53 protein-coding genes, 1 tRNA gene and 2 riboswitches (1 of these 56 running past the window's edge) are annotated in these 57,419 nt (G+C 61.2%); of the genes, 26 read left to right on the forward strand and 28 right to left on the reverse strand.

Features of this window, described 5'->3' with window-relative positions; genetic code table 11:
- Positions 1-163: 163 nt before the first annotated feature.
- From JJ869_RS00740 to JJ869_RS00770, 7 genes are all read left to right on the forward strand, one after another.
- Positions 164-1,804 carry a hypothetical protein gene (locus JJ869_RS00740; RefSeq protein ID WP_292264022.1) on the forward strand — a complete coding sequence of 547 codons (1,641 nt, stop codon included), beginning with the start codon at positions 164-166 and terminating at the stop codon, positions 1,802-1,804.
- A 27-nt stretch (positions 1,805-1,831) separates the two neighbouring features.
- Positions 1,832-2,950 (forward strand): phosphatase PAP2 family protein, encoded by a 1,119-nt coding sequence (locus tag JJ869_RS00745; RefSeq protein ID WP_292264024.1) that lies wholly within the window; start codon positions 1,832-1,834, stop codon positions 2,948-2,950.
- Positions 2,951-2,953: 3 nt separating this feature from the next.
- Entirely contained in the window at positions 2,954-5,020 is a 2,067-nt protein-coding gene (locus JJ869_RS00750; protein ID WP_292264026.1) for a S8 family serine peptidase, read from the forward strand.
- 123 nt (positions 5,021-5,143) lie between these two features.
- Positions 5,144-6,925, forward strand: a complete 1,782-nt coding sequence (locus JJ869_RS00755; protein ID WP_292264028.1) for a heme peroxidase family protein — start codon at positions 5,144-5,146, stop codon at positions 6,923-6,925.
- A gap of 66 nt (positions 6,926-6,991) precedes the next feature.
- Entirely contained in the window at positions 6,992-9,529 is a 2,538-nt protein-coding gene (locus JJ869_RS00760; RefSeq protein WP_292264030.1) for an alpha/beta fold hydrolase, read from the forward strand.
- Positions 9,530-9,630: 101 nt separating this feature from the next.
- Positions 9,631-11,217, forward strand: coding sequence for a trypsin-like peptidase domain-containing protein (locus JJ869_RS00765; protein ID WP_292264032.1), 1,587 nt, complete (start codon positions 9,631-9,633; stop codon positions 11,215-11,217).
- 58 nt (positions 11,218-11,275) lie between these two features.
- A complete protein-coding gene (locus JJ869_RS00770) occupies positions 11,276-12,313 on the forward strand; it encodes an MvdC/MvdD family ATP grasp protein (RefSeq protein WP_292264034.1) in 1,038 nt (345 codons plus the stop codon).
- On the opposite strand, the gene JJ869_RS00775 is transcribed toward JJ869_RS00770, so the two are convergent.
- From JJ869_RS00775 to JJ869_RS00840, 14 genes are all read right to left on the reverse strand, one after another.
- Positions 12,282-13,157, reverse strand: a complete 876-nt coding sequence (locus tag JJ869_RS00775) for an ABC transporter permease (protein ID WP_292264036.1) — start codon at positions 13,155-13,157, stop codon at positions 12,282-12,284. The genes JJ869_RS00770 and JJ869_RS00775 overlap by 32 nt on opposite strands.
- Positions 13,154-14,224: an ABC transporter permease gene (locus JJ869_RS00780; RefSeq protein ID WP_292264038.1), complete on the reverse strand. Its 1,071-nt coding sequence runs from the start codon at positions 14,222-14,224 to the stop codon at positions 13,154-13,156. The genes JJ869_RS00775 and JJ869_RS00780 overlap by 4 nt, the downstream gene beginning before the upstream one ends.
- Positions 14,221-15,720 carry an ABC transporter ATP-binding protein gene (locus JJ869_RS00785; RefSeq protein WP_292264040.1) on the reverse strand — a complete coding sequence of 500 codons (1,500 nt, stop codon included), beginning with the start codon at positions 15,718-15,720 and terminating at the stop codon, positions 14,221-14,223. The genes JJ869_RS00780 and JJ869_RS00785 overlap by 4 nt, the downstream gene beginning before the upstream one ends.
- On the reverse strand, positions 15,717-16,811 hold the full coding sequence (locus tag JJ869_RS00790; protein ID WP_292264042.1) for a BMP family ABC transporter substrate-binding protein: 1,095 nt from the start codon (positions 16,809-16,811) through the stop codon (positions 15,717-15,719). Before JJ869_RS00790 ends, JJ869_RS00785 begins: the two co-directional genes overlap by 4 nt.
- Positions 16,804-18,201: an amidohydrolase gene (locus tag JJ869_RS00795; protein WP_292264044.1), complete on the reverse strand. Its 1,398-nt coding sequence runs from the start codon at positions 18,199-18,201 to the stop codon at positions 16,804-16,806. The genes JJ869_RS00790 and JJ869_RS00795 overlap by 8 nt, the downstream gene beginning before the upstream one ends.
- Positions 18,198-18,812: a glutathione S-transferase N-terminal domain-containing protein gene (locus JJ869_RS00800; protein ID WP_292264046.1), complete on the reverse strand. Its 615-nt coding sequence runs from the start codon at positions 18,810-18,812 to the stop codon at positions 18,198-18,200. Before JJ869_RS00800 ends, JJ869_RS00795 begins: the two co-directional genes overlap by 4 nt.
- Positions 18,809-19,645, reverse strand: coding sequence for an aromatic ring-hydroxylating dioxygenase subunit alpha (locus JJ869_RS00805; RefSeq protein WP_292264048.1), 837 nt, complete (start codon positions 19,643-19,645; stop codon positions 18,809-18,811). The genes JJ869_RS00800 and JJ869_RS00805 overlap by 4 nt, the downstream gene beginning before the upstream one ends.
- Positions 19,642-20,244: a Rieske (2Fe-2S) protein gene (locus JJ869_RS00810; RefSeq protein WP_292264050.1), complete on the reverse strand. Its 603-nt coding sequence runs from the start codon at positions 20,242-20,244 to the stop codon at positions 19,642-19,644. The genes JJ869_RS00805 and JJ869_RS00810 overlap by 4 nt, the downstream gene beginning before the upstream one ends.
- A gap of 138 nt (positions 20,245-20,382) precedes the next feature.
- Entirely contained in the window at positions 20,383-20,634 is a 252-nt protein-coding gene (locus JJ869_RS00815) for a hypothetical protein (protein WP_292264052.1), read from the reverse strand.
- A gap of 21 nt (positions 20,635-20,655) precedes the next feature.
- On the reverse strand, positions 20,656-21,582 hold the full coding sequence (locus tag JJ869_RS00820; protein WP_292264054.1) for an acetamidase/formamidase family protein: 927 nt from the start codon (positions 21,580-21,582) through the stop codon (positions 20,656-20,658).
- A complete protein-coding gene (locus tag JJ869_RS00825; RefSeq protein WP_292264056.1) occupies positions 21,579-22,745 on the reverse strand; it encodes a M20 aminoacylase family protein in 1,167 nt (388 codons plus the stop codon). Before JJ869_RS00825 ends, JJ869_RS00820 begins: the two co-directional genes overlap by 4 nt.
- A gap of 81 nt (positions 22,746-22,826) precedes the next feature.
- Positions 22,827-22,911, reverse strand: a tRNA-Leu gene (locus JJ869_RS00830).
- A gap of 87 nt (positions 22,912-22,998) precedes the next feature.
- A complete protein-coding gene (locus JJ869_RS00835) occupies positions 22,999-23,478 on the reverse strand; it encodes a tetratricopeptide repeat protein (RefSeq protein WP_366510392.1) in 480 nt (159 codons plus the stop codon).
- 97 nt (positions 23,479-23,575) lie between these two features.
- A complete protein-coding gene (locus JJ869_RS00840) occupies positions 23,576-24,085 on the reverse strand; it encodes an Lrp/AsnC ligand binding domain-containing protein (protein WP_292264059.1) in 510 nt (169 codons plus the stop codon).
- Between the two features lie 72 nt (positions 24,086-24,157).
- On the opposite strand from JJ869_RS00840, the gene putA reads away from it, so the two are divergent.
- From putA to ettA, 4 genes are all read left to right on the forward strand, one after another.
- Positions 24,158-27,580: a bifunctional proline dehydrogenase/L-glutamate gamma-semialdehyde dehydrogenase PutA gene (gene putA, locus JJ869_RS00845; RefSeq protein WP_292264061.1), complete on the forward strand. Its 3,423-nt coding sequence runs from the start codon at positions 24,158-24,160 to the stop codon at positions 27,578-27,580.
- A gap of 31 nt (positions 27,581-27,611) precedes the next feature.
- On the forward strand, positions 27,612-28,355 hold the full coding sequence (locus JJ869_RS00850) for a rhomboid family intramembrane serine protease (RefSeq protein ID WP_292264063.1): 744 nt from the start codon (positions 27,612-27,614) through the stop codon (positions 28,353-28,355).
- Positions 28,352-28,720, forward strand: coding sequence for a GFA family protein (locus JJ869_RS00855; protein WP_292264065.1), 369 nt, complete (start codon positions 28,352-28,354; stop codon positions 28,718-28,720). The genes JJ869_RS00850 and JJ869_RS00855 overlap by 4 nt, the downstream gene beginning before the upstream one ends.
- Positions 28,721-28,829: 109 nt before the next feature.
- Positions 28,830-30,485 carry an energy-dependent translational throttle protein EttA gene (gene ettA / locus JJ869_RS00860; protein WP_292264067.1) on the forward strand — a complete coding sequence of 552 codons (1,656 nt, stop codon included), beginning with the start codon at positions 28,830-28,832 and terminating at the stop codon, positions 30,483-30,485.
- Positions 30,486-30,566: 81 nt separating this feature from the next.
- Here ettA and JJ869_RS00865 read toward each other — a convergent pair whose 3' ends face one another.
- Entirely contained in the window at positions 30,567-30,989 is a 423-nt protein-coding gene (locus tag JJ869_RS00865; protein WP_292264069.1) for a thioredoxin domain-containing protein, read from the reverse strand.
- 247 nt (positions 30,990-31,236) lie between these two features.
- Between JJ869_RS00865 and JJ869_RS00870 the strand changes: the two genes are divergently transcribed.
- The 3 genes from JJ869_RS00870 (at position 31,237) to JJ869_RS00880 (ending at position 32,562) form a co-directional block, all read left to right on the forward strand.
- The gene (locus JJ869_RS00870) at positions 31,237-31,443 is read left to right on the forward strand and encodes a cold-shock protein (protein ID WP_072776072.1); all 207 of its coding nucleotides are present in this window, start codon (positions 31,237-31,239) and stop codon (positions 31,441-31,443) included.
- Positions 31,444-31,692: 249 nt separating this feature from the next.
- On the forward strand, positions 31,693-32,253 hold the full coding sequence (locus JJ869_RS00875; protein WP_292264073.1) for a L,D-transpeptidase: 561 nt from the start codon (positions 31,693-31,695) through the stop codon (positions 32,251-32,253).
- A gap of 135 nt (positions 32,254-32,388) precedes the next feature.
- Positions 32,389-32,562, forward strand: coding sequence for a hypothetical protein (locus JJ869_RS00880; protein WP_292264074.1), 174 nt, complete (start codon positions 32,389-32,391; stop codon positions 32,560-32,562).
- A 60-nt stretch (positions 32,563-32,622) separates the two neighbouring features.
- Here the strand turns inward: JJ869_RS00880 and JJ869_RS00885 are convergent, their stop codons facing one another.
- On the reverse strand, positions 32,623-32,886 hold the full coding sequence (locus JJ869_RS00885; RefSeq protein ID WP_292264076.1) for a hypothetical protein: 264 nt from the start codon (positions 32,884-32,886) through the stop codon (positions 32,623-32,625).
- A 248-nt stretch (positions 32,887-33,134) separates the two neighbouring features.
- On the opposite strand from JJ869_RS00885, the gene JJ869_RS00890 reads away from it, so the two are divergent.
- On the forward strand, positions 33,135-33,341 hold the full coding sequence (locus tag JJ869_RS00890) for a cold-shock protein (RefSeq protein WP_292264078.1): 207 nt from the start codon (positions 33,135-33,137) through the stop codon (positions 33,339-33,341).
- 157 nt (positions 33,342-33,498) lie between these two features.
- On the opposite strand, the gene JJ869_RS00895 is transcribed toward JJ869_RS00890, so the two are convergent.
- Positions 33,499-34,173 carry an arylesterase gene (locus JJ869_RS00895; RefSeq protein WP_292264080.1) on the reverse strand — a complete coding sequence of 225 codons (675 nt, stop codon included), beginning with the start codon at positions 34,171-34,173 and terminating at the stop codon, positions 33,499-33,501.
- 18 nt (positions 34,174-34,191) lie between these two features.
- Here JJ869_RS00895 and JJ869_RS00900 point away from each other — a divergent pair, with 18 nt between their 5' ends.
- The 3 genes from JJ869_RS00900 to JJ869_RS00910 all read left to right on the forward strand — a co-directional run bounded on the left by JJ869_RS00900 (position 34,192) and on the right by JJ869_RS00910 (position 38,386).
- Entirely contained in the window at positions 34,192-34,884 is a 693-nt protein-coding gene (locus JJ869_RS00900; protein ID WP_292264082.1) for an ABC transporter ATP-binding protein, read from the forward strand.
- Positions 34,884-37,412 (forward strand): FtsX-like permease family protein, encoded by a 2,529-nt coding sequence (locus JJ869_RS00905; protein ID WP_292264084.1) that lies wholly within the window; start codon positions 34,884-34,886, stop codon positions 37,410-37,412. Before JJ869_RS00900 ends, JJ869_RS00905 begins: the two co-directional genes overlap by 1 nt.
- Positions 37,413-37,522: 110 nt before the next feature.
- Positions 37,523-38,386 carry an inositol monophosphatase gene (locus JJ869_RS00910; protein WP_292264086.1) on the forward strand — a complete coding sequence of 288 codons (864 nt, stop codon included), beginning with the start codon at positions 37,523-37,525 and terminating at the stop codon, positions 38,384-38,386.
- Between the two features lie 10 nt (positions 38,387-38,396).
- Here the strand turns inward: JJ869_RS00910 and JJ869_RS00915 are convergent, their stop codons facing one another.
- From JJ869_RS00915 to JJ869_RS00940, 6 genes are all read right to left on the reverse strand, one after another.
- On the reverse strand, positions 38,397-38,744 hold the full coding sequence (locus JJ869_RS00915; RefSeq protein WP_292264088.1) for an NAD(P)-binding oxidoreductase: 348 nt from the start codon (positions 38,742-38,744) through the stop codon (positions 38,397-38,399).
- Positions 38,672-39,037, reverse strand: coding sequence for an NAD(P)H-binding protein (locus tag JJ869_RS00920; protein ID WP_292264090.1), 366 nt, complete (start codon positions 39,035-39,037; stop codon positions 38,672-38,674). The genes JJ869_RS00915 and JJ869_RS00920 overlap by 73 nt, the downstream gene beginning before the upstream one ends.
- A gap of 305 nt (positions 39,038-39,342) precedes the next feature.
- The gene (gcvP, locus tag JJ869_RS00925; RefSeq protein WP_292264092.1) at positions 39,343-42,186 is read right to left on the reverse strand and encodes an aminomethyl-transferring glycine dehydrogenase; all 2,844 of its coding nucleotides are present in this window, start codon (positions 42,184-42,186) and stop codon (positions 39,343-39,345) included.
- 131 nt (positions 42,187-42,317) lie between these two features.
- Positions 42,318-42,677 (reverse strand): glycine cleavage system protein GcvH, encoded by a 360-nt coding sequence (gene gcvH / locus JJ869_RS00930; protein WP_292264094.1) that lies wholly within the window; start codon positions 42,675-42,677, stop codon positions 42,318-42,320.
- A 19-nt stretch (positions 42,678-42,696) separates the two neighbouring features.
- Complete coding sequence (gene gcvT, locus JJ869_RS00935; RefSeq protein WP_292264096.1) at positions 42,697-43,821, reverse strand: glycine cleavage system aminomethyltransferase GcvT; 1,125 nt, start codon at positions 43,819-43,821, stop codon at positions 42,697-42,699.
- An 88-nt stretch (positions 43,822-43,909) separates the two neighbouring features.
- Positions 43,910-43,976: riboswitch (glycine riboswitch) on the reverse strand.
- A gap of 3 nt (positions 43,977-43,979) precedes the next feature.
- Positions 43,980-44,067: riboswitch (glycine riboswitch) on the reverse strand.
- A 37-nt stretch (positions 44,068-44,104) separates the two neighbouring features.
- Positions 44,105-44,575, reverse strand: coding sequence for an Rrf2 family transcriptional regulator (locus JJ869_RS00940; RefSeq protein WP_292264097.1), 471 nt, complete (start codon positions 44,573-44,575; stop codon positions 44,105-44,107).
- 92 nt (positions 44,576-44,667) lie between these two features.
- Between JJ869_RS00940 and JJ869_RS00945 the strand changes: the two genes are divergently transcribed.
- On the forward strand, positions 44,668-45,231 hold the full coding sequence (locus tag JJ869_RS00945) for a gamma-glutamylcyclotransferase family protein (RefSeq protein ID WP_292264098.1): 564 nt from the start codon (positions 44,668-44,670) through the stop codon (positions 45,229-45,231).
- Positions 45,231-46,478, forward strand: a complete 1,248-nt coding sequence (locus JJ869_RS00950) for a DUF2254 domain-containing protein (RefSeq protein WP_292264099.1) — start codon at positions 45,231-45,233, stop codon at positions 46,476-46,478. Before JJ869_RS00945 ends, JJ869_RS00950 begins: the two co-directional genes overlap by 1 nt.
- On the opposite strand, the gene gltX is transcribed toward JJ869_RS00950, so the two are convergent.
- A complete protein-coding gene (gene gltX, locus JJ869_RS00955) occupies positions 46,475-47,812 on the reverse strand; it encodes a glutamate--tRNA ligase (protein WP_292264100.1) in 1,338 nt (445 codons plus the stop codon). The genes JJ869_RS00950 and gltX overlap by 4 nt on opposite strands.
- Positions 47,813-47,979: 167 nt before the next feature.
- On the opposite strand from gltX, the gene JJ869_RS00960 reads away from it, so the two are divergent.
- On the forward strand, positions 47,980-48,933 hold the full coding sequence (locus JJ869_RS00960) for an MBL fold metallo-hydrolase (RefSeq protein ID WP_292264101.1): 954 nt from the start codon (positions 47,980-47,982) through the stop codon (positions 48,931-48,933).
- Between the two features lie 42 nt (positions 48,934-48,975).
- Positions 48,976-49,368, forward strand: coding sequence for a metallopeptidase family protein (locus JJ869_RS00965; protein ID WP_292264102.1), 393 nt, complete (start codon positions 48,976-48,978; stop codon positions 49,366-49,368).
- Positions 49,369-49,395: 27 nt separating this feature from the next.
- Here the strand turns inward: JJ869_RS00965 and JJ869_RS00970 are convergent, their stop codons facing one another.
- Positions 49,396-50,793: a 2-isopropylmalate synthase gene (locus JJ869_RS00970; protein WP_292264103.1), complete on the reverse strand. Its 1,398-nt coding sequence runs from the start codon at positions 50,791-50,793 to the stop codon at positions 49,396-49,398.
- A 155-nt stretch (positions 50,794-50,948) separates the two neighbouring features.
- Here JJ869_RS00970 and JJ869_RS00975 point away from each other — a divergent pair, with 155 nt between their 5' ends.
- Complete coding sequence (locus JJ869_RS00975; protein ID WP_292264104.1) at positions 50,949-52,610, forward strand: NAD+ synthase; 1,662 nt, start codon at positions 50,949-50,951, stop codon at positions 52,608-52,610.
- A gap of 75 nt (positions 52,611-52,685) precedes the next feature.
- Positions 52,686-53,066: a DUF805 domain-containing protein gene (locus tag JJ869_RS00980; protein WP_292264105.1), complete on the forward strand. Its 381-nt coding sequence runs from the start codon at positions 52,686-52,688 to the stop codon at positions 53,064-53,066.
- Positions 53,067-53,103: 37 nt separating this feature from the next.
- Here JJ869_RS00980 and hppD read toward each other — a convergent pair whose 3' ends face one another.
- Entirely contained in the window at positions 53,104-54,198 is a 1,095-nt protein-coding gene (hppD, locus tag JJ869_RS00985) for a 4-hydroxyphenylpyruvate dioxygenase (protein ID WP_292264106.1), read from the reverse strand.
- A 126-nt stretch (positions 54,199-54,324) separates the two neighbouring features.
- Between hppD and JJ869_RS00990 the strand changes: the two genes are divergently transcribed.
- Complete coding sequence (locus tag JJ869_RS00990) at positions 54,325-54,792, forward strand: Lrp/AsnC family transcriptional regulator (RefSeq protein ID WP_292264107.1); 468 nt, start codon at positions 54,325-54,327, stop codon at positions 54,790-54,792.
- Here JJ869_RS00990 and JJ869_RS00995 read toward each other — a convergent pair whose 3' ends face one another.
- Positions 54,793-55,605, reverse strand: a complete 813-nt coding sequence (locus JJ869_RS00995; RefSeq protein WP_292264108.1) for a trypsin-like peptidase domain-containing protein — start codon at positions 55,603-55,605, stop codon at positions 54,793-54,795.
- A gap of 84 nt (positions 55,606-55,689) precedes the next feature.
- Positions 55,690-56,451, reverse strand: coding sequence for an NAD kinase (locus JJ869_RS01000; protein WP_292264109.1), 762 nt, complete (start codon positions 56,449-56,451; stop codon positions 55,690-55,692).
- Positions 56,452-56,621: 170 nt separating this feature from the next.
- Here JJ869_RS01000 and glyA point away from each other — a divergent pair, with 170 nt between their 5' ends.
- On the forward strand, positions 56,622-57,419 hold the 5' portion of the coding sequence (gene glyA, locus JJ869_RS01005; RefSeq protein WP_292264110.1) for a serine hydroxymethyltransferase. It continues 498 nt past the right edge of the window; 798 of the gene's 1,296 nt are visible here — the first part of the coding sequence; it begins with the start codon at positions 56,622-56,624; its stop codon lies beyond the right edge, outside the window.

A 57,419-nucleotide genomic window follows, 5' to 3' on the forward strand; every position in this document is an offset into this window, starting at 1 on the left:
TCGACCCGCAAAATCGATGATGGTAGCGTCGTCCATGATGGTGGTGCTCCTTTGGATGGTGGCTTGTGTCGCAACAACAAACCAACCAGATGCACCGCCGTCATTCAAACCGCCCAGACACCAGATTCAGCCATAACTCTCCCATATGACGGGAGAGGCTAAGGTGGCCGCAGGGCTTGAGATTTCCTTATTCGGATCGTGTGTGCTGCGGCACGCTGATGCGCCTGCGCAGGAAATCACGGGTGCCAAGCATCGTGCGTTCTTTGCCTTGTTGGTGACGGCCCCGCTCAATCGCCGCTCGCGCAGCTTTCTGCAGGAAACGCTCTGGGGATTTGCCGATTACGAAAGCGGCCATCAGAACCTGCGCCGTGCCCTGTCCGACCTTCGCAAGATCCTGGGTGACGATTTCGACAGAATTCTGACCGTCACGAACAAGGAAATCGAAATCGACATGTCCCTTGTCAAGGTGATCGGCCATCCCTCGGACGGCCCGTTCCTTGACGATCTGAATGTCCGCGAGCCTTCGTTCCTTGCGTGGCGTGACAGCATCCGGGCGGATCCCAGTTCTGTGAAGGCCCTGTGCTTCATCTCGAACAAGCGCGGGCCAACGCGGATCAGGCCGCGTGTCTGTGCATTGCCACTGACCGTACCGCCGGGCGATGCAGAGCTTGCCATCGCGGGCGACTGGATCGCCGAAGAGACCAGCCGCATGATGTCGCGCTCAAGCCTTCTGTCGGTCATTTCACATCTGTCCGGACGGGCAATGTCGCAGCGCTTTATCGACATCGTGAACCTGCGCGAAACGCTTGACGTGGATTACCTGCTGACGGGCAGCATGCGGCGACAGGGCGACACGCTGATTGCGGATCTTGATTTCACAGATGTGTGCAGCGGCACGCTGCTGTGGAACAGGCACCTGTCCTGCCCAATGGCGCATTTCTCGCAAGAAGCTTCGGGATGGTTGGTCAACGTGGTGCAATCGGTCGGGCGTGCCATCGCGGAAACGACCCTGCACGCGGGATGCCAAACCCCGCTTCCCGAACTGCCGAACCATAAGCTGCTGATCGCCGGAGCAACGGCCATGCATCACCCCAAGCTGGGGGATTTCCTGCGCGCCCGGCAATTCCTGGACGAAGCGGCCGCCCGCGCGCCAGCCAACCCGCATGTCTTTGCGTGGCTGGGCAAATGGTACGTTCTCAGCATCTTCAAGAATTACAGCACCGACCGTCAGGGCGACACGCAAAAGGCGCTGGACTGCACCGCTCGGGCGCTGGATCTTGATCCCCAGTCAAGCTTCGGCCTGACCATCGACGGGTTCGTCAACGGCAATATCCTCAAGAACATGGATGTCGCCGAGCGCCGCTACAGCGCCGCGCAGGACATCAACCCAAGTGAAAGCCTGTCCTGGCTGTTGCGCGGGTCGCTGATGGCCTTCCGGGACGAAGGCCAATCCGCCATTCGCGCCACAACGACGGCGCGCGACCTGTCACCGATTGATCCATTCGGTTACTATTTCGACAGTCTGGCAAGCTCTGCTCATCTGGCAGGTGGCGACTATCAAAAAGCACTCGAACTTGCCGACCGGTCACTTGAATCGAATGATCGGCATATTTCAACACTGAGAACGCGGATTGCGGCGCTCCATGCGCTGGATCGCGGAGCCGAGGCGCGCGAGACCGCGCAAGATTTACTGCGGCGGTTCCCGTATTTCAGTCTCGACGATTATCGCAAGACACACCCGTCCGCTGACAGCAAAACCGGGAAGCTGGTGATTTCGGCTTTGGCAGAGGCGGGACTTTCTTAAGGCAATTTCAAACAAGGGATACATCTCATGGCACAATATGGTGGATTTGGCGGGTTCGGCGGCTTTGGTGGCTTCGGCGGATTTGGTGGGTTCGGAGGCTTTGGCGGCTTCGGGGGTGGAACGAACTTCACGGGACTGGGCGGCTTTCTGGGAAGCGAAGACCCCGGCGGCTACGACCCCATGACAACCCACGGTCTTCAGACCACAGCCGAAGGTTTGCGGCACCTGACCGAAGACGGCACAACGCCGACCGACAAAGAACTGGGGTTTTCTGATCCAAATAATCTTAACGGCTTGGCCACATGGGTGCGCGGATCGCTCTATGTCAGCGAATACCTCGCGGGCATCGGGTCGAATGCAATGGTCGGCGCCGGCGGCGCACCCGACCGCGTGGCACTGTCTTTTGACGGCACGACCTTTCTGACGCTCGACCGCCCTGCGACCACCCTGTTGCGGTCGCAATGCCGTCTGGTGTCGGACTACGCCACACTGCGCGCAGAACGCACCGCCGAGATCACATCGCAGCTTGGCTTTCCAACCGCCTATTTCGCGATGATGCTTGGTCTGCACAGCGCCCAGAACAAGAAGACCTTTGAGTTGATCACGGCCACGCAAGTGGCGGCAGCGCACACCGCGATGATCGTGAAAAACCACCTCGCCATCCGCCGCCCCGATCAACTCGACGCACGACTGATGCCGATGATCCCGACACCGGGCCATGGCAGCTTCCCGTCGGCCCATGCGACCGAGGCCTATGCCGTGCTGACCGTGCTTGAAGCCTTGGTGACCGCTTGGGACAGCCTTTCGGACGGCGAGCAGCGCATCAAGGCGCTGCGCGGTCTGGCGGAACGCATTGCGGTCAACCGGACCGTCGCGGGTGTGCATTATCCCATCGACAGCTGGGCAGGTGCTGCGCTTGGCCGGATCGTTGGTCAGGTTGTGCTGAACCGCGCAGGTGCGGGCGCGCCGGTTGCGGAACTGGCCTACAGCGCGGGCGATCACGACTTTTTCGATGAAGACCAGCGCGATCCTGCTATCGCAGCGACGAAAGGGCTGACCGCGACTGGGGCCTCTGCAACGCTCACGGCCAAGCCTGCGTTTTCGTGGCTCTGGTCCGGGGCCGTGGCCGAAGCGCAGAAGGTCTGAGCCATGTTCCCGCACCGACATGATGACGACCGGATCGACAAGTATACCGGTCCCTATGAACGCTGGATCTTCTCCGAAGACCTCGGACGCCCCTTCGCGTTCCCGTCCATTCGCAAAGGTCCGTCGAGCCACATCACCGCGCTGATGGAAGGTGAGGGTATGCTTGCAAGCACGGATGACGTCGAAATCCGCGTTCCGCCGCTCTGGAAGGACAATCCTGACGTCACGCCCTTTGCCATGTGGAACAAGGCGCTGACCCCGGACGCCGACCCGGCGCAGGACGACGCCGAACTGGCGCGCTGCCTGCATGCGCTGAACGGGACGCGCTACAGGCTCAACATGCCGATTGATCCTGTAACCTGGCCCGCAACCTACGACCCAAACGCCACGCCAGAAGGCTGGCAAAAGCCCAAGGTCAAACCCCGCGTCATCATCGGTGTGATCGATGACGGTATTCCATTCCTGCACCGCGCCTTCCGCGACGCGGCGGGCGACACGCGGATCAACCTGTGTTGGCTGCAGGCCGCGCGGGCGGATACATCAGCCGCCGTTCCTTTCGGCTGCGAAATCACCGGCACCCGGATCGACCAGTTGCGCACGCAGTTTGGCGATCAGGAGATCCGCGCCTACAAGGCGGCCCATGCCATCGACGCCGATCTGCCTGAAGTGGACACCGTGCTCATGCACCACGCCACCCATGGCGCACATATCGCCGGGATTGCCGCTGGGAATGACCCATACGTGGGTGCCACAGACCTGCCCGACGATGCAGCCGTGATCGCCGTACAACTGCCCAACACCATCGCCTGGGACACGTCAGGCTTTGGCAAGGAAATGATGATGCTCAGCGCGATTGAGTACATCTTCAACCGCGCCCGCATGATCGCGCAGGCGTACACCTGCCCGGAGATTCCGCTGGTGATCAATTTCAGCTACGGCTGGAGCGCCAATCGCCATGACGGGCAATCAAGTTTCGAACGCGCGGTCGAAGCTCTGATCACGGATCGGCGCAAGGTTCAGCCCTGCACGGAACTGGTCATGCCGACGGGCAACAACTTTGCCAATGACATGCATGCACGGTTTGCGCACCGGGATGTGGAGGACGGCGCGGTCAGTTTTGGCTGGCAGCTCAAGCCCGACGACCGCACGTCGAGCTATCTGGAAATCTGGCTGCCACCGGATCGCGATCCGCAGGGCTGGACAGTCACCGTGACCCCGCCAGCCGGATATCCGCCGGAGTTGCAGCAAAGCATCTCGGTCAAGGCTGATCCCCTGCTCAAAGACGGTGATCCCCGTCAGTTCGTTGAACTCGAAATCGGCGGCAAGAACATCGGTCAGCTGTCTGCAGACAAACATCAGGGCAACCGCTGGCGCGTGATGCTGGCGATGATCCCGACCGCCGGGAACCTTGGTGTTGGACGGCGCACGCCAGTGGGGCTGTGGACGGTCAGGATCGACACGGGGTCCGACCCGCTTGGCACAGGTGAACATATTGACGTCTGGGTACAGCGTGACGACGATCCGACGCAGTTGGGCACCGGCGGCCAGCAAAGCTATCTGGTCGACCTCTCCCACCCAACACCGCCTCATGTGTTCGAACCACCAGCCCTGACCCCGGTCCGTGGGTTTGGCTGCCTTAATGGCATCGGCACTGCGCCGTCTGTGTTCCGCATCGCGGGCTACATGGAAACCACGCTCAAACCTTCAGGTTACAGCGGCAGCGCGTCGATAAAGGTCGACGCACAGGGTGGCGCAGTTGTCGATGCCAATCTACCCGCCGCGACAGCCACGGCGGATCAAGGTTGGTTCAGACCCGGCTTGCCCTCGATCGGTGTGCTGTCTGGATCGGGTGCACGGATCATAGGCACCAGTGCGGCCGCGGCCACGGCAACGCGGTTGATCGCGCTGAACTTCATCGCAGGTCACCCCGCGCGGCAGGGCTTTACAGAGCTGTATCCCGGCATCACGCCAGACGCCAGGACCCTCGCCAGAACAGGGCCTTACAGGGTGCCTCCCGTCTGCGGCACCGCACCGAAACACCCACAGGAGCAGCCGTTCATCGGGGTGTGAAAAACGCGTTCACAGCGTCCTCACTCACCTTACGTCAACCATCTCTTTACCCTTTGGATCGTGTCGAGCGGCTGCTGCCCCTGCCGCGCACGATCCTTCGGAGTAAAGACGATGACGTTCCAAATGCAATCACACGGTGGGGCGCAGGCGAAACGCGCACTCACCGAAAAACCCCAACTGCTTGAGGCACTGCGCCCCGCCGACGGTGAAATCGCCGTGGACGAAGCCGCCGATTTCGGCTTTCTGCTGCCTCCCGGTGGCGACGCCAGCCAATACCTGCCCGCCGTACCGGACGCCGATCTCGACCAACTGGGCGACCTCATGGTGCCCGATGTCGATACTGTAGATGCCACGCCTGATGGCGCATTGGCACCGGTCCTGACCTATTGGGGGCAGTTCCTTGATCACGAACTGACCGCCCGCACCGACCGCGAAAGCGATCTGACCGGCATTGACGACCCGACACCCAAGGCAACGGGCGAAGAGATCGAACGTCAACTCAAGAACGCGCGCACGCCGCGCTTTGACCTCGACTCGGTCTATGGCGGGCTGCCTGTCGGCACGTTTTCAGACCCATCCATTCAACATGCAGCGTCCGTCCTGCGCACCGGCCTGCGCCACCCGATCCACACCGCCAAGATGCGCGTCGGGACAGCGGTCGAACCCGGCCCCCTGCCCGACGACACGCTGGATCCGCACCGCGACCTGCCGCGCTTTCACCAGGTCGAGCAAAAGGTCCGAGATGCCGCGCTCGACATTGCCCGCGCACAGATGAGCGACGACGCATTTGCCAAGTTCGAAGCCGGATTGCAAAAGCGTGCGCTGATCGGCGACATGCGCAACGACGAAAACATCATCATCGCGCAATTCCATCTGAGCTTTCTGCGGTTTCACAACAAGGTGGTGGATTTCCTGACCCAGAACGACACTGGTTGGATTGCCGATTTCGACGCGGCCAAATCCCTGACCAAGCTGCATTACCAGTGGCTGGTCGTGCATGGCTATCTCAAGGACATCTGCGACCCAGCGGTCGTGAGCCGCATCCTCGACACTCGCAATGCGCATTACGACGCCTTCCGCGCCGATTATGCCGCGCGCAATCCGGGGCGTGTCGTGGGCAACGTGATCCCACTGGAATTCTCGGTCGCGGCGTTCCGGTTCGGCCATTCGATGGTCCGCAATATCTACGACTACAACCGTACGTTTGGCCGCCCCAACGGTACGGCCCCCTTTGATCAGATCTTCGCCTTCACTGGTGGCGGCGGGATCGGGGCGCGGTTCGGGTTGAACCTGAACAACATCCCCAAGAACTGGGTCATCGACTGGGCGCGGTTCGTAACACCCGATGCCAGCTTTGCCGATGGCGGCCCGCAGCGCGTGGCGCGCGCGGTAGATACCGTGATCGCGCCGCCCTTGGGCGATATGGCGAACGAAGGCGGAGATTTCGACACAGGCACGCCAGACGGGGCTGCGTTGCGTGCCCTCTTCCGGAACCTTGCCCGCCGCAATCTGCGTCGTGGTAAGAGCCTGCGCCTGCCAACCGGCCAAGCCTTGCACGCCCATCTAAAAAGCATCGGCGCGGTCACCAGCGATCCGCAGACGGATGTCCGGGCATGGCTCGACAACAAGCCCGAGCTTACAGCCTTCCTCGACGGTCACGCCTTCAACAGCGCCACCCCGCTTTGGTTCTACTGCCTTGCTGAAGCCGAGGGCACAGCTGGCCCCGGCCTCGGTGAGATGGGCAGCTGGATCGTCGCCGCCACCTTCATCGGGGCACTGATGGACGATGCGGACTCGGCACTGTCACGGGAATTCTCGCCCGAACAAAGCCCTTTGCGCACTCCCGATGGCGACCCGATCGACACGATCGAACGCTGGATGCGCTTTGCGGCGGTCCTCGCCTGACCGCCCCGGCCGGTCCTTTCCTCCCGGGGACCGGCCACCCTTTCCCCTTTGCGACAGGAGCACATCATGCTGCCTTTTGACGACTTTCAGGTTGAGACCTTTCTGCGCACCGGCAAACACGAGGCAACCCTGCGCGCCGAATTCGGAGATGCGCTCTACGATGACCTGTCGCATCTCGCGCAGGATGCCGTACGCGAAGCACCGCTGTTCGAGGCCCGTCGTCGAAAGGTTTTCATTCTTCCCGGCATCATGGGATCGCGGCTCAGTGCGATCCGCAACGGACAGGCTGATCTGGTCTGGATCGACCCCACCGATCTTGCCGCCGGGGGCATTGCCAAGCTGAAATGGGGCGCGACGGTCGCCGCCACGGGAACTGTCCTCGCCCCATATCTGCGGATGAAACTGCGCCTGACGCTGGCGGGTTTTGACACCGAATTCATGCCATTCGACTGGCGGCAATCATCTGCTGTCGCCGGAAAGATGCTGATCGACCGGATCCGCAATCGCGGCCTCACCGACGTGTCGCTGGTCTGCCATTCGATGGGTGGTCTGGTTGCCCGGCAGATGGCGGCAGAGGACGTGGACGGGTCCCTGATCTCGCGCGTTGTGACCATCGGCACACCAAACAACGGTTCCTATGCGCCGGTGCAGGTGTTTGACCTCAGCCACGACATGCTTGGCCCATTGGGCTTTGCCGATCTGACCAATGACCGCAAGACGATTGTCGACAAGTTTCTGCGCGGCTTTCCCGGTTTGGTCGAGATGATGCCTTCGCCGGACAAGCGCCCGGAAGAGACCTTTTTCGCGCGCGGTTTCTGGCCCAACGGCGCGATACCCCCAACCGCCAATGCCCTGCGTGCCGCCAGACTGGGACGCGACGACCTGCCCGAACCCGATACTCGGTTTCACCAGATCATCGGCACGGGCGAAGACACCGTGATCAGCGCGGCCAAGACCGCGGGTGGTTTTACTTATCACCGGTCGTTTGACGGCGACGGAACCGTGCCGCGCGATCTGGCGGAAATGGGCGATGTCGCCCGGTACTATACCGAAGGCGCGCATGGTTGGCTGTGCAACCGCTCTGACGTGATTGCGGGCACGATCGATCTGATTGGAACGGGTGCGACCCATGCGCTGGACAGCACGCCACGTCTTCGCACAGTCGAGGCTGCGATGCCGGATGTGACCAGCGCGGATCTGCGGCTAGAGACCCTGTCGGCGCTGCCCCCCCTGCGCGAAACCGATTTCGCAGGATCGTTCCTGTCGGCGCGCGCCGATATCGAACAGCCAGCAGGCGCGATCATCTCGGACGCGCCCGCGACCGATCAAAGCGCCTATCCTCGGGCCGTTGTCGATGCGGCAAGCCTGCGCTGGAAAGCATCGGATGCAGAGCGCAAGTCGGTGCTCCAGTCGCAGCATGAAGCACGGCCGCTCAGCGCGGAAACCCCGGAACGGATCGACGCCTACACCCGCCGTCTGCTTACTATGGTGGACGCAGCCAGCGCCAATGGACAGGGCCGCAAGCTCAGCCGCGAGCTTGAGACCGCGCTGGAGGGTCTGGAAACCAAAACACCCGGCGTTCGGACTCCGACCGGAGCAACTGCAGCGATCCTCGAACGGGTGATCGGCGAGGCCGAAGAATTCCTGTCGGTCATGTTCATCAAACGCGCCCTTGTGGCTGCAAAAGCGGTTGGACGGATCGTGTCCACTTCGACCGGCCAAGGGTTTGGCACCGGCTTCCTGATTGCACCGGGCGTTCTGATGACCAACCACCATGTTCTGCAAAACAATCATGCGGCAAGCCGCGCGTCCGTGCAGTTCCGCTACGAGTTGGAGATCGACAGCCGCCAGACCACTAGCCACTGCTTCACACTGGAACCCCAACGCCTTTTCCATGCCAACGAACGTCTCGACATGGCCATCGTTGCCGTGGCACCGGTGAGCGAGGATGGCGTCAGCCTTGAGGATTTCGGGCATCTGCCGCTGATCGGTGTCGAGGGCAAGATCCGCAAGGGTCAGCCCGTCAACATCATCCAGCACCCGTTGGCGGGCCGGAAACAGGTCGTGTTCCGCGAAAGCCTGCTCACCGCCCTGCCCCCCGACAACGACCATGTGGCGCATTACACCGGCGACACACAGCCCGGCTCGTCCGGCGCGCCTGTGTTCAGCGATCTCTGGGAGGTGGTGGCGCTTCACCACTCGGGCGTGCCCGACCAGACCGAGTCCGGACATTACGTGACCGTGGATGGCGGCATCTGGAACCCGTCTGCCGATCCCGAGATGAAAACCGTCAAGTGGATCGCGAACGAAGGCATCCGCGTGTCGCGCCTTGTGGCGCATCTGAAGACCGTTGCGGACCGCATGTCCCGCGACGGCACGGCGGGCGCAGAACTGGTCGAAGAGGTGCTCGCCGTGGGCCGTGATGCGGTTCACAGCGGCGGCTTCAAAATGCCGTCCTCTGGCACCAATGAACGTGCGCCTGCCTCCCCCGCGCGGGACACGAGACCTGCACCGACGACCCAGGTGGCGGGCATCACCATTCCGCTGCGTTTCGACATTTCCATCGGAGTTCCAGACCACCCCCCTTTTTCAACCTCGTCCTAGGGGCGGCGCCTCTGGCTGGCACGCGACCGGGCCAGGTTGGTTCGCTTCGGATCAACGAACCGGTCGCAATTTCAGACCTTATTTCAACAAGGAATTCAGACATGGCTAAATCAAAGAAAGAGGGCGTCGGCCACGTGCAGGACAGCCCAAATGATCCGGTATTCGTTCCGAACCTCGGTGACATCGAAATCCTCAAAAAGAAGATGACCGAAGAGTCTCTCACGCCGGATCGGCTTGAATATGGCGACATCCGCGAAACGATATGCGGCACCACCGACGACAGCCAGCCGGTGGAGCAATATGACGGCAGCCTTGGCGTCACCCGCGCCTTTGTCGACACCCATCAGGGGCCGGTCGGCGTGCTGCGCTGGCACACCAATCTTGCCAGCGTCTACACCAATCCGGGCAATGTCGCGGGGCAGCGGTGGTGCACCGGTACGCTGATCACCGAGAACCTGTTCCTGACGGCAGGCCATTGCTTTGACCAGACCGGCGGCGGTTGGAACCGGCCGCGTATCAACGGCACCAACAACATCATCTCGTCACAGGAAATCGCCACACGGATGAATGTGGAGTTCAATTTCCAGGTCGACAGCAATGGCGTCCTGCAAAGCCCGGTGTCCTTTGCCGTGGAAGAGCTGATTGAATACCGTCTTGATGGTCTCGACTTTGCCATCGTCCGTCTGTCCGGCAATCCCGGCCAGCAGTTCGGCGTCACCCGCCTTGCCGAAGACGATGGCAACCAGGGCGATATGATCTGCATCATCGGCCACCCCGCCGGGCAACCCAAGCGGATCGAAGCGGGGCCCATCACCAGCTTCGAGGACTTCCGCGTTCGGTATAACGACATCGACACGCTGGGGGGCAATTCCGGGTCCGGCATCCTGCGCGCCAGCGATGGCTGCATCGTCGGCATCCACACCAATGGCGGCTGCAACGCGGCGATGACTGGGTCGAACTTTGGTGTGCGGATCACGCGCGTTCGTGCAGCGTCTCCGACCATTCAGGCGATCGGGGCGCATACCAACACGATCCGCGATATCCTGACCAACACAGTCGCGGATCGGCTCACCACCGTGCAATCAGATCGCCTGACCACTATCCGCGATGATCAGATCCATTCGCTGCCGCACCTCGACCGTCCGCCGACGAATGTCATTCTGGACAAACGCCCGACCAGCATCCTCGACGACCGGGGTCCCACCAACGTCCTGCGCGATTTGCGTCCGACGTCGATCATTGACGACCGGGTGCCCACCAGCGTTGTTCTGGACCGGGGGCCGACGAGCATCCTTGATGATCGCGGGCCGACCAATGTGCTGATGGACCAAGGCACCAACATCATCGCTGATCGCGGCACCAGCGCCATTCTGGACCAAGGCACAGACCCCATCGGCGACCGCAAGGTCAGCGGTCTCGACAAGCAGTTCTCGGACCGCATCCCGGATCGGTTTGGCGGCTTGCGCGGTGGGCGCCTGGGCGAAGCAGGGGCGATGCCATTCGTCATGGCAACGCCACATCACGCATCGGGAGCGATGGCGGGTCTCCAGCAGACCTATACCGGCGATGCCGAGGCGCAGCAGATCGAAGAGCTTGTCGTCTATTACGAGGAGCTGTCAGCGATGGCAGAACAGATCCTGACCGAGATGGCCGAGATCGAAGCGCTGTTCGACGATCCCCAAAACTGATCGCCTCAGGAAAGGGCCTTCGCGGCCCTTTCCAACGCCCCTTAACCGGAGATTTCCCATGATCCTCATTCTTTCCAGTGACGACGATGTTCATGCCCGCCACGTGATGCAGCACATCGCCGAAAGCGGTCACACCGCCACTCTGCTCAACCTTGCCGATTTCCCCAAGGACGCGCACCTGATCTTCGAAGCGGGTCAGTCTTCGTCCCGCCGTTTGATGCAGTATCGGGGCCGGACGATTGATCTGTCGAAGGTGTCCTCTGTCTGGTGGCGCCGACCGCAGCCTTACGGCATGCACCCGGACGTGACCGATCCCGTGCTCGATCATTTCGCCATTCGCGAGGTGGACGAGGCGATCCAGGGGCTGTGGCTATCGCTTGATGCGAAGTGGATCAATGTGCCAAGCCGCGATCAGGATGCCAGCCGGAAGGCGTGGCAGCTTGATGTGGCGCGCTCGGTTGGCCTGACCGTACCGCGCACGCTCATCACCACCGATCCCGACGCCGCCCGCGCGTTCATCGACCGCGAAGGCGTGGACCGGACCATCTACAAACCCTTCCAGGGCAGCGAGGATGCCTGGCGCGAGACGCGGCTTCTGAAGGCGGAAGAGTTGGACAAGATCGACGCCGTCAAATACGCGCCGGTGATTTTTCAGGAATACATTGAGGCCACCTGCGACCTGCGTGTGACCGTTGTGGGCGACAAGATTTTCGCCGCAGCCATCGACAGCCAGAAGGCAGCCTATCGCGTCGATTTCCGGATGGACATGAATGTGGCGATCACACCCACCACGCTGGCCCCGGAAACCGAGGCGGGCATCCGAAAGCTGATGCAAGCGCTCGACCTTACCTATGGCGCGATCGACTTCCGTCGCCGCCCGAACGGCGAGGAGGTGTTCCTCGAAATCAACCCCGCCGGGCAATGGCTGTTCGTCGAAGACCAGACTGGCCAACCGATCAGCAAGGCTGTTGCCGACTGCCTGATTGAACGCGCAGACTTGAAACGGGTCCCGACGCTCACTGACCCAATCATGGGTCGGGTCATTCGCGCGCCATTACCTACGTTCAGATCAGACCAGACCGTCGCCGCGAGATAACCACAAGCATCAGGATGGTGACCAGATACGGCAAGCTCGACAGCACTTGCGAGGGCAGACCCACTCCCATCGCCTGGGCTGTCAGCTCGCCCAAAGACAGGATACCGAAAAGCAGTGCGCCAAAGGCCACTCGCCCAGTCTGCCACGTTCCGAAGACCACCAGCGCCAGAGCGATCCAGCCCCGCCCGGCGATCATGCCATCGGCCCAAAGTGGTGTGTAAACCGTTGACGCATACGCCCCTGCAATACCGCACATGGCACCGCCAAAGGCGACGGCAACCAGACGGATCATCATCACCGGATAGCCGATGGACCGCGCCGCATCAGCGTTTTCGCCTACCGCTGCGATAATCAGGCCCAGCTTTGTCCGGTTCAGGACCCACCAGAGCGCAACTGTTCCCGCGATGGCCAGCCACACGACGATGTCTTGTGTCAACAGAGTTGGCCCTATGACGGGGATGTCTGACAGAACCGGAATGTCAATCTTTGGCAGCCCTTTGATGGTGAGGCTTTCATAGGTCTTCCCGAACAGCGCAGACAGACCCAAGCCCAGAACGCCGATCGCCAACCCAGCCGCCACTTCGTTGGCGCGCGCGCCGATCACGAGAAAGGCAAACAGCATGGCAATCACCGTGCTCACCAGTGCCGCAGCCAGAAATCCGACCACATGCGACCCGGTATGATAGACGCAGATAAAGGCAATCGCCGCGCCAATGGCCATCATCCCCTCAAGCCCGAGGTTCAGAAGCCCGGTCTTTTCGACAACCATCTCGCCCAATGCCGCCAGCAGCAGCGGCAGCGATGCGGCCAGTGTTCCCGCCAGCAGAAACTCCAGCCCGCTCATGCCGGCACCTTGCGGTCGATCTCGATCCGGAAGCGGATCAGGGTGAAGGTCAGCAGGTAGAAGAAGAGGAGCAATCCCTGAAACACCTCGACCGCCGCGACGGGCAGGCCGGCGGAGACGGTCGCGCTGTCGCCGCCGATATAGATCACTGAAATCAGAAAACTCGATGCGATGATCCCCAGCGGGTTCAGCCCGCCCACATAGGCGACGATGATCGCCGCATAGCCGTAGCCTGACGTGACCGAGCGCTGGAGTTGACCCAGCGGCCCGGCGACCTCGCTCGCACCGGCGATGCCCGCCGCGAGACCACCCAGTCCCAGCCCCAGCCAGACCATCTTCGGCGCGGAAAACCCGGCATAAAGCGCGGCGCGCGGTGCAAGGCCCGCCGTGCGCAACTGGTAACCCCGGAAGTGGTGCTGCATCATCAGGTAAGCAAAAACGCTCGCCAGCAGCGCAAAGAGCAGCGAAATGTTAGTGCGTGTCCCGTCGAACAGGATCGGCAGCATCGCATTGTCGGGGAACATCACCGTCTGCGGGAAATTGAACCCGCGCGGGTCTTTCCACGGCCCCAGCAGCAGGTAGTTCAGGATCTGCACCGCGATCAGTGCCATCATCAGCGTGACAAGGATCTCGGACGCCCCAAAGCGCGTGCGCAAAGCGGCTGCGATCAAAGCGTAAACCGTGCCCCCCAACGCGCCGAACGCGATCATTGCAGGCAGCATCATCGGAAAATCGCCGTCCGGAAAATAGACCGGCAAGGATGAGGCACACAGAGCGCCGACGATGAACTGGCCTTCCGCCCCGATGTTGAACACGTTGGCGCGAAACCCGATGGCCAGACCTTGGGCGATCAGCAACAAAGGCGCCATCTTCAGAAGGACTTCGGAAAAACTGTACCAACTCAGAAACGGCTTGAGCAGCAGAGCATGAAGCGCCGCACCTGCCGGTTTGCCAAGGGCTGCAAAAAGGACAAGGCTTGCGAGACAGGTGAGCACGAGCGCAAGCACGGGCGCGGTGAACATCGCAAGGCGCGAGGCGGAGTCGCGGCGGATCAATCGGAGTTTCACGTTTCAGCCCCAATCATGTAACGACCAATCTCTTGCGGTGTGGTCTCGGCCGCGTCCAGGGCGGGCGACAGATGCCCTTTATGAAGCACATGGAGCTTGCTGCAGATCTCGAACAATTCGTCCATTTCCTCGGAAAACACGAGGATCGCGCAGCCCTGATCGCGCATGTCGAGAAGACGGCGGCGGATCGCGGTCGCGGCCCCGATGTCGACGCCCCATGTTGGCTGTGACACGAGCATCACATCGGGGTTCAGCATGATTTCGCGCCCGAGGATGAACTTCTGCAAATTCCCACCCGACATTGCGCCAGCCTCGGCGTCAGGTCCCGGCGTGCGCACGTCAAAGGCTTGGATACATTCTCGTGTAAACGCGCGTTCAGCGGCCCGCTTGATGAACCCGCGCGACAGCATGTTGCGGCTATGCGCCGTCAGAAGGCTGTTGTCGGCCAAGGACATCTCGGGCACCGCCCCGCGCCCTAACCGTTCTTCGGGGACAAAGGCAAAGCCCAGCTTGCGCCGCGCCATCGGGCCAAGGTGCCCGACCTTCTTGCCCATGATTTCGATCATGCCGGGTTCATGTGCACGGGTTTCGCCCGAGATGAGCGCAGCCAGTTCCTGCTGCCCATTGCCGGAAATGCCCGCGATGCCGATAATCTCACCGCTGCGCAGCTTGAGGTCGATGCCGTCCAGCGCGGTGCCAAACCTGCTGGCACGCGGATGGCTCAGCGCATTGAGACGCAGCCGTTCCTCCCCCGGCGGGCGTGGTGCTGCATGGGCGACATTCGGCATCTCGCGCCCGATCATCAGCTGCGCCAGCGACCGCGCATCATGTTCGCGAGGATCGACGCGACCCGTCACCTCCCCACCGCGCAGAACGCTGGCGGTGTCGCACAGCTCCCGGATCTCATCCAGCTTGTGCGAGATGAACAGGATCGCCATGCCCTCGGCCTGTAACTTGCGCAGGGTCTCAAACAGGCGGCGCACGCTTTGCGGCGGCAAGACCGAGGTTGGCTCGTCGAGGATCAAAAGCTTGGGGTTGAGCAGCAGACAGCGAATGATCTCGACCCGCTGGCGTTCGCCTACCGACAGCCGATGCACCATCGCGTGCGGATCGACGGACAGCCCGAACTGGTCGCCCAAACCGGTGATCTTCTGCGCCAATTCGGCCGGTTTGCCGGGGATCATCAGCGACACGTTCTGCACGACGCTCAACGTCTCGAAGAGCGAGAAATGCTGAAACACCATTCCGATGCCCAGCGCTTGCGCGTCCGATGGTCGGGCAAGATGAACCTCTTGCCCGTTCCAGTAAATATGGCCCGAATCCGGCTGTTCGACCCCGTAGATGAGCTTCATCAGGGTAGATTTTCCTGCCCCGTTTTCGCCTAACACGGCATGGATCGACCCCGAATGAACCTCGAGGTCGATATGATGATTGGCCTGAACCGTGCCGTAGCGCTTGGAGACCTTTGAAAGCCTCAGCAGCGCAGGCTGGCTCACGACGGCAGCGGCGTGGTGACGCCAGCCACATGCCAGTCCATGCTGATGATCTCGTCATCCGTCATGGCAACGCCGTCCGCAACACGCTCCGCACCAGCTTGATCGGTGAGCGGGCCTTTGAAGACGACAAAGTCTCCGGTGGCGATTTCGGCCTGCTTGGCTTCGATCTGCGCAATCATGTCAGCCGGGATGTCCGGGTTCCAGTCGGCGGTAAAGACCACGTCGTCTTCCATGCCCAGCCAGTAATTCGCTCCGGGGAAATTGCCTGCGACATGACCATCGACCAGACGCTTGAAGTGCGGGCCCCAATCGGTGCCGACGACGCCAAGATATTTGCTCGGCGCGTATTTCTTCATCGAGGAGTTGAGGTTGTACGCATAGACCCCGGCCTCTTCCGCGACGGCGATCACGGACGGTGTGTCCTGCGCGTTCGAGAAGAGGATGTCGACATCCTGCGAAATCAACGCCTTGGCCGCTTCCTGTTCCGACGCGGGGTCGAACCAGCTGTTCACCCAAACGACGCTCATGGTGATTTCGGGATCGACCGACAGCGCGCCCAGCATGAAGGCGTTGATCGAGGTGATCAGTTCCGGGATCGCAAACGCGCCAACGCAGCCGATCTTCCTGGTTTTGGTCAGCGATGCGGCCGCCATCCCCATCAGGTACGTGCCCTGCCAGTATTTGGCGGTGAAGGGGGCAAAGTTCGGCTCGACCATAAAGCCCGAGGCGTGGATGATCGACACATCGCGGTTGCGCTTGGCGATCTGAATACCGCCGTTCTGATAGCCGAACGAGCCGAGCAGCAGAACGGTGTTGCCTTCGGACACAAGCCCGTTGGCGATACGGTCCGCATCCGGGCCTTCCATGATGTTTTCAAGCACCGTCACTTCAAGCTTGTCGCCATAGGCTTCCTTGACGGTGTTCACACCCTCCATCAGCGTGTGCGACCAGCCCACATCGGCCACAGGCGAGGGCAGCACGACGCCCATCTTCAGAACGTCTTGCGCAGAGGCGCGCATCGGCAGCGCAAGTGCGGTTGTGGCGGCAAGCGTGCCTTTCAGAAAACTGCGGCGTTTGAGTGTATCAGACATGGTTATCCCCGTTGGTTGTGTTTGGCAGAATGGTGTGAAGTGTCTCTTCGGCGGCTGCGAACAGCGCGCCTTCGTCGATCCCCGGAAATTCGCCTTTGTGCCAGACGATGCGGCCGTTGATCATGGTGAGGTCCGTGGGCGCGCCGACGCCGACCTTCGCCAAAAGGCTGATCGGGTCGTGGCGTGTGCCGACGAAATCAAGCTTGCGCGTGTCCATGGCGAACAGATCTGCCGCCATGCCGGGGCGCAGCGCGCCGATGTCATTGCGACCCAGAAGCGACGCACCACCTTCGGTCGCATAGTGCAGGAACCGTCCGGGCACGGGCACGCCATCCTGTCGGGTCGAGGCGACAAGGCATTGCAGCATGTATCCGGAATGGATGCAGTGCATCAGGTTGGAATTGTCGTTCGACGCCGCCCCGTCGCAACCGAGCCCGACGCGAACCCCCAGCGCATCCATGGCCGGAACGTCGGTAACTTCGGCCCCGACCAGATAGACCGGCTCCGGGCAATGCGAGACACCCGTGCCCGACGCCGCCAGCTTGGCCAGTTCTGAACGGGTCAGTTCCCAGCCATGGGCATAGAACACGTCCGGACCGGCAAAGCCGAGTTCAGCGCAGTAATCCACGGTCCGCATCCCGTGGACCTGTTCGATCACCGGGCTTTCGCCCTCGCCAACATGGCTGTGCAGGATCACGCCCTTGTCGCGGGCCAGCGCCACGGATTGCTCGAATGTCTCGCGGTAGCAGTTGACCGGTTGGCAGGGCGCAACCGCCACTTGCCGCATCGAAAGCGGAGTGGGATCATGGAACGCGTCGATGGCGCGTTCGCAGGCCGAGATGAATTCATCGGTGGACTCCAGCATTTCGTCCGGGATCGTGCTGCCCTCGGACTTGGGCAGCGTGTTGCCCCCGCGACCCGCGTGAAACCGCACGCCCAGAAGCTCAGCCGCCTCGAACTGCCGGTCGATGATGTGCGATCCGGCATGCCGCGGGAAGCAGTACTGGTGGTCAAACGCGGTGGTGCAGCCGTGTTTGATGAGCTCGGCCATGGCGACGACGGAGCTGTGGTAGAAACAGTCCTCTGTCAGGCGCGAGAAGATCGGATAGATGCGATCAAGCCATTCGATCACTGAATAGCGCGTCCAGTCCAGTTCGGCCCGGTTGCGCACGAAGCATTGGAAGAAATGGTGATGCGTGTTGACGAGGCCAGGATAGATGAAGTGGCCGGTGGCATCGATGATTTCGGTACCCTCGGGCGCGCGCCGCGTCAGGTCGAGACCAATCGCGGTGATCGCGCCGTTCTCGCAAAGGATGTCGCAGTGCCGCAGGACCGGATCGCTGGCCGAGGTGACAATCGCCTCGCAGTTCTTGAGAAGGATTGCGGTCATGCCGGGTGCGCCAGTTCATGCAAACGGTGGATGCCAGGCATTTCGATGAACCCCGGCAGGGATCGGATGGCGCGCATCCAAAGGCGTATGGATGGATACGGATCGAGAGTCACACCTCCATCCGGGGCGAGCGCGGTGTTCGGGAAACAAGCAATGTCCGCGATGGTTGGATTGGAACCGGTGAGGAAGATCAAGCCATCAAAGCGTTGTTCCGTCAGGTGTGCCTCAAGCTTGCGCAGCGCGGAGACACCCGCCGCGCGGGCTTTGTCGATATCAGCTTCGTATCCAATCACGTCATGCAGACGGGCAAGACCAAGGCTGTCGTTGAGGTCAGACGCGAAGGCCAACCAGCGGTCATCATCGGTATTCTGCCATTCCGGATGATCCGCTGTCAGGCGCCTCAGGATATCGGCGCTGTCGGTCAGAACCGTGTCGCGGTCTTGCAGGATCGGCAGCGTACCCTTCGGGTTCAACGCCAGCATCTCTGGCGACTTGTGTTCGCGGCCCGGGTGAAAGTTCACCGCCCGTAGTGTTAGCGGCGTGCCGAGCAGCGCCGCCATCAGACGGACCTTGTAGCAACTGGCGCTCAGGACGTAGTCATAAAGGATCATGCAGCCACCAACTGTGCGCCGTAGGTGTAGCCGATTTTCTTGAGCCAACGGCGATAGGCGACCGAGGTCATGTCAGCCTGTGTCGGCACCTCCATCCCCGGATCGAGCGGCAGTTTACGGGGCAGCTGGTTCTCCAGGATCGACCTGTCCTGCATGAAGATCAATTGCTGGAAGCTGACCATCTCGGACATGGTGGACTCGTCGTCATAAAGCGCCATCCACGGCCACACCTCGCACCATTCTTCGGTCAGAGGTTGGACAAAGAGCGTGATGACATCCCATTCGCCTGGACGCGGTGGGCAGGTTTTGTAAAGCACCGAACAGGTCGGTGCGGGCACGCGGTACATGTATTCCGTGGTGATCCCGCCCGCAGCGGATTTTGCGGCCTGCGGTTGGTAGAACTTCACCTTGGTTGCCCAGACCTCGTCCACCTCTTCGCGGATCTTCACGTCGTAGCGATCCACTTCCGTGTGTGGCTCGGCGCCCAGAATGTCGGTGTGCACAAACGGGAAATGCGCGATGTCGAGGAAGTTCTCGACCGCCCGGAGCGGCGAGCATTTGACCTTGACCGATCCCACATCCACCAAACGGCGTCCGGGGCTGTCGGCCTCGGGGATGGTGAAGAGGTCACGATTGGGTTGGCCTGGGCTTGTCCAGAGATGGCCGAACCGTTCCACCGTGGGTAGCTCAGCCCCGGACGCGTCGAGAACCCAGCAGGTGCCATCTTCGCGTCCCAAAGAGATTTTTTTACCAAGCAGTAAAGTTTCGCGCGGCGCGTCGATGCCCGAAATCATCGCGACGGGATACCAGTGATTGTCGATGGCCGCGTTCATGACGGCACCCCTTCCAGAGTTGCGCGCAGGTCTTCGAGCCAGCGCGACACGACCTTGCGATCTGCGTCGGGCGCGGCAAGCGCGTGAACCATACAGGTGCGATCCGTACACGGCTGCACGGCAAGCAACGCTTCATGGTCGGAGACAACGGCAATTGTTGTAAAGCTATGGGCCCCGAAATGCGCGGCAAGGTCGGGTGCCGAGAGGCTGATCTGCAGGGAGCGGATCGGCACCCGACCGCCAAGCACTGGCAGCGGCATGTCGGTTCCCGCCAAAGACACCCAGATCACCCCACCCGCTTCGGCACAGGCATAGGTGGGCACACAGATCGTGTCTGGCGGTGTCAGCTTGGGATGCGCTGGGATGTACTCGCAGGACCCGGCCTCGTTGTATTGCCAGCCGTGATAGATACAGGCAAGCGTGTCGCCCCGCACAAACCCGTGCGACAGGCGCATGCCCCGATGCGGACAACGGTCGGACCATGCGTGATAACGGCCCGAGGGCGTACACCAGAGCGCAAGTTCAGTGTCGCTGATGCGGCTGGGGATGACCATGCCCGGAGGGACATCCTCCTTCAAACCTACAGCAACCCAGTCCATATTCTCTCCGCCGAATTCGGGCCGAGTAAGACAGACCAGAATTCCACGATCAATACGGCGGCGTCACAGCACCGGTCGAAAACGGAAAAAACTGCCCGATTATTGCACTTGTCGATGAAATTGTGATCGCAACTTACTTCAGGCGCACGTGTCGGTTGTGAGGGTCACCGTATCAACCAGCACGCTTTCGGGTCCAAGACTCACTCCAAGTGCCAGCGCTTGCAGCATTTCTTCTGCGCCACTTGCCGTGACTTCAAGTCCTGCCGGCACCTGTTCCGTCGTGACCCGGACCAGACCCAACTTTCGGGCATGGCGGGCAATCCACCGGGGAAAATCCGCGCTGTGCACGTCGCCGGTCAACAGAATGCGCGCGTTGGTTTGGACAGACATGCAGTGTGCCTCGATCAGGGTTCAGTCAATATGGGATTTCGCCATCATCATGTGCACACCCTTTTCGCGGTTCACCGTCTGCGTGATCCGCAGATCCCCTGCCAAAGAACACAGCATATAAGCCTCGGCCCGGCTGATTCCGGCACGTTTCGACACCACATCGATCATGCGCCGCAACGCGATCTCGACACAAACATCCAGATCGGGATGCATCCCCATGGTGATGACATGCGTGGGCGTCTCGGCTTCGGGATAGGTGATGTCCAGATCGCGGCGCACGGTCAGGCGGAACCGCCCCTGCAGCGCGGTCTCGATCGCGGTCACGCAGACTTCGCCATCACCCTGCGCGCCATGTCCATCGCCGCAGGAGAACAGCGCGCCTTCTGTATGGATCGGCAGGTAAAGTGTGGTGCCCGCCACCAGTTCCTTGTTGTCGAGATTGCCGCCATGGGCACGCGGTTCGATGGTCGAGATGCGCCCCCAAGCCCGAGGCGGAGCAACGGCCATCACCCCAAAGAACGGCGCAAGGGGCAGCTGTAACCCCCAAGGCATGGTGGCTTCATTCTTGTCCCGATCCAGTGGGATGATGACCTTGCGGGTTTCGTCGAAATCTTGCGGCAATGTGCCTACCAATGGGCGGATGACGTTGTAGCCCCAGTCCTGCCGAAACCCAACATCAAGAATATCGACCTGAAGCACATCGCCGGGCATCGCGCCATCGACCGCCACTGGCCCTGTCAGGATGTGACCGGGCACCTTGGGGATGCCGGTTTCGTGAATCGCCAGAAGCTCGGGCGGGATGTGGAACCCGCTCTTTGGCAAGACATCTGGTCCGCCGGAGACGGAATTCATCGTCACCTCGGCCCCGCTGGCAACAGTCGCGACTGCATCAAGTGTCGCGTCGAAATAGCCCCAGTGGCATGTCTTGGGTCCAGCCTCGATGATCATGCGAGAAGCCTCTGTTCAGCCAATGTCACCCAGTAGGAGCACCCCGTCGGGATGACCTCGTCGTTGAAGTCATATTCAGGGTGATGCAGGCCCGGCCCCGGCCCGATCCCAAGCTGGATATAGGCACCGGGACAGGCTTGCAGCATGTAAGCGAAATCCTCGCCCCCAGTGGTGCGCGGCGCGTCCGGGATACAAGTCCCTGCCACGCCTTCCGCGGCGCGGATACAATGTTCGGTTTCCACGTCATGATTGACCATGACCGGATAAGGCTCTTCGTCAAATCCCAACTCGGCGGTGGCGCCGTAACTTTGTGCAGTCAGTTCCGCGATGGCCCTGATCCGTTCGAGCGTCTTGGCCCGCACATCCATGTCAAAGCTGCGGACTGTGCCACGCAGGACCGCGTGTTCCGGGATCACGTTGAACGCCTCGGATTCCGTGCGGAACGAGGTGACCGAGACCACGACCGCCTGCTGAGGATCGGTGTTGCGCGACACCACGGATTGCAAAGCCATTACTATGGCGGATGCGGCAAGTGTCGTGTCCACCGTGTTGTTGGGACGAGCGGCATGTCCACCCTTGCCGCGCACATTGATGTGGAAGCTGTCGACCGCAGCGTAGAACGCGCCGGGGCGGATTGCGAAGGTGCCCAGCGGCAGGAGCGGTGAATTGTGCAACCCGTAGATTTCCGAAATCCCGAACTTTTCGATCAACCCGTCCTGCACCATTGCCTCGGCTCCGGCCCCGCCCTCTTCGGCGGGCTGGAACACGACGGCGACTGTACCGTCGAAATTGCGGGTCTCGGCCAGATACTGCGCTGCCCCGAGCAGCATCGCGGTGTGCCCGTCATGGCCGCAGGCGTGCATCTTGCCCGGAGTTTTCGATGCATGCGCTGCCCCTGTCGCCTCGAAGATCGGCAGTGCATCCATATCAGCCCGAAGGGCGATGGTCTTGCCCGACCGGTTTGTCTTGCCCTGTATCAGCGCCACCACACCGGTGCGCCCGATACCTTCCACCACGCTGTCACATCCGAACGCGCGCAGCTTGTCCGCAACGATCCCGGCGGTGCGCGGAAGGTCATACTGCAGTTCGGGATGCTCGTGCAAATCCCGGCGCCATGCGGTGATCTCGGGGTGCAATTCGGCAAAACGATTGCGGATGGGCATGGTATCTCCCGTGTCTGATTTGGGTGGATGCCTGCATCAGACCCGATAAGTGAGGGAGTGGCAAACGGGAAACTTGACGAATGGTGCGGGCGGTGGGACTCGAACCCACACGGCGCAAGGCCTTCGGATTTTAAGTCCGATATGTCTACCATTCCATCACGCCCGCAACGCGTTATCCCTAGCCGGGGACAAGGGCGAAAACAATGGTTTGGATTGCCGATTTCCGGCAAATGCGCAGCGCTTCAGCGCAGGATCAGAGGTCGTCGCCCTTGGGCTGCTTGATAAGGGCGCGTTCGCCCAGCCACGGGTTCAGGGCAACCGCTTCCTTGAGGATCGGCTGCGCCTCGTCGTCGCGGCCCATGGCGATCAGGGTCAACGCCTTGCCGGTCAAAGCCCCTGTATGGCGCGGGTTCAGGGCAATCGCCTGATCAAGGTCTGGCAGAACCGCAGGGTAATCCCCACGCAGGTAATTCACGTAAGCGCGCTGGTTGTAGCCTTCGGCGTAGAAGGGACAGTAGGACACCAGTTTGTTCAGCCGGTCGGTGGCACGAAGGTAATCACCCACCCGCGCGGCGCGAAGGGCTTCGTCCAGCATCATCTGCGAGGGTTCATCCGGCGCTTCGAGCCACAGATCCCACATCTGACTTGAGAATGTCCGAGCGATCATCTCGTTCGGGGCGCGTTGCACCTGCGCATAGAGAGCATCAAGGGCAGCCGTGTGATCGGGCGCCACAGGACACCCATCGGCTACTGCACTTTGCGCCGCAACTACGGCAAGGATTGAAATCATACTCCGCATGGAGGCATTTGGCAGCGTCACCCCGGTTCGGTCAAGTCACGTTCCCGAAAGTCTCTTCTTTTACCGCTTGCATGGCGACATAGGTCGAGGTGGCCGCGACATGAGGCAGGGTCGAGATCTTTTCGGCCAACACCTTGCGATAGCTGCGCATATTCGCGGTTCGCACCTTGAGCAGGTAGTCGAAATTCCCGGCGATCAGGTGGGCCTGTTCGATTTCGGGGATCTTGGCGACCGCCTCGTTGAACGCGGCCAATGCGGCCTCGCGGGTCTGTGTCATTTTCACTTCGACAAAGGCGATGTGATCCAGACCCAGCCGGATCGGATCGAGCAAGGCGCGGTAGCCCTGAATCGCTCCCATTTCCTCGAGGCGTCGCAGGCGTGCCTGCGTGGGAGATTTCGACAAGCCGATCCGGCGCGACAGCTCGGTGATCGACACGCGTCCGTCGCGTGCCATCTCCTGCAGAATCGCCCGGTCGAACCTGTCCAGATCGGATATATTCAATTCGCCCGCCTTTCCGGAAAAAATCAGTGCGTTTGCCATGTCCACAGCGAATAATCCGGCACTTGCCCTGCTGCTTACGCGATATTGTAGAGGATATGACTGGAGATCGCCATGCCCCGTGATGAGCTGCCCAACCTGCGCCCCCTGATCGACGACAACACCTATGCCGACGAAATGCAAAAGGTCGACACTTTGCGCGCCGCCGCGCAACTGACCCAAGAAGATCGCACCGAGATCAAAGCCCGGGCAACAAAGTTGGTCACGGCGATCCGCGAAGATTCGCGCCCCGGCCTGATGGAAGTATTCCTGAGCGAATACGGCCTGTCGACTGAAGAAGGCATTGCGCTCATGTGTCTGGCCGAAGCGCTGCTGCGTGTGCCGGATGCCGCCACCATCGACGCGCTGATCGAAGACAAGATCGCTCCGTCGAACTGGGCAAGCCATCTTGGGGAAAGCACATCGCCGCTGGTCAACGCGTCAACCTGGGCGCTGATGCTGACTGGCAAGGTGCTCAAGGACGAACAGCCCGGCCCCGTCGGCCATTTGCGCGGGGCCATCAAGCGCCTTGGCGAACCGGTGATCCGGACCGCCGTGGGTCGCGCGATGAAGGAAATGGGCGCACAGTTCGTGTTGGGCGAAACCATCCAGTCCGCCATGAAACGCGCGGCCAGGATGGAGACCAAGGGCTACACCTATTCCTACGACATGCTTGGCGAAGCTGCGCGGACAGAGAGTGATGCGCGCCGTTACCACCTGTCCTATTCCCGCGCCATCAGCGCCATCGCCGAAGCCGCCAAGTCGAAGGACATCCGCGAAAACCCCGGCATTTCGGTCAAACTGTCGGCGCTGCATCCGCGCTATGAAGAAGCGCAGCAGGACACCGTGATGAACGAGGTGGTGCCGCGCCTGCGCACGCTGGCTCAGCTGGCGCGGTCGGCCGGGATTGGACTCAACATCGACGCGGAAGAGGCTGACCGCCTCTCGGTCTCTCTCGACGTGATCGAAACCGTTTTTTCGGAACCATCGCTCAAGGGGTGGGATGGGTTCGGCGTGGTCGTACAGGCCTACGGGCCACGTGCGGGGCATGTCATCGACTGGCTTTATAATCTGGCTGAACGGCTGGACCGCAAGATCATGGTGCGGCTGGTCAAAGGCGCTTATTGGGACACCGAGATCAAGCGCGCGCAGGTGGCAGGCCTTCCGGCGTTTCCGGTGTTCACCGCCAAACATCACACCGACATCAGCTACATCGCCAACGCGCGCAAATTGCTGGGCATGACCGACCGGGTCTACCCGCAATTCGCCACGCATAACGCGCATACGGTGGCCGCGATCCTTCATATGGCCGAGGACCGTGCATTATTCGAATTCCAGCGTCTGCACGGCATGGGCGAGGCGTTGCATGACATCGTCAAGGATTCCGAGGGCACCCGCTGTCGGATCTATGCCCCGGTCGGCGCCCATCGTGATCTGCTGGCCTATCTCGTGCGGCGGTTGCTCGAGAATGGCGCGAACAGCTCGTTCGTGAACCAGATCGTCGACACCGATGTGCCCGCGGCTGAGGTGGCCTCGGATCCATTCGATGCACATGACTTGCCAAAGCTGGCAACCGGTCCAGTGTTGTTCGCGCCCGAACGCCCGAACTCCAAAGGATGGGACCTCACCCATCGCCCGACCCGCGCAGCAATCGAAGCCGCGCGCAAATCCTTTGCGACCGAACGATGGTCCGCCGCACCGCTGGTGGCAGGCGATGCCGAAACCGGCGCGATGGATCCGGTGATCAACCCCGCGCGGCCCGGCGACACGGTAGGGTCGGTCACATGGGCCAACTCAGTCACGGTCGCCACCGCCTGTGCTGCAGCCAAGCCGTGGGATGCCTCTCCCGCAGATCGTGCGGCAGTGCTGAACAAAGCCGCCGACCTCTACGAGACCCATTACGGCGAATTGTTTGCTCTGCTGGCCCGCGAGGCCGGGAAATCGCTGCCCGACGCGGTCGCCGAACTGCGCGAGGCGGTAGATTTCCTGCGATATTACTCGGCCCGTGCAGAGGGCGCTGCACCGCAGGGCCTCTTTGCCTGCATCAGCCCGTGGAACTTTCCACTGGCGATCTTCACGGGGCAAATCGCGGCAGCATTGGCAACCGGCAATGCCGTGCTGGCCAAACCGGCAGAACAAACGCCTCTCATCGCGCATCGCGCCGCGCAATTGCTGCATGAAGCGGGTGTTCCCAAGACCGCCCTTCAGCTTCTGCCGGGGGCGGGCGATGTCGGTGCCGCGCTGACGTCGAACCCGGCGATCAAAGGCGTTGCCTTTACCGGCTCGACCGAGACCGCGCAGATCATCCATCGCAGTATGGCCGAACACCTTGACCCCGGCGCGCCGCTGATCGCGGAAACCGGCGGGTTGAACGCGATGATCGTGGACAGCACCGCGTTGCCGGAACAGGCGGTGCAGGCAATTGTCGAATCCGCCTTTCAATCCGCTGGTCAGCGCTGTTCCGCGCTGCGCTGCCTTTACGTGCAAGAAGACATCGCCGACGCCTTTACCGAAATGCTGACCGGAGCGATGGACGCGCTGGTGATCGGTGATCCATGGACCTACGGCACCGATGTTGGCCCTGCCATTGATGCCGAGGCGCGTGACGGGATCATCTCGTATGTCGATACAGCCGAGGCCGAGGGCCGCGTGCTGCACCGCTTGCCCCTGCCCGGCGGCGGCACGTTTGTGCCCCCCACGCTCATCAAGGTCTCTGGCATTAAGGACATGGAGCGCGAAATTTTTGGCCCTGTCCTGCACATCGCGACGTTCAGATCGAAAGACATCGACACCGTGATCGACGCAATCAATGCAACCGGCTACGGGTTGACCTTTGGCCTGCAGACCCGGATTGACGACCGCGTGCAGCATGTCTCGGAGCGGATCAAGGCGGGTAATATCTATGTGAACCGCAACCAGATCGGCGCGATTGTCGGCAGCCAGCCTTTTGGCGGTGAAGGGCTGTCGGGCACCGGCCCTAAAGCGGGTGGGCCGAATTACCTCGCCCGGTTCCGCAAGCATCCAGCAGACGCAGCCGGGGAAGGATGGTCTTCGCAGGACAGCAAGGATCGCCTGACCAAAGTGCTTGCCTCTGCCGGCACCAAGGCATCCGCGACCAAGACCACCCTTCCCGGCCCGACCGGCGAGTCCAACGTTCTGACCTCGATGGCGCGCGGACCGATCCTTTGCCTCGGACCAGGTGCTGAGACCGCCGTCGCGCAGGCACAGGCTGTCGAAGCCTTGGGCGGCAAAGCTTTTGTCGCAGCAGGCAACGTCGACGCGGCGTGGCTGGCCGATCTGCCCATGGATGGCGCTATCTGGTGGGGCGATGCGGATACCGCACGCGAATTGCGTGCCGCTTTGGCCAGCCGGACAGGTCCAATCCTGCCGCTGATCACCGGGATGCCGGACAAAGGCCACGCCTGTCACGAACGCCATGTCTGCGTCGATACCACCGCCTCGGGCGGAAACGCACAGCTTCTGAGCGGCGCGGCTTGACGCGCCGCCGCTTTGCGCCAACTGTCGCGGCATGTTTCCGATCCGCGATCACAACCCGTCGGGCCGTACGCCCTTTGTCACATACGCGCTGATCGTCGCGAATGTCGGCATTTTCCTGAGCTACTGGCCGCTCATGCAGAGCGACCAGGAGATCATGCGCTTTTACTTCGACTATGCGCTGATCCCGGCACTGGTCAGCGAAGGTCAAGGGTTCAGCGGATTTCTCACCTCCATGTTCCTGCATGGCGGCTGGATGCACCTGATCGGTAACATGCTGTTTCTGTTCATCTTCGGCGACAACATGGAAGACGAGATGGGGCATGTTGGGTTTACCCTCTTCTATCTTGCCGCAGGATTGGGCGCCGGGTTCATCCATTATATCAGCGCGCCCGGATCGCCCGTTCCGACTGTTGGTGCGTCCGGGGCCATTGCCGGGGTGATGGGCGGTTATCTCTTGCTGTTCCCAAAGGCCAAGGTTGATATCCTGATCATCATCGTGATCATTTTTCGCATCTTCCCGATCCCGGCGTGGATAATGTTGGGGCTGTGGTTCGCCATGCAGATCTTTGGCGGGTTCGGCACGGCCGCCGACGAGGGGGGCGTGGCCTATTGGGCCCATGTGGGCGGATTTGTGATCGGATTGGCACTGACCATCCCGCTCTGGCTGCGCTTGGGCGGGCCGCAGTTCTGGACGCGCACGGAAGGCCACCCGCCGCATCCCGACGCCAAGTACCAGCTTTCCCGGTCACGCGTTCTGTCGGTGCGCCGGAAATGAGTGGTCCGGTCAAGGTCACGTGCCATTGCGGCGCGGTCGAACTTTCCGTGTATCTGAAAGACGGACTTGGCGCAGCGCGGCGCTGCGACTGTTCCTATTGCCGGCGTCGGGGGACCCCGACCGCCAGTGTGGCGCGCGCGGATCTGCGGATCGTCAAAGGCGAAGACAACCTGACGCTTTACAGTTTCGGAACTCACACGGCGAAACACTATTTCTGCAAAATCTGCGGGATCTACACGCATCATCAACGCCGATCCGATCCAGACCAATACGGCGTGAACATGGGTTGCATAGAAGGCGTGAACCCCAGGGACTTTGAACCAATCGGCTGGCATGACGGCGTGAATCACCCTTCGGATCAATGATCGCGCCACGCTAGACCGCAAATCCAAACAAAGCCTGAACACGCGTGATTGCACGGGTCCGTCTGCGCGTGTATCCCTCGGCAAAACCGAAATTCAAAGGAACGCGATCATGGCAGCCTATCAGTATGTCTATCACATGAGCGGGGTCTCCAAAACGTATCCCGGCGGCAAGAAGACGTTCGAAAACATCCACCTGAACTTTCTTCCCGGGGTCAAGATTGGTGTTGTCGGCGTCAACGGCGCCGGTAAATCGACCTTGCTCAAGATCATGGCGGGGATGGACACCGATTTCTCGGGCGAGGCATGGGCAGCCGAAGGGGCCAAGGTCGGCTATCTGCCGCAGGAGCCGCAGCTCGATCCGGCGCTGACCGTACGCGAAAATGTCATGTTGGGCGTGGCCGAAAAGAAGGGCAAGCTTGATCGTTTCAACGAACTTGCGATGAACTACAGCGATGAAACCGCTGACGAAATGGCCGCCCTGCAGGACGAGATCGACGCCAACAACCTCTGGGATCTGGACAGCCAGATCGACGTCGCGATGGAAGCCCTGCGCTGCCCGCCGGATGACGCGGATGTGACCACGCTTTCGGGTGGTGAAAAGCGCCGCGTCGCGCTCTGCAAGCTGCTGCTTGAAGCGCCGGACATGCTGCTGCTTGACGAACCGACCAACCACCTTGATGCCGAAACCATCGCGTGGTTGCAGAACCACCTGATCGAATACAAGGGCACGATCCTGATCGTCACGCACGACCGTTATTTCCTCGACGACATCACCGGCTGGATTCTCGAACTCGACCGGGGCCGTGGAATTCCCTACGAGGGCAATTATTCCAGCTGGCTGGAGCAGAAAGCCAAGCGGTTGGAGCAGGAAGCGCGCGAAGACAAGGCCAAGCAGAAGACGCTTGAGCGTGAACTTGCCTGGATGCGGCAGGGTCAGAAGGCGCGTCAGGCCAAATCCAAGGCGCGTATTCAGGCCTACGAACAGATGGCTGGTCAGTCCGAACTCGAGCGCGTCGGGCGCGCGCAGATCATCATTCCGAACGGCCCGCGTCTTGGGTCGAAAGTTATTGATGTCAATGGCTTGAAGAAGGCGATGGGCGACAAGCTCCTGATAGAGGACCTGTCCTTCAGCCTGCCACCGGGCGGCATTGTCGGCGTGATCGGCCCGAACGGGGCTGGTAAATCGACGCTTTTCAAGATGCTCACCGGACAGGAACAGCCCGACGCGGGCGAGGTGTCTTATGGGGATACCGTCCAGTTGGCGTATGTCGACCAGTCGCGCGACGATCTGAACGCCAACGACACCGTGTGGGAAGCCATCTCTGGCGGGGCGGAACTGATCAAACTCGGGGATGCCGAGGTCAATTCCCGCGCCTATTGCGGGTCGTTCAACTTCAAGGGGGGCGACCAGCAGAAGAAGGTTGGCCTGCTGTCGGGTGGCGAACGCAACCGCGTGCACATGGCGCGTCTGCTCAAGGAGGGCGGGAACGTCCTTCTGCTCGACGAACCGACCAACGATCTCGACGTCGAAACGCTCCGCGCGTTGGAAGATGCCATCGAGGATTTCGCGGGCTGCGCCGTGGTCATCAGCCACGACCGTTTCTTCCTCGACCGTCTGTGTACGCACATCCTCGCCTTCGAAGGTGATGCCCATGTCGAATGGTTCGAGGGCAACTTCGCCGATTACGAAGAGGACAAGAAACGCCGCCTGGGTGCGGATGCGCTTGAGCCGAAGCGGGTGAAGTTCAAGAAGTTTGTGCGGTAATCTCTAAGCGCAACATCGGTCGGGCTTTTGCCCGGCCGCCGCGCGACAAGATCAATACAAGTATATTAAAGCGGGGTCACCTCACCCCACCCACCCGACAATCTGATCCGCGCGCATGGCGCCCGACTGCCGCGCACCTTCGCGGCCGCCGACAAAGCGGATCATTGTCGGGATTCCGCGGATACCGTAGGTCTGGCCGGATTGCGGGAAGTCCTCGGTGTTGAGTTTCACCAGACGGGCGCGGCCCTTGAGCGTGCCGGCGGCTTTGGAAAACTCCGGTCCCATCATCTTGCAGGGTCCACACCATGGCGCCCAGAAGTCGACCACTAATGGCACCTCGTCGGTGCGGGCGGCCTTTTGCAGGGTGGTCCAGTCGACCTCGACCGCCTTGCCCGGCATCAGCGTGGCGCCACAGGTCCCGCATTTGGGATCTGCATCCAGCCGGTCGTCGGGCACACGGTTGATCTGACCGCAATCAAGGCAGGTGAGTTTCTTGCCGGACATTGGTGTCCTCCCAGATATTCGGCAATCGACATATGTAGAAAGTGACCTATCGGCAAGTCCTTGCCGACCTGGGCTATCCAAAGAGAATCCCCTTGTTAAATGTGCGACAACCTGTCATAGGCAGCATCGCTAACGATCTTCTACTCGACCTTCTGTTTTCCGACACCGGCACGCAGCTTTCGATCCAGACGTGACTTTGCCGGGTTGCCGCACAAAGCGGGCAACGGACAACACAAGGATACTTCACATGGCCACTGGCACAGTGAAATGGTTCAACACCACCAAAGGCTACGGCTTCATCGCACCCGATGGCGGTTCCAAGGACGTTTTCGTCCACATCTCCGCCGTTGAGCGTTCGGGCCTCACCGGTCTGCGCGACGACCAGAAGGTGACCTTCGACATCGAAGCAGGCCGTGACGGCCGCGAAAGCGCGATCAATCTCGCGCTGGCATAAGCCACAGCGATTCTCGATCTTGAACCGCCCGGTGCCACCTGCGCCGGGCGGTTTTTCTTTTGCGGTACGCTATGAGGGCTGAAGGCGTGGCGCAGGCCTTGGTCGCTTGAACTTGTGTCCTTTCTGTCGCAACTGACTTGGGCGCGCGACGGGCAAATGTGCAATTGCGCTTGTTTTCGCCCAAAGCGTTGGCAAAGTTCCGCAGACTTCGTTTGTACGAGTTAAGAACAACAAGGAACAGCGCTGCCCATGATTTCACGTCGTCACTTTCTGGCCGCCACCGCTGCCGGTCTGGCTGCCCCGAGTATCGCATCTGCCCAAGCTTTCCAGATCGACCCGATCTACCGCCCCCAGAATGTCCGGATCAAAAGCGAAGTGGTTCCGGGCCAAATTCTGATCCTGCCACGCGCGCATTTCCTCTATCATGTCACTCAGCCGAGTGTTGCCCGCCGTTATGGCGTTGGCGTAGGCCGCGCCGGTCTTGAATTCACCGGTACCGCCGAGATCGCGGTAAAGAAGGAATGGCCGACCTGGCGTCCGACCGACGAGATGATCGAGCGCGAGCCCGACACGTACTCAAAGTTCGTCGACAATGACTACGTTCAGCCGGGTGGACCGGACAACCCTCTGGGCGCACGTGCGCTCTACCTCTTCCAGAACGGGCGGGACACGTTCTTCCGCATCCACGGGACAACGGCGCCCCGTTCCATCGGACAGTCCGTGTCCAACGGCTGCATCCGCATGCTGAACGAGCATGTTGAGGACCTGTACGACCGGGTGCCGATCGGGACGGTTGTCACGGTTCTCTGATTAAATATGCAGTCCGGGGGCATGATCTGCCCATGTCTCCGGATTGCCCTTCCGCTGCCATAAATCGTGCATCATTCGCGGCCATTTAGTGGTCGTTAAGATATGAGGCGCATTCTTGTGTCAAAAGGGTAGAAGATGGCAGCAATCACACTTATCGCAGGAAGCATTCTCGGATGGGTGGCTGCGGCAGCGGCATTGGTCGGTGGGGCGCTTGCCTCAACAGCGATACTGGTTTTCCTGATCACCTGCTTCGGTTTCTCGGCAATCACCTTGTTTGCAGCCGCTCTGCGCGAGGTCAATCCATCCTGACCTGATCGCGCGACCGCCTTCTGCGGTCACACGCAATTCTTGGCCGACCAAACCTGCGTGTTACAGCAGGACGTGAAGAACCAGAAGGTTCGGGATGACGAATATGGCGGCGATGCAGAAGAGTTTCGCCAGATGCGACGCTGTTCGGAACAACGTATTTTCTTCCAGCGCATCGCCATAGGCCATCGCGGCGAACAAAAGCGCGCCAGATTGTCCGTTTTCAATCAAACGGTTACGCTCGATGTCGGCGCGAGCTTCGGCATACCGCTTGTCCAGCATCTGTTGCTCGCTTTTTGCGGCGACCCGCACGTCCATGCCTGACATGTTCACTCTCCCTGAAGTCTAAGACCGACTAAAGATGGTGCGCCGATCGCCCAAGGCAACCCAATCTCACAGGAAAGAGAAAACTTGGCTTTTTTCTTGCGTCGATTCCGGAATTATCCGAAAACTTGACCCGCAAAGTTACCATTTTCGACCACTGCTCCGACCCGGCTCAGTTAAGCGAATTTGACTGACCGCGCCCGTCGTGCCGTCTTGCACGGCGGAAGACATGACAGACAGGAGTAGAACGGATGGCCACTGGCACCGTCAAATGGTTCAACACCACCAAAGGCTACGGGTTCATTGCACCGGACAATGGCGGGAAAGACGTTTTCGTACACATTTCCGCAGTCGAGCGGTCGGGTCTGACCGGCCTCGCGGACAATCAAAAAGTGACCTACGACCTCGAAGCCGGTCGTGATGGTCGCGAAGCGGCGGTGAATATCTCGCTTGCGTGATCGCGTTCCGGGCTGACATCGGTCCGGGTCTTTGGTCTCGGTGATTGCCAAACGGCGTATCGCGTCAGGGACGAACCAGCAAACGGGCGACTTTGTCGTCGCCCGTATTTCAAAGTATTATTTTTATGCGATCCACACGCGGACCGATTGTGGGCGTCTATTCCGACGCGCGCTTGACCAGTTCCGCCACGGCTGGACCCATGGCGTCGACGATCAAATCGACACCGTCTGCATTTGGATGAATGCCATCCATCTGCATCACGTCGCGCAGTTCGGCGGGCGTGCTGCCGACCGTGTAAAGACCTTCGAAAAAGCGCGGGAAGTAGAGTGCGCCGTAGGCTTCAGCCAATTCGGGGTACATTGCATCGAACTCGGCCTTGTACTCCGGCCCATAGTTGCCCGGTGCTTCCATACCGACAACCAGAACGTCCAGCCCCTTGTCCTGAGCCACCTTGAGGATGCCTTCGAGATTTGCACGAGACACAGCAGGGTCAAGTCCGCGCAAGAGGTCATTGCCCCCCAAAGCCACGATCAACGCCTCGGTTGCAGGTGTCAATGACCACTCTACACGCGACAGTCCACCTGCCGTCGTGTCGCCGGACACGCCCGCATTGACCAGACGCACATCCAGTCCCTGCTCTTCCAGCCAGACCCGCATCTTGGGAACGAACCCGTTTTCGTCGAGCAGGCCATATCCGGCTGTCAGACTGTCGCCCAAAGCCAAAATTTCGACCGGTTCGGCCTGAACCGCGGTCACTGTGCACAGGCACACAGCTGCCACGCGCACCTTGCTCAGAACCCAGGACACCCCATATGTGAAAGAGTGAAACATGATAAAGCTCCGTATCCTATGACCCAGCCCATTCTCGACCTCAAAGATGTCACGCTCAGCCTCAGGGGCAATGCCGGAATGGTCGAGATCCTACATGGGATCACCCTTTCCGTTCACAAGGGCGAGACTTTGGGCCTGATCGGACCTTCGGGCTCGGGCAAGTCATCATTGCTCATGGTGATGGGTGGGCTTGAGAATGCCACCTCGGGCAGTGTTGTCGCGCTGGGTCAGGACCTGACCGCGATGGACGAAGACAAGATGGCGCGCTTTCGCCGCGATCACATGGGTGTCGTCTTCCAGTCGTTCCACCTGATCCCAACAATGACCGCTTTGGAAAACGTCGCCACACCTCTGGAACTGGCCGGGGAGAAGGATGCCTACGCCCGTGCCGAAGCCGAGCTTGAGGCGGTCGGACTTGCCCGCCGGGCAGATCATTACCCCGCGCAGATGTCGGGCGGCGAACAGCAACGTGTGGCACTGGCGCGCGCATCGGTCACGCGGCCCGAGATCCTGCTGGCCGACGAACCCACCGGCAACCTTGACGGGGTCAACGGGCAGGCGATCATCGACCTGCTGTTCGGCCTGCGCGACCGGCATGGGGCAACGCTGGTCCTTGTGACCCACAGCCGCGAACTGGCCGCGAAATGCGACCGCGTGATCCGGCTGACCGACGGTCATATCTCGGACAACCAGTTGAAGGCGGCTGAGTAATGGCGCTTAACACGGCTGCCCGGTTCGCCCGCCGGGAACTGCGCGGCGGTCTCAAGGGCTTTCGCATCTTCCTTGCGTGCCTCGCGCTTGGCGTGGCCGCGATTGCAGGCGTCGGTTCGGTGCGCTCGGCGATCCAGTCGGGACTGGAGGCGCAGGGGTCCATCCTTCTGGGCGGCGATGCGTCGGTCGAGTTTACCTACCGCTTCGCAGAACCCGAAGAACGCGCCTATCTCGAAAGCATCTCGACCGGCATTTCAGAGATCACCGATTTCCGCTCCATGGTGGTCAAAGACCCCGAAGGCGTTGCCGAACGTGCGCTGACGCAGGTCAAATCCGTCGATGCCGCCTATCCGCTCACAGGGGAGGTGGTTCTTGATCCAGCAATGCCTTTGGCAGATGCACTGGCTGGCAATGGCATCCAACCCGGTGCGGTCATGGCGCCTTTGCTGGCGGATCGGCTGGGTCTTGAACCGGGCGACAGCTTCCGCCTTGGCACGCAGGATTTCACCCTCTCGGCGATCCTTGTCACCGAACCCGACAGTTCCGCTTCGGGCTTTTCGCTTGGCCCACGCACGATGGTCACCACCGACGCGCTGCGCGATGCAGGTCTTTTGCAGCCGGGCACACTCTATGAAACCGAGTATCGCCTGCTGCTTCCGCCCGAAAGCAATCTCGACGCGCTGGAAACCGCGACAGAGGCCGCCTTTCCCAGCAGCGGTCTGCGCTGGCGGGATTCCCGCAACGGCGCACCGGGCGTCGCTCGGTTCGTCGAACGCCTGGGCGCTTTCCTGATCCTTGTCGGTTTGTCAGGTCTTGCGGTGGGCGGTATAGGCGTGTCCGCCGCAGTTCGCGCTTACCTGGCCAGCAAGACCAGCGTCATCGCCACGTTGCGCACCCTGGGGGCCACCCGCGCGACGATCTTTCAGACCTACTTCCTCCAGATCGGAGCATTGAGCCTGCTTGGCATCGGCATCGGCCTTGTTTTGGGCGCTCTTGTGCCCATCCTCTTTGGCCCGCTGATCAGCGCCTCTTTGCCGGTGCCCGCAATCTTCACAATCCATCCCGCCCCGCTGGTCGAAGCGGCGCTTTATGGCATCCTGACCGCGTTGATCTTTACCCTCTGGCCGCTGGCCCGAACCGAAGACATCCGCCCCGCGATGCTGTTCCGCGACGCGCTGGACGGCGGCAAGGCACTGCCCGCTTGGCGCTACGTGATCGCAACGCTGGTTCTGCTGGGCCTGCTGGTTGGTGTCGCCTCGCTCTTCTCCGGCAGCCCGTTCCTGACGCTCTGGACGGCAGGTGGCTTGATCGGCGCGCTGATCGTGCTGGTGCTGGCGGCCATCGCCATCCGCTGGATCGCCAAGCGCTCGACAAAGGCCACACGCGGCCGCCCCGTCTGGCGATGGGCGTTGGCCTCCATCGGTGGTCCCCGCGATGCGGCGGCTCCCGTGGTTTTGTCGTTGGGCCTTGGGCTTTCGGTGCTAGCCGCCGTGGGCCAGATCGACGGCAACCTGCGCACTGCCATCGACCGCGACCTGCCCGAGGTCGCACCGGCCTATTTCTTTGTCGACATCCAGCCCGACCAGATTGCCCAATACACCGAGATGCTTGAGAGCGATCCTGCTGTCGCACGGATCGACACAGCCCCCATGCTGCGCGGTGTGCTGACCCAGATCAACGGACGCCCAGCGCGCGAGGTGGCGGGCGATCACTGGGTCGTCACCGGAGATCGGGGCATTACCTATGCCGCGCAACCCGACGCCAACACGCGCGTTGTTGCGGGCGAATGGTGGGAGGCCGACCATGACGGCCCTGCCGAGGTCAGCTTTGCCATCGAAGAAGCCGAGGAAATGGGATTGTCACTGGGTGACATGCTCACGGTCAACGTGCTTGGGCGCGACATCTCGGCGACGATCACGAGCTTCCGCGATGTCGATTTTTCGACCGCCGGGATGGGCTTTGTAATGACACTCACCCCGAATGCCCTGCAGGGCGCACCGCACACCTTCATCTCGACCGTCTACGCCCCTGCCGAGGACGAGGCCCGCATCCTGCGTGAACTCGCCACCGCATTCCCGAACATCACTGCGATCAGCGTCCGCGACGCCATCGACCGGGTGAGCATTCTGCTCGAAGGCATCGGGGCTGCCGTGCGCTGGGGCGCTGCGGCCACGTTGCTCACAGGCTTTCTCGTCCTGATCGGCGCGGCAGCCGCAGGCGAAGGCGCGCGCACCTACGAAGCCGCCGTTCTGAAAACCCTCGGAGCCAGTCGCACCCGTATCCTGCAAAGCTTTGCCCTGCGATCGGCCCTTTTGGGTGGCGGTGCCGGGCTTGTCGCCCTTGGTGCGGGCATTCTTGGCAGTTGGGCGGTGATGACCTTCATCATGGACAGCAGCTTTGCGGTGGTCTGGCCCTCGGCCTTGGGTGTCGTAGTGGGGGGTGTGATGGCAACCCTCCTCGCCGGCCTGATTTTTGCGTGGCGACCTTTGGCTGCGCGTCCCGCCCAAGTTCTGCGTGCACGGGAATAATCGGCGTGAAGCGGGCTGAAAGGCCCGCTGAACGGCAATAAACCACCTTGCCCTGAGGCCAATCCCTTGGCATGCCCCAGGCAACCCACCACAAGAAATCGAGTCGCCCGATGTCCGACAGCCTCCCCATGACGATCCCGGCCCCGCTGACGCAAGCGCAGCGTACGCAGATCATCAACCTCGTGCGCCGCGCCGCTCGGGCCGAGATCCTGCCGCGCTTCCGCACGCTGGGCACCGGCGACATTGACCAGAAATCCGGTCCGATGGATGTGGTCACCGCCGCCGACAAGGAAGCGGAAAAGATGATCGTGCGGGGATTGCTTGCGATGTTCCCCAATGCGCTGATGGTTGGCGAAGAGACCGTGACCGATGAAAAGGTGGCCGCGCTTGCCGACGCGGAAATGGGCTTCACCATCGACCCGGTCGACGGCACGTGGAACTTTGCCCACGGGCTGGCCACCTTTGGCGTGATCCTGTCGATGACCCGCTTTGGCGTTCCGGTCTTCGGCCTGATCTATGACCCAATCACCGATGAGCTGCTGATTGCAGATGAAACCGGCCCGGCACAGGTGATCGCCCCGCGCCGTCCCGCCCGCACCGTCTCGGTGTCAAAAGGTGGGCCGGTTGAGGCGTTGAGCGGCTTTGCCTCTGTCTACAACGTGCCCGAAAACAAGCGGGCCGACCTGATCGGGCTCATGACCCGGTTCCAGCGGCTATACATGCTTCGCTGTGCGGCGCATGAGTTCCGCATGGTGGCACAAGGCCATGTCGACTTTGTTCTGTGTTCCAACCTGACACCATGGGACCACGCCGCCGGTGCCCTGATCGTCAAGCGTGCCGGTGGCCATGTCGCCTGTCTTGACGGATCTGACTATCGCGCCCAGATGCGCGACTGCTATCTGCTCTGTGCGCCTGACGCCGCCACATGGGGCCGGGTGCGCGACGCGATGTCGTTCCTGTTGGACGCCGACTGATCACTGGCACTCAACGGGTCAGAACGACATCCGCTTTGACATCCAACCCCTGCTCGACAGCGTCGATCAGGTAGTGCGCAACGCTGGCGCGGGAAATCAGCCCGTTGCGCCATGTCGCAGGATCCCGCAGCACGCGATAGTCTTCGGTCCGCGCGCCTTTGGTAAGGATCACCGGACGCACGAGTGTCCAATCGGTGTCTGAGGCCGTTATCAAAGCTTCCTGACGGTCCTTGTCGGCATAGGGCTTGCCCAGAATGGCGCGGTGGCCGGTCTTTTCGATCCAGCTCATCGCGCTTTGGCTGCGGCCCGCGCCGAACCCGGTAACGACCACCAGACGTGACACATCCGACTGCGCCATTGCATGAAGCAAAACGGCGTGGTCTCTGAAAAGAGAGTTTCCTCCTCCCAAAGCATCGCCAGACGTTCGGTGATGCCCAGCGCATAGACCACCGCCCGCGCCCCATCCAAAGCGCGCAACACATCCTCTGCCGAGGTGGCGTCTCCTTTGAAGGGTTCTACAAGGTCGGCCGCCTCAAGTTTGTCCGCACTTCGGGCAAAGGCACGCACGGGCAGACCGCGCCGCACCGCCTCGTTCATGGCACAGCGCCCGATACCGGACGTGGCCCCTATGATCAGGATCGGCTTGGTCAATTCTGAAGGTCCTCGAAATGCGCCGTGTAGCGTCGATGCTGTGAGCGATCATGCTTGAGCGCAAGATCCCCGCGGTAGGGCGACACGGTCACAACCGGGATCGCCTTCTGCTCATCCGCAAGCGTCTTTGGTCTGCCACCAGTCAGCCGGTGTTTCAGGGCTCGGAATAAATGTCTCATACCCAAGGAACGTAGTGCGCCCCGATCGGTTGCAACGCCGTGGTCGGAATTTTCCGTCCCCTTGGCCTTTGACGAAACAGGCCGGGTGTTGCGCCCGGCCTGCATCTGAAAGTCTCATTGCGAGGGTCACTCCGCCGCTTCGGCGTAATCCTCCATCGGCGGGCAGGTGCAGACCAGATGCCGATCCCCATAGGCGTTGTCGACCCGGTTGACCGGCGGCCAGTACTTGTCCACCCGGAAGGCCCCCGGCGGGAAACACCCCTGTTCGCGGCTGTAGGGCCGATCCCAATCGCGCACGAGGTCTTCCATCGTATGCGGCGCCAGCTTGAGCGGATTGACCTCGCGGTCCATATCCCCTGCCTCGATGGCGCGGATTTCCTCGCGGATCGCCAGCATCGCATCGCAGAACCGGTCCAGCTCCGCCTTGGTCTCCGATTCCGTGGGTTCGACCATCAGCGTTCCTGCCACGGGCCAACTCATCGTCGGCGCGTGGAACCCCGCGTCGATCAGGCGTTTGGCGATGTCTTCGACAGTGACACCCGCCGATTTCTCGAAAGGCCGCACGTCGAGGATACACTCATGCGCGACGCGGCCCTTTTCACCGCGGTAGAGCACGTCAAAAGCCCCTGCGAGCCGTGTCGCGATGTAGTTCGCGTTCAGGATCGCCACGCGCGTCGCCTGAGTAAGGCCTTCGCCCCCCATCATCAGGCAATAAGCCCAGGAGATCGGCAAGAGGGACGGCGACCCGAAGGGCGCCGCACTCACAGCGCCTTCACCCGACACCGGGTCACCCGGCAGATGCGGGATCAGATGCGCCTTGACGCCAATCGGCCCCATACCCGGCCCGCCGCCGCCATGCGGGATGCAGAAGGTCTTGTGCAGGTTCAGGTGGCTCACATCGCCACCCAGATCGCCAGGCCGCGACAGGCCAACCATGGCGTTCATGTTGGCACCATCGATATAGACCTGCCCGCCATGTTCGTGCGTGATCGCGCAGACATCCTTGACCGTGCCTTCGAACACACCGTGGGTCGACGGGTAGGTGATCATCGTTCCGGCAAGATTCTCCGAATGCTGCTCGGCCTTGGCGCGGAAGTCGACAAGGTCGATGGAGCCGTTGTCGTCGCATTTCACCGGCACAACTTTCCAACCGACCATCTGCGCTGAGGCCGGGTTGGTCCCGTGCGCATTGACCGGGATCAGGCAGATGTTTCGATGCCCCTGCCCGTTCGCCCGGTGATAGCCCGCAATTGCCAACAGCCCCGCATATTCCCCCTGTGCGCCAGAGTTGGGCTGCATCGAAATCGCGTCATAGCCAGTGATCGTACACAGCTTCGCGTTCAGGTCCCCGATCAGCGTGTGATAGCCGCGAACCTGATCGTCGGGCACATAGGGGTGGATGTCCGCGAACTCGCGCCAGCTCACCGGCATCATTTCCGCCGCGGAATTGAGCTTCATCGTACAGGACCCCAGCGGGATCATGGCGCGGTCCAGCGCCAGATCCCGGTCCGCAAGACGGCGCATGTAACGCATCATCTCGGTCTCGGCCCGGTTCATGTGGAAAACGTCGTGCTGGAGGTACTCGGAGGTGCGAATGAGCGCGTCCGGCAGGCGATACTCCGGCGTGAGGTCATCATCCGACTTGACCAGACCGAAGGCCCGCCAGACGGCTTCGATGGTCGCCGGACGCGATTTCTCGTCCAGCGTGATGCCGATCTTTGTCTTGCCCACGGCCCGCAGGTTCAGCCCTTCGCGCACGGCCGCCTGCAACACGCCGCGCTGCAAAAGGCCCACATCGACAGTGATCGTATCGAAGAACGCCTTGGGCTCCACCTTGAAGCCTGCCGCCTCAAGCCCCTTGGCCAGACGCACCGTCTTGCGATGAATGCGCTGTGCAATCGCGCGCAGCCCTTTGGGCCCGTGGAAGACCGCATAGAAGCCCGCCATCACAGCCAGAAGCGCTTGCGCCGTGCACACGTTCGATGTCGCCTTTTCCCGGCGGATATGTTGCTCACGGGTTTGCAGCGCGAGGCGGTAGGCCTTGTTGCCATGTGAATCTATGGAGATCCCCACGATCCGCCCCGGCATCGCGCGCTTGTAGTCGTCCTTGGTGGCCATATAGGCCGCGTGCGGTCCGCCATAGCCAAGCGGAATTCCGAAGCGCTGGGTCGATCCCACAGCGATATCGGCCCCCATCGCACCCGGTTCCTTGAGCAGACACAACGCCATCGGATCGGCGGACATGATCGCAATCGCCTTGGCCCTGTGCAGCCGCGCGATGTCATTGGTGAAATCTCGCAGATGCCCGTAGGTGCCCGGATACTGGAAGATCGCGCCGAACACCGCCTCGGGGTCCATATCCGCCACGTCACCGACGATGATCTCGATCCCCAAAGGCGCTGCGCGGGTTTTCATGACAGTGATGTTCTGTGGATGGCAGTTTGCATCCACGAAAAACGCGGTCGCCTTCGACTTGGCCACCCGCTGTGCCATGGTCATCGCCTCGGCGCAGGCGGTCGCCTCGTCCAAGAGCGACGCGTTGGCGATCTCCAACCCGGTCAGGTCGCTGACCATGGTCTGGTAGTTCAACAGCGCCTCTAGCCGCCCTTGGCTGATCTCGGGCTGATACGGCGTGTAGGCCGTGTACCACGCCGGGTTCTCAAAGATGTTGCGCTGGATTGCGGGCGGCGTGACCGTGCCGTGATACCCCATCCCGATCAGCGAGGTCAGAACCTCGTTCTGCGATGCGGTCTCGCGCATGTGATAGAGCAACTCCCGCTCCGACAACGCCTTGCCGAAATCAAGCGGTTCGGCCTGACGGATGCTTTCGGGCACAGTCTGCGAAATCAGATCGTCGAGCTTTGACACACCAACCGTTGCCAGCATCTCGGCCATCTCTGCCGGCGACGGGCCGATGTGACGCCGGTTGGCAAAATCATACGGCAGATAGTCGATGGCATCATAACCCATGTCGCTCTCCTTGCGGTTTGGAACGGCGCACCGCCCCCTGCTTCTTCTTTTCAAAAATGTGCCCTGCAACGGCGCCATCCGGCACTCCGTGGGGCAAGGGGCGGGCAGGCCTCAGGACCCGCCCAACCGGATCAGCCGATGTATTTCTTGTAGTCGGCTTCATCCATAAGGTCGTCCAGCGCCGACATGTCCTCAATCTTCATCTTGAAGAACCACGCATCGCCTTCCGGGTCCTCGTTGACCTTACCGGGCTCTTCGACCAACGCTTCATTCACTTCGGTGATTTCCCCGTCCAGCGGTGCGAGGATGTCCGACGCCGCCTTGACCGATTCGATCACCACAACCTCATCGTCCTTGCTGACCATGGTGCCTTCCTCGGGCAGTTCGATGAACACCACATCGCCCAATTGCTCTGCCGCATGCGCCGTGATCCCCACGACCACCTCGTCGCCTTCGACGCGCAGCCATTCATGTTCCTCGGTGAATTTCATATGGTTCCTCTTGGAGTGATTATCGTTTGAACCCTGCCGCCACGAAGGGCAGTTTGGCAACAGAAACAGGAAGCCGTTTGCCCCGGACTTCGCCAAAAAGCGCGGCGCCGATCTCTGCATGGCCGGCATCGACATAGCCCATGGCGACGGGCGCACCGACGGTTGGGCCAAACCCACCTGATGTGACTCCACCGATAGGCGTATCAGCCTCTGCACTGGCGAAAAGCGCCGTGCCTTCGCGCATCGGTGCCCGCCCTTCGGGCAAGAGGCCGACGCGCTTGCGCGAAATGCCTTCAGCCATCTCGCGCAGGACACGGTCGGCACCGGGGAACCCGCCTTCGCGGTCACCCCCGGCACGGCGCATCTTCTGGATGCCCCAGGTCAGCCCACCCTCAACGGGCGAGGTGGTGGCGTCGATATCGTGCCCATAAAGGCAAAGCCCGGCTTCGAGGCGGAGCGAATCCCGAGCGCCAAGTCCGATGGCCTCCACATCCTCGTGCGCCAGCAGGGCCTTTGCCAAATCTGTGGCGGCCGCCACAGGCACGGATATCTCATATCCGTCTTCCCCTGTGTAGCCGGACCGCGACACCCAGCATTCCGCTCCGGCGATGGGCACGGTCGCCACATCCATGAACCGCATCTCGGCCACTGACGGGTGATGCTCGGCCAATACGGCCTCAGCTTTCGGCCCCTGCAACGCCAAAAGCGCGCGGTTTTCCAACAGCTTGACTGTCACCTCAGGCTCAAGTGCCGCGCGCATCCGCGCGACATCAGCCTCTTTGCAGGCGGCATTCACAACAACGAACAGGTGATCGCCGCGGTTGGCGAACATCAGATCGTCTTCGATCCCACCCGCGTCATTGGTGAAGAAACCGTATCGCTGACGTCCCTCACCCAGACCAAGCACATCCTGCGGGATCAATCGTTCCAGCGCGGCTTTGGCGACCTCTGGATCGTCGGATCGCAGAATCGCCTGCCCCATGTGGCTCACATCGAACAGACCCGCAGCGGCGCGGCACTGCAAGTGTTCTTTCATAACGCCAAGGCTGTATTGCACGGGCATCTCGTAGCCCGCAAACGGCACCATCTTTGCGCCCAGCGCGACATGCAGATCGTATAGCGGTGTGCGTTTCAAATCGCTCACGCGGCATCCCTTCACGTTCAACCGGGTGCTTGTGATACGACAACCGGCATATTCCATCCCGCGCGACTGCGCAGACGTCCTATGCCCCCTCTGTCCTTTCGCCTGAGATCGTTATCCCTTCGGCGTTCCGGGTCCGGCCCGAAATCTCTCCAGAGTCTATGTCCGCGACGGTCCTTCGGCCTGAGAGTTTCCGGGGGCGGTTGCTCCTTCGGCACCGGTCAAGACCGGTTCTCCCATCGTGGATGTATGCAGTGGTAGACCGTTTTCAGAACGGTCTCAAGTGTCAAACTGCAAGCGCGGCTTCCCGGGCTGCGCAGGCCCGTTCGGGATTGAGAATATCCAGCAGATCCGCATTGGTGCAGACCAGCGCATCGAGCGTGATCGGGTCAAGCGACTGGTAGAACGCTTCGACAGCGTCAGTCAGGGCGGTGCGCAGAAGACAGGCCTCGGTCAGCGGACACGTGTTGTCGACATCTGCAAAGCATTCGGCCAGCGGCACAGGCGCTTCCAGCACGCGGAACACATCGCCAATCCGGATCTCGTCCGCTGGACGACCCAGTTCCAGACCGCCATTGCGGCCGCGTTGGGTGTGGAGGAACCCAAGCTGCCCCAACTGGTTGATGACCTGAGCAAGGTGATTTTCAGAAGCGTTGCACCGCTCCGCGATTTCGGACTTAGTCACAAGTCGGCCCGTGTTGGCGGCGCAGAACATGAGGACACGCATCGCGATGTTGGTTCGTTTGGTGACACGCAAAGCAGTCATCCTTTCAGATCGGTTGGCCAAACCTACCGGTTCATGCAAAGTTGTCTTTGATATACATCAACCAATCGCGAGCAGATAGCCCCGTGAAGCACCTGCATTTTTTCGGCTACGGATCATTGGTCAACAGGAATACACATAGCTTTACGCCGATCCATGCCTCGCAAATCGCGGGGTGGCGGCGAATCTGGCAGCGCGCTCCGAATCGGCCCGCAGCATTCCTGTCGGTCATCGTCGATTCGGACAGCGTGATTGACGGGGTGATCGCGCCGGTGCCGAATCACGATTGGGTGGCGCTTGATGCCCGTGAATTTTCCTATGCGCGCCTTGCGGTGACCGACGCGGTGCGACACGCGGCGACCGACGTGCGCGACATCTCGATCTATGCCATCCCACCCGGCGATGCGGCACCACCGGACAAGGATCACCCGATCCTGCTCAGCTACGTAGACGCGGTTCTTCAAGGCTATCTGCGCGAATTCGGCGAAGCCGGTGCCGAGCGGTTCTGCACGACGACAGAAGGTTGGGACACCCCGGTGCGCAACGACAGGGCGGACCCGATCTACCCGCGCGCGCAGCGCCTGACCCAGCTAGAGCAGACCTTCGTCGATGACATGCTGCTGACCCTGCGTGCCAAGGTGTTTGCCTGATGCGCGAACGCATCTGGCTCTGGCTCACACGCCTGTGGCGTCGCCCTGGCATCCGCATCTCGGCGTTTGGAAGCGCCGCATTGCTCGTGTCCCTCATCGCGCCTCTGGTCGACCGATCACTCCCCGAATGGCTGGTTGACCGCTTCTCGCGCGACGCAGTTCTGCCGATCCTCAACATTCTTGCGTCATCGATGCTGGCGGTCACCACCTTTTCGCTGGGTATCATGGTGCAGGCGTTCCGCTCCGCCGCGGGTCAGGCGACGCCACGGGTCTACCGGCTGTTGATGCAGGACATGACAACGCTCAACGTGATGTCGGTCTTTGTCGGCGCGTTCCTGTTCTCGCTGGCCTCGATCGTGATGTTCCGGGCCGGGTTCTATGGCGAATCCGCCGCTGTGATCGTCTTTGGCCTGACCATGGTCTGCATCCTGATGATCGTGGTCGCGATCCTGCGCTGGATTGCGCATCTCAGCCAGTTGGGCAGTCTGCACCACACCCTGAACCTTGTCGAACAAGCCGCCAAGGCACCTTTGGAACGGCTTGCGCGGAAATCCAATCTCGGGGCGAGGCCTGCCGAAAATGCGCCGAAGGCTCCGAAAGGCGCGACACCGCTATTGGCCCCACGGTCGGGCTATGTGCAGTTTCTGTCACTGGCAGAACTCAACGAACAGCTCAAAGAAACTGACGCCACCCTCTGGGTCTTTGCGCCGCCCGGCAGTTGGGTACTCAAGGACACGCCGCTGGCCTATGTCGAGGGCGAATGTGACCCCGACACCCTGATCGAGAACTTCACGATGGGCGACGAACGCACCGTCGAACAAGACGCCAGGTTTGGCCTCGTCATTCTGTCAGAGGTCGCGTCGCGCGCTCTGTCCCCCGGTGTCAACGATCCGGGCACGGCGATTGATGTGATTCACCGCATTGAACGCATCCTTTGGACACTGGGTCAGGGCATGGCCGACAAAGACCGTGACACCACGGTCGAATTCGAACAGGTGATCATCGGCACGGTCAGCGCCGAAGACCTGCTGAATGATGGCTATGCCAGCCTGATGCAGGACGGCGGCAACCGGTTCGATGTGATGGCGCAGATGCTCAAGGCGGCAACTCGGCTGAGCAAGAGCGATTGGTCCGATCTCGCCAGTGCCGCCGAGAAGACGCGGGACACCGCATTGGGCATCATCGACCGCAAGATCGAAGACCCCGACGCGGTGAAATCGCTTCAGGAGCGGGCCAAGCGCACTTAGGCTTTGGCGAGTTTCCGCGCCGGAATGGTCTGCAACAGCGGCAGCAGGTCCGCCATTTCAGGCCCGCGTTCCTGCCCGGTCAGCGCCTTGCGCAGCGGCATGAACAGGCCCTTGCCTTTACGTCCGGTCGCCTCTTTGACGGCGTTGGTCCAGCTGCTCCACGCATCGGGGCCAAGTGGCCCTTCGGGAAGCAACGCCATCGCTTCGGCGATGAACGCTGCGTCTTCGTCGTCGACCATGGGCTCTGCGCCATCGGCACAGAGCGTCCACCATTTGGCGATGTCATGCCGCGTGGTGATGTTGTCGCGCGCCACGTTCCAAAACGCCTCGCCCTTGTCCGCAGGCACGCCGAGAGTGTCCAGATCGCTCTTGATGGCAGCGTAATCCAACCCGTGCAGCTTGCGCGCGGTGAGCGGGAACAGGTCTTCGAAATCGAACTTCGTCGGGGCCGACCCGAACTGGCTCAGGTCAAACCCGTCCGCGATCTCTTCCAGCGACATCCGAAGTTCCACCGGCTGCGACGATCCCAGCCGCGCCATCAGGCTCAGCAATGCCTCTGGCTCAATGCCCTGCTCGCGGAGATCGCGCAGCGCGAGTGTGCCCAGACGCTTGGACAGCGACTCACCCTGCGGTCCGGTCAGCAACGAATGGTGTGCAAAGGACGGCACGTTGCCACCCAGTGCACGGATGATCTGGATCTGCGTTGCGGTGTTGGTCACGTGGTCCGACCCGCGCACCACATGGGTCACACCCATTTCGGTGTCATCCACGACGGATGCCAGCGTGTAGAGGATCTGTTTGTCAGCCCGGATCAGCACCGGATCACTGACGCTGGCCGCATCAATCGAGATGTCGCCAAGGATGCCATCGGTCCAATCGATACGCTCCTGATCCAGCTTGAAGCGCCAGACGCCATCGCCACGTTCGGCGCGCAGTTTGGCCTTTTCGTCGTCGGCCAGCGCAAGCGCCGCACGGTCATAAACCGGCGGCTTACCCATGTTCAGCTGCTTTTTGCGCTTGAGGTCGAGTTCGGTCGGCGTCTCGAACGCCTCATAAAAGCGCCCCATCTCGCGCAGCGTGTCCGCAGCCGCGTGGTACTGGTCGAGCCGCTCTGACTGCCGTTCAACCCGGTCCCACGTCAGACCCAACCACTCCAGATCCTGCTTCAGAGCATCGACATATTCTTCCTTCGACCGCTCGGGATCGGTGTCGTCGATACGCAGGATGAACGTGCCGCCGGATTTGCGGGCGATCAGGTAGTTGAACAAAGCGGTGCGCAGGTTGCCAACATGGATGTAACCGGTGGGCGACGGCGCGAAACGGGTGGTTGTCATGGACTGTGTCTCCTGTTGCCCGCGCTGTCTCACAAAGGGATGCTTTTGTCCAGAAAGCCCCGCACCAATGCTCTGCACCATTGCACAGTCACGAAGACGTGAACGAACAAGCTTTGGTCAATTTAGCAGCTACTCTCATGGTCATTACAAATAGGGGAGCGACCACTATGTCTGAATTTTCAATGTCACGCCGCAGCCTGCTTGCCGGGGCGGCCGCCCTTCCAATGGCAGCGGGTCTTGGCATCACCAAGGCAAACGCGGCAGGACACGCACAAGGGCCTCAGATCCCGCGCGTCAACCGCTTTGGCGTCGGCGATTTCGAAGTCACCACCATGCTGGTCGGAAGCCGCACGGTGGAAGAACCGCAAACAATCTTCGGCATGAACGTCAGCGCCGAAGAATTTGCAGCTGCCTCGGCCGAGGCACGGATCCCGGTCGACAAAGCGCAGTTCTTCTTCACGCCGACACTGGTCAACACCGGGTCCGAGCTGATCCTGTTCGACACCGGCCTCAACGGTGCCGCAACCGCGCAGGCGGTCGAGATGGCGGGATACTCCGCTGACGCCGTGACTCATGTTGTCCTGACCCACATGCATGGCGACCATATCGGTGGCCTGATGACCGATGGCGCCGAGACCTTCGCGAACGCCGCCTACATCACCGGGCAGGCGGAATTCGACCATTGGTCCGGCACCGACAACGAAGGCTTTGCCAACAACGTCAAACCGCTGGCCGAGAAGATGTCATTCCTTGGCGACGGCGACAGTGTCACCTCGGGCATCACAGCGAAGGCAGCCTTCGGCCACACGCCGGGTCACATGACCTACATGCTCGACAGCAACGACCAGCAGCTTCTGATCCTTGCGGACCTGACAAACCACTATGTCTGGTCGCTGGCACACCCCGATTGGGAAGTCCGTTTCGACATGGACAAAGCCGCCGCAGCCGCGTCGCGCCGCAACGTGCTGGGAATGCTGGCCACCGATGCCGTGCCGTTCATCGGCTACCACATGCCCTTCCCGGGTGTGGGCTACCACATGCCCTTCCCGGGTGTGGGCTATGTCGAAACACGCGGTGACGGCTTCCACTACGTGCCGCACAGCTATCAGCTGTTGCTCTGATCTTGGCTTGACGCGGTCATCCAACGGAGTGCTGATGCACGGATGACCGCACAAGACGATATCGACGACATCACACGTTATGCCGAGGCAGCCCTGAACGGGCTGCCTTTGCCGTTTCGCGACCTATGCCAGGACGTTCTTCTGCAGGTCGTAGACTGGCCACCGCAGGACATTTTGGACGAGCTGGAGATCGACGATCCGCTGGAACTGACCGGGCTCTATGACGGCATCCCCCTGACCGAGAAGTCCACAGGCGATCCGTCACCCTTTCCCGATCAGGTCTGGCTTTATGCCGAACCGATCCTTGCCGAATGGCGTGACCGGAAATCGGTTACGCTACAGGATCTGGTGACCCATATCGTCGTGCATGAAATCGCGCACCACTTCGGCTGGACCGATGACGAGATCGCCGAGGTGGACCGCTGGTGGGAATAGCTCGACGCTGCGTCGCAAACCCCAGGCTCAGCCGTCCGTCAAAGCCCCATTGACCCACTCGCCCGTGGCGGTTTCTCCGGATGCATAACGCATGGTGCCGGTGCCCTGACGTTTGCCGTCAAGGAACGTGCCCTCATAGACATCGCCATTGGCATAGGTCGCGGTTCCCTGACCGCTGATCTCGCCGTTCTGCCACTCGCCAACGTATTTGAAACCGTCCGCCATGGTGATCTCACCCTGACCGTGACGTTGCCCATCGGCGAACTGGCCCACATAGACCGTGCCATCGGTATAGGTCGCGGTCCCCTGCCCGTGGCGCTGGCCATCAAGCCATTCGCCCTCGTATTTGTAGCCGTCAGGGTAAGTCATGACGCCGACACCGTGGTTGCGGGCGTTCTTGAACTCGCCTTCATATACCAAACCATTGGCATAGACCGCACGGCCCTTGCCGTCGATCACGCCATCGACCCAGACCCCTTCATAGGTCGAGCCATCGGGATAGGTGATCTTGCCCTCACCATTGGCCAGATCGCCCCGGAACTGGCCTTCGTACACCGACCCGTCGGGATAGGTGACCTTGCCGATGCCTTCGATCTGGCCCGCGACCCACGCGCCCTCATAGCGATAGCCATCAGTGCCGATGAACGTACCCTGACCGTGGCGCAGGTCGTCCTTGAACTCACCCTCATAAACGTCGCCATTGGCATAACGCACGGTGCCCTGCCCATCGCGACGCCCGGCGACCAGCTGACCCTCGTAGACATCGCCGTTGGATTGCGTCAGCGTGCCGATCCCGTCGATCTGACCGTCTTTCCACATCCCATCATAGATCAGTCCGTCAGGCATGGTCAGCTTGCCCTGACCCTCACGGTCGCCATCTGCAACGCGGCCTTCATAGATCGACCCGTCCGGGTAGGTGATGGTCCCGTTGCCTTCCTTGACGCCGTTGATCCAGTCGCCTTCGTAGACATAGCCGCCCGGGCTTTGCATCGTGCCACGCCCATGATGCAGCGCATTGCGGAATGACCCTTCGTAGCGCACGCCATTGGCATAGAGCGCCACACCCTGCCCGGTGATCTTGCCGTCGAGCCATGACCCCTCGTAGGTCGACCCATCCGCGAATACGATCTTGCCGATCCCTTCGGGTTTGCCCTTGGCGAACTGGCCTTCATAGACCGACCCATTGGGAAAACGGGCGACACCGTTGCCCCGGATTTCGCCCTCGACCCAATCGCCAGTGTACTCATAGCCATTCGGCAGACGGTAGGTGCCGGTGCCGTGCTGCAACCCGTTGAGGAAAGTGCCTTCGTAGACACCTCCATCATCATATTGCTTGGTCTGCACCTCGGCGTTCTGCGCCACGACACCCTGTGCGAGGAAAAGTGCGACTGCCGCACCCAAAAAGACGTTGCTGCCCGGTCTCATTTGTTCGGTATCCCACTCATGTCCGTTGCCATGACCCTGTGACCGAAACCTAAGCGACCGGGCGGGGTCAGACAATGTCTTATCCGACAAGACGCTTTCCCTCGCGCAGGGTTCTGCTATGTCACCCGCGATATCGGGAAAGGAAGGACCGCCCCATGTCGGATCGGTTTCGCATCACTCTGGCGCAGTTGAACCCTACTGTGGGCGACCTTGCAGGCAACGCCGCCAAGGCGCGCGCCACATGGGAAGAGGGCAAGGCGGCGGGTGCTGACCTGGTCGCGCTGCCCGAGATGTTCATCACGGGGTATCAGGCCCAGGACCTGATCATGAAACCCGCCTTTGTCGCCGCCGTGCAGGCCGAACTGACCGCCTTGGCCGAAGCCTGCGCCGATGGTCCAGCGCTTGCCATCGGCGGTCCATCGGTGGGCGAAGACCTCAAGCTGCACAACAGCTACTTCGTGCTGCAAAACGGTAAGGTTGCCTCGGTAGTCCACAAATATTTCCTGCCCAACTTCAACGTCTTCGACGAGGTGCGCCTGTTTTCGCGCGACATGATGCAGGGGCCTGTGTCCATCAACGGCGTGCGCATTGGCATACCGATCTGCGAGGACGCTTGGTATCCCGACGTGGTCGAAGCGCTTGAGGAAAGCGGCGCGGAAGTCATCCTTGTGCCAAACGGCTCCCCGTATTTCCGCAACAAGTTCGAGACCCGCCTGAACCACATGGTCGCCCGTGTCGTGGAAAGCGGATTGCCGCTGATTTACCTCAACATGGTCGGCGGTCAGGACGATCAGGTTTTTGACGGGGGATCGTTTGCGCTCAATCGCGGCGGTGTGCCTGCTGTCCAACTCCCGATTTTCGACGAGGTGATAAGCCATGTCGATCTCGAACGCAGAGACCAAGGCTGGCACGTTCTCGATGGAGATTTCACCACCCACCCGGAGCCGATGGAACAGGACTACCGCGTCATGGTCACCGCGCTGCGGGATTACATGGCGAAAACCGGCTTCAAGAAAGTGCTGCTGGGTCTGTCCGGCGGAATCGACAGCGCCATTGTGGCAACCATCGCGGTCGACGCGTTAGGCGCAGAGAACGTGCGCTGCGTCATGCTGCCGTCTGAGTACACGTCGCAAGGATCGCTGGACGACGCCAAGGCGGTGGCCCAAAACCTTGGCTGCCGGTACGATTTTGTACCAATTGGTAAAACACGCGATGCGGTGACGGAAACGCTGGCGCCGCTCTTCGAAGGCACCCAACCCGATCTGACCGAAGAGAACATCCAGTCCCGCATCCGGGGTCTGCTGTTGATGGCGCTTTCCAACAAGTTCGGCGAGATGCTTCTGACCACCGGCAACAAGTCCGAGGTCGCGGTGGGCTATGCCACGATCTATGGCGACATGGCGGGCGGCTACAATCCGATCAAGGACATGTACAAGACTCGGGTGTTCGACTGCTGCCGCTGGCGGAACGCGAACCACCGCGACTGGATGATGGGACCCGACGGGCCTGTGATCCCCGAGGCGATCATCACCAAACCGCCTTCGGCCGAATTGCGAGAAGACCAAAAAGACAGCGACTCGCTGCCCGATTATCCTGTGCTGGACGGCATCCTGCAAATCCTCGTGGATGATGACGGCTCTATCGCCGATTGCGTGGCTGCCGGATATGACCGTGCCGATGCCAAACGCATCGAGCATCTGCTCTACATCAGCGAATACAAGCGCTTCCAATCCGCCCCAGGCGCGCGCCTGTCGAAACGCGCCTTCTGGCTGGACCGCCGCTATCCCATTGTGAACCGCTGGCGCGACCCGAGCTGACTTTTGCCTGCCCGGTTGACTGAGGAATTCCTTCGGCCATCATACGAGTAACGCCAATTTCTTGGAGTTATTCGAATGGAAAAGATTCAAACCGCCGTTCGCATGGTTCTGTCGAAATACGCAACCTTCACCGGGCGCGCCTCGCGATCCGAGTTCTGGTGGTGGGTTTTGGCCGTCTTTGTCACCATGCTGATTGTCGGGGCAATTGACGCTATACTCTTCGGCACCGGTCCCGAGGCTGGAAGTCCGATTTCGTTTCTGGTCAGCCTAGGGCTTCTTGTTCCAAACATCGCTGTCGGCGCCCGCCGGATGCACGACATTGGCAAGTCCGGGTGGTGGCTCTTGATCGCGTTCATCCCAATCGTTGGGTTCTTCGTGCTTTTGTATTTTTACGTTCAGCCCAGCGAACCTGAGCCCAACGCCTACGGCGCGCCAGAGCCGTTCCCGATCCAGTAACGGACCGGGACCACTCAAGTTCGAGGCACGCGGCGGTTCAGCTGGCCTTCAGCACGCCGCGTTCGATCTGGTCCGCCTCAATGCTCTCGAACAGGGCTTTAAAGTTGCCTTCGCCGAAGCCGTCATCGCCTTTGCGCTGGATGAATTCAAAGAAGATCGGCCCGATCACGGTCTTCGAGAAGATCTGGAGCAGGATGCGGGTTTCGCCGCCGCCGACCACACCCTCGCCGTCGATCAGGATGCCGTGCTTCTTCATCCGGTCGAGCGGCTCTTCGTGGCCGACAACGCGGGTTTTGCTGAGGTCGTAATAGGCGTCGGGCGGTGCGGGCATGAATCTCAGACCACGATCCGCGATCTCGTCCACCGCGTCATAGATGTCGCGTGCGCCCACAGCGATGTGCTGGATGCCTTCGCCCTTGTAGCGTTTGAGGTATTCGACGATCTGCCCGGTCTCACCCCGGTCTTCGTTGATCGGGATGCGGATGCGCCCACAGGGCGAGGTCAGCGCGCGGCTCAAAAGCCCGGTGAATTTGCCTTCGATGTCGAAGAAGCGGATTTCCTTGAAGCCGAAGATCTTGCCGTAGAAGTTGAACCAAGTGTCCATGTTGCCCTTGTGGACATTGTGGGTGAGGTGATCGAGGTAGTGGAACCCGACGCCTTCGGGATTGGCAGTCCCAACCCAGTCGAACTCTTCATTGTAGGGGTTCTGGCCGTAATATTTGTCGATGAAGTAGATCACCGAACCGCCAATACCGACAATCGCAGGCACGTCCATCGCCTTGTCGTCAGCGTCATATGGTGTCGCCCCCAGCATTACCGCGCGGTCGTAGGCGTGTTTGGCATCAACAACGCGCCAGCCCATCGACGGGGCGCAAGGACCGTGTTCCGCGACAAAGCGCATGGCGTGGCTGCCGGGTTCATTGTTCAGGATGTAGGTGATGTCTCCCTGCTGCCACAGCTCGATCTGCTTGGTCTTGTGCGTGGCAGTGTGGGTGTAGCCCATCTTGGTGAAAAGCTCACGCAGCGCGTCCGGATCGGGATGCGCGAATTCGACGAATTCGAACCCGTCGGTTCCGGCGGGGTTATCATTGCTGATCTTTGCTTTCGGCGCATCGTGCGGAAACGGACCCATGGCATTCTCCTTGTTTGCGAGAAAGCTACGCCGAAACCGGTGCGGATTTCGGGCAATCATTGAGCCCTTTGATCGAAATTATGCAGAATTATTGCACATCGTCACAAAATGGCGCACGATTGACGCATGACCGCGTTGGATTCCAAAGACCTCAAACTGCTCGCCCGATTGCAGAAGGACGGGCAAACCTCGGCTCAGGATCTGGCCGAACATCTGGGTATGTCGGCCTCTCAAATCAGCCGCCGCCGCCAAAGGTTGGAGGCCGAAGGTTATATCATCGGCACGCCCTGCCGTCTGAACCCCGACAAACTGGAGCTTTCGGTGCAGGCCTTCATTCAGGTCGAGACCCGCGCCCAGAGCAACGGCACCCATCAGTCGATCAAACGACTGGTCAGCACAACCCCCGAAATCGTCGCCGCGTGGACGCTCACCGGAGAGGCGGATTACATCTTCCGGGTCTATTGCGCAGATCTGAAGGCGCTCAATCATCTGGTGCAGGAGGTGCTGTTGCCGCACGATTCCATCGGGCGGGTCCACAGCCAGATCGTGATGGATCAGGTCAAGGATGACACCGCCCTGCCCTTGCCGCCGTGATCAATCCACTTTGACGAACCGTGCCCCACCAGCGCGTTCACCAACGGTCACGCGGCGCGCTCCGGCGGTCACGGGTGCCCGGGCGGCATCATTGCGCATATTGCGCATCATCGCCGAGACCGAGTCGGGCAGCGACATGCCGATGGCCTCTTTCTCGGCATTGGGCGCGGTGGACATCATCGACACCACAGACACGATGCGCAGCCTACCCTGATCATTCACAAAGACCGGCGCGCCTGACGAGCCGAAGGTCACATCACAATCAAAGGTCATCAGCCCACCACGATAGGTCTGTTTGTGCCGACACCCGGATTCGCGCTGCAGCGAGGTGTTCCGGCCCCGTCCATAGGAGACAAGAATCACCGAGCCTGCATCCATGGTACGGTCGTGAATGCGAAACGGCTCGGCTTCGGTGCTGAAGATCGGGCTGTCGAGGCGCAGAAGCGCCAGATCGGTGCGCACCTGTTCGGTCAGGGAAGCGTCGAACGACTCGAGATAGCCTTCGGACAATACGATCCGGGTGACGCCCCGGACAGCGGCGGTGAAATCGTGGGTCAGCCCCGCATGAAAGCGCATGCGGTCGTTCGGCAGCACGGTGCGGGTGGCCTCGTCAACCACACAATGGGCCGCCGTGAGGACCAAATCGCGGGCGATGAGCGTGCCTGTGCACGTGCCAATCGACGTATCCAGACGGCCAACGCCCTCCCAGCCCAGCACTTCTCCGCGATTGTCGAGGCGGTCGCGTTCCTGCGCCGATGTCGCGGTGGGCAGGCACATCAGCGCTGCCAGAAACAGTATGTGAAATCCCCGCATGACCTTGCCCTTCACAATTGACCGGTGCTGAGGATAGCGGCCCGACATGGCGCAAGCTTGGCGATTTTGCGACGCGACCTGAGTTTAGACGAACTGCTCCTGGATCAGCCGTTCCTCAAGCCCATGGCCGGGATCGAAAAGGACCCTGTGTGCGATGGACGGTTCGGAACGAATGTCGACGCGCACAACGTCACGTACGGCTCGGGCGTCCGCTTCGGCCATCACCGGACGCTTGTCAGGATCAAGCACTTCGAAAGTCACCTCAGCCGTCTTGGGCAAGAGCGCGCCGCGCCAGCGCCGGGGCCGGAACGCGGCCATCGCGGTGAGCGCCAGCACGTCAGACCCGATGGGCAGAATCGGCCCGTGCGCGGAATAGTTATAGGCGGTGGATCCGGCTGGCGTTGCGACCAAGGCGCCGTCGCAGACGAGTTCGGACATGCGTACCTTGCCATCGACACTGATCCTGAGACGCGCCGCCTGAGGCCCTGCCCGCAAAAGCGAGACTTCGTTGATCGCAAGCGCCCGTTGTGTGCTGCCATCCCGACATGTGGCGAGCATCGACAGCGGGTTGATGACCTCTTCCTGCGCCTGCTCAAGCCTCTCTTCCAGCCCGTGTTCGGAATATTCGTTCATCAGGAAGCCGACAGTTCCCCGGTTCATGCCGTAGACAGGGGCGGGCAGGTCCTGAGTTCGGTGCAATGTGGCCAGCATGAACCCGTCCCCGCCCAAGGCCACAATCACATCCGCGCCGTCTTCGTTGTGATCGCCATAGCGACGGGTCAGTCCCGCCTTGGCCGATTGTGCAATCGGCGCGGAGCTGGCAGCAAAGGCAATGCGCAGGGACATATGTTGGAGTTCCTATCGGGGTCATGCCGTTCCGAAACAAGCACAAACGCCTGCCGCATACCAGACATGGCGCAGCTTTGTGTCGTGTGGTCGCTTTCCAACCTTTGCCTTTTGGCGCAACTCCTATACGTAACCGCCAAAGTTTGACCCGCTTCAAGGAGGCCCTGCCCATGAACGCTCCGCACCGTGACACTGGTTTTTTCTCCAAATCGCTGGCCGACAGCGACCCGGATCTGTTCAAGTCGATCACTGATGAGCTGGGCCGCCAGCGCGACGAGATCGAGCTGATCGCCTCTGAGAACATCGTCAGCCGCGCCGTGATGGAAGCGCAGGGCTCGGTGATGACCAACAAGTACGCCGAAGGCTATCCGGGCCGTCGCTATTACGGCGGCTGCCAGTTCGTCGACGTGGCCGAAAACCTTGCCATTGAGCGGGCGTGCCAGCTTTTCAACTGCAGCTTCGCCAACGTGCAGCCGAACTCCGGCTCTCAGGCAAACCAGGGTGTCTTTACCGCGCTCTTGCAGCCCGGTGACACGATCCTCGGCATGAGCCTTGATGCCGGTGGTCACCTGACCCACGGCGCGGCCCCGAACCAGTCGGGCAAGTGGTTCAACGCGATCCAGTACGGAGTGCGTCAGCAGGACAACATGCTGGACTACGATCAGGTTCAGGCGCTGGCCAATGAGCACAAACCGAAGCTGATCATCGCCGGTGGGTCGGCCATCCCGCGTCAGATCGACTTTGCCCGCATGCGCGAGATCGCGGATTCGGTTGGCGCGTATCTGCATGTGGACATGGCGCACTTTGCCGGTCTCGTGGCGGCAGGCGAACACCCCAGCCCGTTCCCGCATGCCCATGTCGCGACAACAACCACACACAAGACCCTGCGTGGTCCGCGCGGCGGGATGATCCTGACCAATGACGAGGCGCTGGCCAAGAAGTTCAACTCGGCCATCTTCCCCGGCATT

Origin of the sequence: Marivita sp., assembly GCF_017643905.1 — a bacterium.
Taxonomy (GTDB): domain Bacteria; phylum Pseudomonadota; class Alphaproteobacteria; order Rhodobacterales; family Rhodobacteraceae; genus Marivita.

What these genes read in the sequence shown, in the direction of transcription:
- JJ869_RS00970 (WP_292264103.1), bottom strand. Translation starts at nt 50,793, where the DNA reads ATGAGACCGGGCAGCAACGTCTTTTTGGGTGCGGCAGTCGCACTTTTC.
- JJ869_RS00840 (WP_292264059.1), bottom strand. Translation starts at nt 24,085, where the DNA reads ATGGCAAACGCACTGATTTTTTCCGGAAAGGCGGGCGAATTGAATATA.
- JJ869_RS00815 (WP_292264052.1), bottom strand. Translation starts at nt 20,634, where the DNA reads ATGTCTGTCCAAACCAACGCGCGCATTCTGTTGACCGGCGACGTGCAC.
- JJ869_RS00805 (WP_292264048.1), bottom strand. Translation starts at nt 19,645, where the DNA reads ATGAACGCGGCCATCGACAATCACTGGTATCCCGTCGCGATGATTTCG.
- JJ869_RS01000 (WP_292264109.1), bottom strand. Translation starts at nt 56,451, where the DNA reads ATGTCCCTGCGCATTGCCTTTGCTGCCAGCTCCGCGCCGATTGCACAA.
- putA (WP_292264061.1), top strand. Translation starts at nt 24,158, where the DNA reads ATGCCCCGTGATGAGCTGCCCAACCTGCGCCCCCTGATCGACGACAAC.
- JJ869_RS00760 (WP_292264030.1), top strand. Translation starts at nt 6,992, where the DNA reads ATGCTGCCTTTTGACGACTTTCAGGTTGAGACCTTTCTGCGCACCGGC.
- JJ869_RS00990 (WP_292264107.1), top strand. Translation starts at nt 54,325, where the DNA reads ATGACCGCGTTGGATTCCAAAGACCTCAAACTGCTCGCCCGATTGCAG.
- JJ869_RS00755 (WP_292264028.1), top strand. Translation starts at nt 5,144, where the DNA reads ATGCAATCACACGGTGGGGCGCAGGCGAAACGCGCACTCACCGAAAAA.
- JJ869_RS00765 (WP_292264032.1), top strand. Translation starts at nt 9,631, where the DNA reads ATGGCTAAATCAAAGAAAGAGGGCGTCGGCCACGTGCAGGACAGCCCA.
- JJ869_RS00905 (WP_292264084.1), top strand. Translation starts at nt 34,884, where the DNA reads ATGGCGCTTAACACGGCTGCCCGGTTCGCCCGCCGGGAACTGCGCGGC.
- JJ869_RS00810 (WP_292264050.1), bottom strand. Translation starts at nt 20,244, where the DNA reads ATGGACTGGGTTGCTGTAGGTTTGAAGGAGGATGTCCCTCCGGGCATG.
- JJ869_RS00825 (WP_292264056.1), bottom strand. Translation starts at nt 22,745, where the DNA reads ATGCCCATCCGCAATCGTTTTGCCGAATTGCACCCCGAGATCACCGCA.
- JJ869_RS00790 (WP_292264042.1), bottom strand. Translation starts at nt 16,811, where the DNA reads ATGTCTGATACACTCAAACGCCGCAGTTTTCTGAAAGGCACGCTTGCC.
- JJ869_RS00750 (WP_292264026.1), top strand. Translation starts at nt 2,954, where the DNA reads ATGTTCCCGCACCGACATGATGACGACCGGATCGACAAGTATACCGGT.
- JJ869_RS00895 (WP_292264080.1), bottom strand. Translation starts at nt 34,173, where the DNA reads ATGTTTCACTCTTTCACATATGGGGTGTCCTGGGTTCTGAGCAAGGTG.
- JJ869_RS00960 (WP_292264101.1), top strand. Translation starts at nt 47,980, where the DNA reads ATGTCTGAATTTTCAATGTCACGCCGCAGCCTGCTTGCCGGGGCGGCC.
- JJ869_RS00745 (WP_292264024.1), top strand. Translation starts at nt 1,832, where the DNA reads ATGGCACAATATGGTGGATTTGGCGGGTTCGGCGGCTTTGGTGGCTTC.
- JJ869_RS00875 (WP_292264073.1), top strand. Translation starts at nt 31,693, where the DNA reads ATGATTTCACGTCGTCACTTTCTGGCCGCCACCGCTGCCGGTCTGGCT.
- JJ869_RS00890 (WP_292264078.1), top strand. Translation starts at nt 33,135, where the DNA reads ATGGCCACTGGCACCGTCAAATGGTTCAACACCACCAAAGGCTACGGG.
- JJ869_RS00865 (WP_292264069.1), bottom strand. Translation starts at nt 30,989, where the DNA reads ATGTCCGGCAAGAAACTCACCTGCCTTGATTGCGGTCAGATCAACCGT.
- JJ869_RS00870 (WP_072776072.1), top strand. Translation starts at nt 31,237, where the DNA reads ATGGCCACTGGCACAGTGAAATGGTTCAACACCACCAAAGGCTACGGC.
- JJ869_RS00965 (WP_292264102.1), top strand. Translation starts at nt 48,976, where the DNA reads ATGACCGCACAAGACGATATCGACGACATCACACGTTATGCCGAGGCA.
- JJ869_RS00855 (WP_292264065.1), top strand. Translation starts at nt 28,352, where the DNA reads ATGAGTGGTCCGGTCAAGGTCACGTGCCATTGCGGCGCGGTCGAACTT.
- gcvH (WP_292264094.1), bottom strand. Translation starts at nt 42,677, where the DNA reads ATGAAATTCACCGAGGAACATGAATGGCTGCGCGTCGAAGGCGACGAG.
- JJ869_RS00980 (WP_292264105.1), top strand. Translation starts at nt 52,686, where the DNA reads ATGGAAAAGATTCAAACCGCCGTTCGCATGGTTCTGTCGAAATACGCA.
- JJ869_RS00850 (WP_292264063.1), top strand. Translation starts at nt 27,612, where the DNA reads ATGTTTCCGATCCGCGATCACAACCCGTCGGGCCGTACGCCCTTTGTC.
- JJ869_RS00950 (WP_292264099.1), top strand. Translation starts at nt 45,231, where the DNA reads ATGCGCGAACGCATCTGGCTCTGGCTCACACGCCTGTGGCGTCGCCCT.
- JJ869_RS00885 (WP_292264076.1), bottom strand. Translation starts at nt 32,886, where the DNA reads ATGTCAGGCATGGACGTGCGGGTCGCCGCAAAAAGCGAGCAACAGATG.
- ettA (WP_292264067.1), top strand. Translation starts at nt 28,830, where the DNA reads ATGGCAGCCTATCAGTATGTCTATCACATGAGCGGGGTCTCCAAAACG.
- JJ869_RS00880 (WP_292264074.1), top strand. Translation starts at nt 32,389, where the DNA reads ATGGCAGCAATCACACTTATCGCAGGAAGCATTCTCGGATGGGTGGCT.
- hppD (WP_292264106.1), bottom strand. Translation starts at nt 54,198, where the DNA reads ATGGGTCCGTTTCCGCACGATGCGCCGAAAGCAAAGATCAGCAATGAT.
- JJ869_RS00795 (WP_292264044.1), bottom strand. Translation starts at nt 18,201, where the DNA reads ATGACCGCAATCCTTCTCAAGAACTGCGAGGCGATTGTCACCTCGGCC.
- JJ869_RS00800 (WP_292264046.1), bottom strand. Translation starts at nt 18,812, where the DNA reads ATGATCCTTTATGACTACGTCCTGAGCGCCAGTTGCTACAAGGTCCGT.
- gltX (WP_292264100.1), bottom strand. Translation starts at nt 47,812, where the DNA reads ATGACAACCACCCGTTTCGCGCCGTCGCCCACCGGTTACATCCATGTT.
- JJ869_RS00900 (WP_292264082.1), top strand. Translation starts at nt 34,192, where the DNA reads ATGACCCAGCCCATTCTCGACCTCAAAGATGTCACGCTCAGCCTCAGG.
- gcvP (WP_292264092.1), bottom strand. Translation starts at nt 42,186, where the DNA reads ATGGGTTATGATGCCATCGACTATCTGCCGTATGATTTTGCCAACCGG.
- JJ869_RS00770 (WP_292264034.1), top strand. Translation starts at nt 11,276, where the DNA reads ATGATCCTCATTCTTTCCAGTGACGACGATGTTCATGCCCGCCACGTG.
- JJ869_RS00975 (WP_292264104.1), top strand. Translation starts at nt 50,949, where the DNA reads ATGTCGGATCGGTTTCGCATCACTCTGGCGCAGTTGAACCCTACTGTG.
- JJ869_RS00910 (WP_292264086.1), top strand. Translation starts at nt 37,523, where the DNA reads ATGTCCGACAGCCTCCCCATGACGATCCCGGCCCCGCTGACGCAAGCG.
- JJ869_RS00820 (WP_292264054.1), bottom strand. Translation starts at nt 21,582, where the DNA reads ATGATCATCGAGGCTGGACCCAAGACATGCCACTGGGGCTATTTCGAC.
- JJ869_RS00915 (WP_292264088.1), bottom strand. Translation starts at nt 38,744, where the DNA reads ATGGCGCAGTCGGATGTGTCACGTCTGGTGGTCGTTACCGGGTTCGGC.
- JJ869_RS00775 (WP_292264036.1), bottom strand. Translation starts at nt 13,157, where the DNA reads ATGAGCGGGCTGGAGTTTCTGCTGGCGGGAACACTGGCCGCATCGCTG.
- JJ869_RS00995 (WP_292264108.1), bottom strand. Translation starts at nt 55,605, where the DNA reads ATGCGGGGATTTCACATACTGTTTCTGGCAGCGCTGATGTGCCTGCCC.